This window comes from Arthrobacter sp. CG_A4, from assembly GCF_035985125.1.
In the GTDB taxonomy this organism is placed as follows: domain Bacteria; phylum Actinomycetota; class Actinomycetes; order Actinomycetales; family Micrococcaceae; genus Arthrobacter.
This window is the reverse complement of sequence record NZ_JAXCID010000004.1, coordinates 1-57,671: the sequence shown is the minus strand read 5'-3', so window position 1 is coordinate 57,671 and position 57,671 is coordinate 1. Positions and strand designations below refer to the sequence as shown.

Genomic DNA, 57,671 nt, shown 5'->3' with positions numbered 1-57,671 from the left:
TACGGCTGGGTCTTCGGCGTCGGCGACGGCACCTCCAATGTGGGCCTGGGCATCCTGAACTCCTCCAAAGAATTCGGCAAGCTCGATTACAAGCAGGTCCTGCGCGAATGGACCGCCGGAATGCCCGCCGAGTGGGGCTTCACCCCCGAAAACCAGGTGGGCGAGATCCGCGGCGCCGCGCTGCCGATGGGCTTCAACCGCACCCCGCACTACTCGCCCGGACTGCTGCTGCTCGGCGACGCGGGCGGCATGGTCTCCCCGTTCAACGGCGAGGGCATCTCGTATGCCATGGAGTCCGCCCGTTTCGCGGCCGAGTTCATCATCGACGGCGCCGCCCGCTCGGCCTCCGCCGGCTGGACCGGGGCCGACGCCGACGCGCACCTCTCGCGGTACGCGGACTATGTGCGGGATCAGTGGGGATCGCACTTCACCCTGGGCCGCGCCTTCGCCGCGCTGATCGGCAAACCGGCTGTCATGAAACTGGCCCTCCGGACGGGCATGCCCATCCCCGTACTGATGCGCTTTGTGGTGCGGCTGCTGGCCAACCTCACCGATCCCGCCGCCAAGGGCTTCGAGGACCGCGTGATCCGGGTCCTGGAATCGCTGGTCCCGGCCACGTCCAACCAGGCTCTGTCCAACCAGGCCACGTCCACCCAGGCTCTGTCCAACCAGGCCCCGTCCACCCAGGCCCTGTCCACCCAGGCCCCGTCCACCCAGGCCCCGTCCAACCAGGCTCTGTCCAACCAGGCTCTGTCCACCCAGGCCCTGTCCGGCACGGGCGGCTCATCGCGCCCCGGCACCAACTCCGCGGATTCCGCAACAAAAGTTAGGGTTAACCCGTGACCAACTCCGCAGACCACAGCTGGACGCACGCCGGACACGGCCTGCCGAGCTCTGAACCCGATCTGAACACCACCGCCATCGCCACCGGGCTGCAGCTGCCGGCCGGCTTCGCCGCGATCGCGGGGGACCCCGAACTGGGCCCCGCGATCACCACCAACCTGGCGCGCGTGGAGAAGAAGCTCCGCGAAGCCATCGCCAACTCGGATCCGCTGGCTGACGCAACGTCGCGCCACCTCGTGGAAGCCGGCGGCAAGCGCATCCGGCCGCTGCTGACCCTGCTCTGCGCCCACCTCGGCGACGCCTCCCGGCCGGCCGTGGTGCAGGCCGCCGTCGTGGTGGAACTGACCCACCTGGCGACGCTCTATCACGACGACGTCATGGATTCCGCGCCGTTCCGCCGCGGCGCCCCCACGGCGCATGAGGTCTGGGGTAACTCGGTGGCCGTCCTGACCGGCGACCTGATCTTTGCCCGGGCCTCCATCCTGGTGTCCGAGCTCGGTTCCCGCGCGCTCGGCATCCAGGCCCGGACCTTTGAACGGCTCTGCCTGGGCCAGCTGCACGAAACTGTGGGTCCGCGCCCGGACGAGGATCCGGTGGAGCATTATCTGTCCGTCATCGCGGACAAGACCGGCTCGCTGGTGGCGGCCTCCGGACAGCTCGGCGCGATCTTCTCCGGCGCCGATGAGGCCTACGAGCCGATGCTGGTTGAGTACGGCGAGAAGGTGGGCGTGGCCTTCCAGCTCGCCGACGACGTCATCGACGTCACCGGCGTCAAGGTCAAGTCCGGCAAGTCCCCGGGCACCGACCTGCGCGAAGGGGTGCCGACGCTACCCGTTCTGCTGCTGCGGAAGGCCGCCGAAAGCGGCGACCGGTCCGCCGTCGAACTCCTGAAGCTTATTGACGGTGACCTCAGCTCCGACGAGGCGCTGGCCGCCGCCGTCGCGGGCCTGCGCGAGCATCCCGTCACGGCGGAATCCTGGGTGGTGGCCCGGGCCTGGGCCGACGAGGCGATTGCCGCCCTCGCCCCGCTTCCCGAGGGAGTGGTCAAGACCTCGCTGGCCAACTTCGCGCTGGCCGTAGTGGACCGCGCCAGCTAGCAGTCATTTTCGTTAGTTCGTCGGGGGTCAGACGGAGCCTGGACCGTTCCGCGCCGCGGGGGACATGCCCATTCTTCGGACCCGGGACTGGGCATATTGACACTATGTCCACCCGCTGGCCCCGGCGCGGGGCATGTCCCTTTGGGCCGGTGTCCAGTCCTCGGGGGACATGCCCATTCTTCGGACCCGGGATTGAGCATAACGGCACTATGTCCACCCGCTGGCCCCGGCGCGGGGCATGTCCCGGGGTCCGGCCACCGCGCTCAGACCCCCGACGAACTAGCGAAAATGCCAGCTAGCGGGTCTCGGCCCGGGCTCATCCGATTAAACGGAATGGCCCCGGTTCCTCACAACGTTACGAGTCATCCGTTGTGTCGAACCGGGGCCATTTCTCCGTTCGCATCAGATCCACCGGAGGCATTTAGTGAACCCATGAATGAGACTATGACAAAATTGTCATGTTGTCTACAGGGTAGAGCTAGAACTTCACAAAGGCTGTGACGGAAGGGCGGCAGAGATGAGGACTTCTGCCGCCGCGCGCGCGTGCCGGGCCGGTTCCACGGTGCCTAAGATGGCCGCCGTACTGATGGCGCCCTCGGCCAGGATGGCAAGCTGCGGCGCGAGGCCGGGCGGCGCCCCCGCCTCGGAGGCAAGTAAGAAGACGAACTCCTGGAAGCCTGCCTTCTGCTCCCGGGCGATTTCGGCCACGCGCCCCGATGTGACGCCAAGCTCGCCGAAGGAATTGATGAACGCGCACCCACGGAAGCCCTCGGAGGCGAACCAGCCGGCCAGGAAGTCGTAGATTGCCAGCAACCGTTCCCTCGGCTCGACGGCCGCATCAACCGCAGCGCCGATACCGGCAGACCACGCACGCCGCCAGTCGAGCAGGACCGCTTCCACGATGGCATCCTTCGACGGAAAGAGCCGGTACAGCCGCTTGAGCGGGATCCCCGATGCCGTCCGCAACTCGTCCATCCCCACAGCATGGATGCCCCGGGCATAGAAAAGGCCGGCTGCTGCCTCGATCACCCGGGCCCTTGCTGCGAGATCCGCAGCCGACGGCGGCAGCCCAGCGGCCGCGACGATGGTTGCGGGGTTGGTCATTCCTGATTTCCTCCAGGTCGGGCTTGCGTGGATAACGTTCGTTCTCTATATTAGTTCATAGGCCTGAGAACGTGCGTTCTCGCCGGTTCCTGATGCGAGGGCACGATGAACACTTTTGAACTGGACAGGCCGGCCCCGCTGGCGGCAGCCGGGCACCTTGTAGACCTCGACGCCACGGCCGGACACTCCGACGCCGGAGACGAAGACGCGGGGCACCCGGACGCCGGCGCCGCGTTCGACGCCGATCCCGAGCAGGAAGTCCTCGCCGGGCTCCTCCGGTCCACCGCGCAGGGTGATCCGGATTCCTTCACGGACTTCTACCGGCGGACCTCCGCCCGGGTCCACGGACTGGTGCGCAGGGTCCTGGTGGATCCGGGGCTCAGCGAAGAGGTCACCCAGGAGATTTTCTTGGGCGTCTGGCAGGATGCCGGCAAATTCGACCACGCGCTCGGCAGCCCGTTGGGATGGCTCATGACTATCGCACACCGGCGGGCCGTGGACAGGGTCAGGTCATACCAAAGCAGCACAAACCGCGACGAACGCTGGGCTTCGGCCTCGCACGTTGTTGCCCATGACGAGGTGGCCGAGACCGTCGCGGGAAGGATCGAATCCCGAGCCCTGCTGGCTTCCATATCCGCGCTGCCTGCGCTCCAGCGCGAATCGATCGCGCTGGCCTACTTCGGCTGCCTGACGTACCGGGAAGTTGCCGAACGGCTGGCGGCCCCCTTGCCGACGGTCAAGTCCAGAATCAGGGATGGCCTGCGGCTGCTGCGCGTCGAGCTGGAAACGGCCTGAACCGGGCGGGGCGGCCTAGTCCTCTTCTTCGTCGTTGAAGGCCCACTCGAACATGTCGAAGACAAACTCGGAGAAGGTTCCTTCTTCGCTCTTCCACTGGCCACGGGAGTTGTTGCGGCGCCACACAATGGGGTCCGGGACGCTGAGGTCGCCCACGCGGAAGCCCCAGGTGAACTGTTCTTCCTCGTCCTCAAGGAACATCAGGAAGCCCTCGTCGTCAACTTCGAGCTCTTCGGGATCCCAGAAGTAGTGGTAGGCCTCCATGAGGTCCTCGCAGCCGCCAAGGGCCACATAGAATTCGCGCAATACCAGCGGGACCTGGAACTGGTGCTCGGCGAGGGCCGCATCCAGCTCGCCTGCCGGCAGCCCGTCATCTTCCTGCCATTCGTCTTCGAGATACTTCGGAACAAGCGCGCGGAATTTCTCGAGGAACATGTCAGTCATGGGTCTTATCCTAGCTAATCCCTGGCTCCACTTTCCGCCGTGTCCAGTCCCAGGCGGTGCCAGCCGCGGACCGCCAGCGGAACGTGCCAGTGGCGCCGCCAGGCGGTGACGCGGAAGGCGAAAACGACGGCGGCCACGGCACCTGCAGTCACCGCGTTGAAGGTCCCCGTGACGGACAGGAGGACCGTCAGGGCCGCCCCGGCGAACGCAGGCAGCGCATAGAGGTCCTTCGGATCGAACAGCTGAGGCACCTCATTGGCGGTGATGTCCCGCAACAGGCCGCCGCCCACCGCCGTCGTGACCCCGAGGAGTACCGCCGCAATAGGGTGCATCCCCGCGGACAGCGCCGTGAGGGCGCCGGTGATACAGAACAGCGCCAGGCCGCCGGCGTCGAACAGGACCAGCAGAGAGGTGTAGCGCTGGAAGCTCGAGAACAGGAAATACACGAGCACCGTGGCGAGCAGCGGAGGCGTCAGGTACGCCGGGTTAGTGAAGGCCGCGGGCGGGCCGGCGTTGATGATGATGTCGCGGATGACGCCCCCGCCCAGGCTGACCACCGAGGCCAGCAGCAGGGAACCGATGATGTCGAACTGTTTCCGCGCCGCGAGGAGGGAGCCGGAGACCGCGAAGAAGAAGACACCCGCCAGGTCCAGCCAGACCAGGACAAGGCTAAAGGAAAAAGTCATGAAGCGTCCCGGATCGATAGCAAGGGGGCGGATAGGGCGGCTCCAAGGCTACGCTAACGGCTATGAATAGCCCCATCCTGATCGCCTGCGCCCACGGAACCTCCAGTGCCCTCGGAGCCGCGGAGGTCACCGCCCTCCGTGACGGGATCGCCGCCCTGCGGCCCGGCCTCGACGTCCGCGGGGCCTACGTCGACGTGCAGGACCCCGACCTGCCCGCCGTGGTCGCGGGGCTCCCGGCGGGGGAGACCGCCGTCGTCGTGCCGCTGCTGCTGAGCGTCGGCTACCACGTCAAGGTGGACATCGCCCGGGCCGTCAAGAGCCGGCCCGGCACCCTCGCGGCTGCCCCGCTGGGGCCTGATCCGCGGCTGGCGGCCCTGCTGGACCAGCGGCTGCGGGAGGCCGGCGTGATCGATAGCGACAACGTGATCCTCGCCGCCGCCGGTTCCTCGGACCCCACCGCCGCGCAGAACGTGGAGGAGCTTGCCGGACAGCTGCGGGCACTGCGGCCCAACCGGATCATTCCGGCGTTCGGCGCCTCGGCCAAGCCGTCGGTGCAGGACGCCGTGCGCGCACTGCGCGAGGAGGGCGCCCTGGTGGCCGCAGGGCCGCAAGGCCGGGTGGTCATCGCCTCCTACTTGCTGGCCCACGGATTCTTTCACGACCAGCTGGCCGAGGCCGGCGCGGACCTCGTCACGGCGCCCCTGCTGCCCTCCCCGGTGCTCGCCGAGATTGCGCTGGAGCGCTTCGACGCAGCCCTGGCGGCGGGGGGCTGAACTGGGTCCAGACGAGGAAAATCATGCACAGCGGCCGCGCCGGATCAAGGCCTGCCGGCGCTTCGTGACGAAATGTTGCCCTCGGTGACCCCGCGTTTCTGACCCTTTGTGACGGCGCTACGGCCCGCCCTACAGTCGATCCATGACTGATACAGCTCTAGCCGGAGCGTCCCCGGACCAGGCTGCCGCAGGCCGCGCCAAACGACCCGCCCGCCCCGCCGCGAAGCCGCACGGGCAGTGGAAGGTGGACGGAACCGCCCCGCTGAACGCCAATGAAACCTGGAAGCAGGAGGACAACGGGCTGAACGTCCGCGAGCGTATCGAGTCGGTTTACGCCAAGCACGGCTTCGACTCGATCGAGAGCACTGACCTGCACGGGCGCTTCCGCTGGTGGGGGCTCTACACCCAGCGCAAGCCCGGGATCGACGGCGGCAAGACCGCCACCCTGGAGCCGCACGAGCTGGAAGACAAGTACTTCATGCTGCGGGTGAGGATCGACGGCGGCGCCCTCACCACCGGGCAGCTGCGCGTCATCGGCCAGATCTCCGTGGACTTCGCCCGCGGCTCGGCCGACCTCACCGACCGGCAGAACATCCAGCTGCACTGGATCCGGGTCGAGGACATGCCGGAGATCTGGCGCCGCCTCGAATCCGTGGGCCTATCCACCACCGAAGCCTGCGGCGACGTACCCCGCGTCATCCTTGGCTCCCCGGTTGCCGGCATCGCCAAGGACGAGATTATCGACCCCACGCCGCTGATCCACGAACTCGCCGCACGCTTCATCGGCGACCCGGACCTGGCCAACCTGCCGCGCAAATTCAAGACCGCCATCACCGGCCACCCCAGCCAGGACGTGGTCCACGAGATCAACGACATCGGTCTTGTGGGCATGGTCCACCCCGAACTTGGGATCGGCTACGACCTCTGGGTGGGCGGCGCGCTCTCCACCAACCCGATGCTGGGCAAGCGGCTCGGCGCGTTCGTGAAACCGGACCAGGCGGCCGACGTCTGGCTCGGCGTCACCAGCATCTTCCGCGACTACGGTTACCGGCGGATGCGCACCAAGGCCCGGCTGAAGTTCCTGCTGGCCGACTGGGGGACAGAGAAGTTCCGCAAAGTCCTCGAGGACGAATACCTCGGCTACACACTCGACGACGGCCCCGCCGCGCCCAAACCCTCCAGCCCGGGTGACCACATCGGCGTGCACGAACAGAAGGACGGCAAGTTCTTCATCGGTGCCACGCCGGTGGCCGGCCGGCTCTCCGGCAGCCAGCTGGTGACGCTCGCCGCCACCCTGGAAGCCCGCGGCTCACAGCGGGTGCGGACCACCCCGCACCAGAAGCTGGTGGTCCTCGACGTGCCCAAGGACCAGGTGGAATCGCTCGTGGCCGAACTCGACGCCCTGGGCCTCTCCGCCCGGCCGTCCGTGTTCCGCCGCGGCACCATCGCCTGCACCGGCATCGAATACTGCAAACTCGCCATCGTCGAAACCAAGGTCACCGCAGCCACTGCGGTCGCCGAGCTGGAACGCCGGCTCGCCGACCTGGTGGAGTCCCGGCAGCTGCCGCAGGCACTGTCCCTGCACATCAACGGCTGCCCCAACTCCTGCGCCCGCATCCAGACCGCGGACATCGGCCTCAAGGGCATGATGCTGCCCACGCCCGACGGCGACCCCACCCCGGGTTTCCAGGTCCACCTCGGCGGCGGGCTGGCTTCCCTCGACCGCGAGGAAGCGGGCCTCGGGCGCACCGTCCGCGGCCTCAAAGTCACGGCGGAGGAGCTGCCCGACTATGTGGAACGCGTGGTCCGGAAGTTTGTGGCCGACCGCACCGAAGGCCAGACCTTCGCCGAATGGGCCTTCGCCGCCGAGGAGGATGATTTGCAGTGAATCCCCAACCGCTCCGGTCCCACGACGAGCTCAAGATGATCGCCGAGGCCGGCGCCGCCGAGCTGGGCTGGGACGCCCCGGCCCGCGATGTGATCGCCTGGGTGGCCCGCAACTTCGAGCTCCCCGCCGTCGCCGTCGCCTGCTCCATGGCCGACGCCGTCCTGCCGGCGCTCGTCGCGGACCAGCTTCCCGGCGTCGACGTCCTGTTCCTGGAGACCGGCTACCACTTCCCGGAAACCTATGCCACGCGCGACGACGTGGCCGCGAACCTCCGCGTCAACGTGGTCGATGTGCTCCCGGAGAACACTGTGGAGCAGCAGGACAGGCTCCTCGGCAAGGACCTCTTCGCCCGCGACCCCGCCCAGTGCTGCGCGCTGCGCAAGGTGGCGCCGCTGCGCCGCACCCTGGCGGGTTACGAACTCTGGTTCACCGGGGTCCGCCGCGACGAGGCACCCACCCGTACCAACACCCCGCTGGTCACTTGGGACGACACCAACGGCCTGGTCAAGGTCAACCCGGTGGCGGCCTGGAGCTTCGACCAGCTGGTCCAGTACTCGAACGACTTTCTCCTGCCCGTCAACCCGCTGCTTTCACAGGGCTACCCGTCCATTGGCTGCCAGCCCTGCACCCGCAAGGTGGCGCCGGGCGACGACGCCCGCGCCGGCCGCTGGGCAGGAACCGACAAGACAGAATGCGGGCTACACGTATGAGCAATGTTGAGACTTTCGTGGCCGTCGACCCCGATGCCGCCCCCGTCACCCCCGCCTCCACAGCAGATGCCGCCCCCGCCCCTGCGCCGCGCGGCATCCGTCCTTCGGACGATGCGCGCGGCTCCGACAGGCCCGAAGCCACTCCCGGGGCGGCATCTGCTGTTCCGGCTCAGCGGTCGGGTCGCCTGTCGTCTTTGGACACGCTGGAGTCCGAGGCGATTCATATCATCCGGGAGGTTGTTGCCGAGTTTGAGAGGCCAGCGCTGCTGTTTTCCGGCGGCAAGGATTCCGTGGTGATGCTGCATCTGGCCACCAAGGCGTTTTGGCCTGGCAGGGTTCCGTTTCCGGTGCTGCATGTGGACACCGGGCACAATTTTCCCGAGGTCATCGAATTCCGCGACCGGACGGTGGAGCGGCTGGGGCTGAAGCTCGTCGTCGGCTCCGTGCAGGAGTTCATCGATTCCGGCGAGCTGGCCGAGCGCGCCGACGGCACCCGCAACCCGCTGCAGACCGTACCGCTGCTGGACGCGATCCGGCGCAACACGTTCGACGCCGTCTTCGGCGGCGGCCGCCGGGACGAGGACAAGGCCCGGGCGAAGGAACGCATCCTGAGCCTGCGCGACGAGTTTGGCCAGTGGGATCCGCGCAACCAGCGCCCGGAGCTATGGAACCTCTACAACGGCCGGCACACCGTGGGCCAGCACGTCCGCGCCTTCCCGATCAGCAACTGGACCGAGCTGGACATCTGGCGCTACATCGAGCGCGAGGGCATCGAACTGCCCGGCCTCTACTACGCCCACCGCCGTGAAGTTTTTGCCCGCGACGGCATGTGGCGCGCCGTCGGCGAGGTCTCCCGGCCCCGCGACAACGAACCGGTCATCACCAAGACCGTCCGCTACCGGACCGTCGGCGACATGTCCTGCACCGGCGCCGTCGAATCCGCCGCCGCCACCGTGCGAGACGTCGTGACTGAAGTTGCCGCCTCCACCATCACCGAACGTGGCGCCACCCGGGCCGATGACCGCATCTCCGAGGCAGCCATGGAAGACCGCAAGAAGGACGGCTATTTCTAATGAGCACCGACACTTTGCTTCCCGCCGCTGACCTGGATGTCCTCGCCCACGCTTCCCTGTTCCGCTTCGCCACCGCCGGCTCGGTCGACGACGGTAAATCCACCCTGGTGGGGCGGCTCCTGCACGACTCCAAGGCCATCCTCGCCGACCAGCTCGACGCCGTCGCCCGCACCTCGGCGGACCGCGGTTTCGGCGGTGACGGTGCCACCGACCCCAACGGGAAACAGCGGATCGACCTCGCACTGCTCACCGACGGCCTGCGCGCCGAGCGGGAACAGGGCATCACCATCGACGTCGCCTACCGCTACTTCGCCACGGACCGGCGCAGCTTCATCCTCGCGGACTGCCCCGGGCATGTGCAGTACACCAAGAACACGGTGACCGGCGCGTCCACTGCGGACGCCGTCGTCGTGCTCATTGACGCCCGCAAGGGTGTCCTGGAGCAGACCCGCCGGCACCTGTCCGTGCTGGCGCTGCTGCGCGTGGCGCACGTAATTGTGGCCGTGAACAAGATCGACCTGGTGGACTTCAGCGAGGCCGTGTTCCGCGGGATTGAAGCGGAGGTGCAGGAGGTGGGCCGGGAGCTGGGGCTGGGCCGTGACGATTCAACTGCGGGCGGGGTCGCTGACCTGCTGGTGGTTCCGGTGTCCGCGCTCGACGGCGACAACGTGGTGGACCGCTCGGACCGCACACCCTGGTACGGCGGGCCGGCCCTGCTCAAAGTCCTCGAGACCCTGCCGGCCGCGGACGAACTGGACAGCCACCTGGAGAGCTTCCGCTTCCCTGTCCAGCTGGTCATCCGGCCGCAGGGCGCGCTGGCGCCGGACGCGATTGCCGGCGGGCTCGACGCCGAGGCGTACCGCGACTACCGCGCCTACGCCGGTCAGATCACCGAGGGCTCGGTGAAACTCGGGGACAAGGTCAGCGTTCTGACCCCGGGCCAGGCCCCCCGCACCACGACGGTGACCGGCATCGACTTCGCGGGTTCCGAACTCGGCGAGGCGATGGCCCCGCAGTCCGTGGCCCTGCGCCTTGCCGGGGAGTTCGACGTCGCCCGCGGTGACACCATCGCGGCGGCCGGGCCCGCCGGCGGCACAGTACCGGAAGCCACGGCGGACCTGTACGCCGCGTTGTGCTGGCTTTCGCCGAAGCCGCTCCGCGAAGGTGCCAAGGTGCTGGTCAAGCACGGCACCCGCACGGTCCAGGCGCTGGTCCGGAACGTGACGGGAAAGCTGGACCTCACCACCTTCGGGCTGGAGCCCAGCTCCACCCTGGAGCTCAACGACATCGGCCACGCCCAGCTGCGGCTCGCCGCGCCGCTGCCGGTGGAGAACTACCTGCACCACCGCCGCACCGGCGCCTTCCTGGTGATTGATCCGCTGGACGGCAACACTCTCGCCGCAGGCCTGGTGAAGGACCACCCCGGCGACCACGAGGACGAGCGCTACTCCATCTGAGTGCGCCCGTCGGGCTCCCGGCTACTTATGGAGCATTGAGGGGATGGCCCTGTACGTGGCGTGGTGCCGTCCCCGCTGGACGTTCACTGTCAGCCGAGTCCGGTCCAACGCAAAGACATCACGACGCGCAAATGTGTGCCGTCCGATTCCGGGTTGACCCGTTCCACCTCGGCTGAGAATGTACCCGGCCGTTTCATGAGATCAAGGTAGTCAAGTACCGGTGCAGGGACAAAACCAAGCATCTGGCCACCCGCCCAGATGCCCTGGGCCCGGGAATCCTTTGGGTTCTCGGGTTCAGGAAGCACATCCAACGTGTCGCCGCGACGCAGCGATTTGTCCACCCAAGCCTTTGCTTCTGCTGACATGTACCGAAGTCCGTGGACCGGCACCGAGAAGCCCATGGTGCCCGCGGCAAAGTCGACTTCCGGTTCGGCGAAAATCTCGTAGGTGTCTGCCACGCGCTTCCCAAAGGAGTGGGCAAGTATTTCGAAAGGTTGGGCATCCTCACTAACGTGAAGTTTGTGGAGCCACTCCGGCCGGTCCGGCCGGCGCGTGCTCATGATTCGTGTGGAAAAGAACGGGAAGAGCGTCGTTGACGAGTACGTCCGGCCTGAATCACCAAACCCCGGAATGGCACGGAAGTTCACGTTTTTTTCAACTTCGGGGAAGTATTCGAATTCGAAGTGGCCGTCGGCGGAAGCCGTGGCCCGGCCCAGCAGGAGATAAGTTCGCGTTTGAGGGTGCTGCCACGCTACAAGAAGAGACTTGGGTCCTGTGCGCTTCGCGACCGCTGACGGTCGGTGGGTTAGGAGTTGAGGCATGCCAAGATCCTCTCTTGGTTGTAGCGGATGATGCCTTGTGCCAGCGTAGCGTTGCCTGGCGACATTTTAGCGCCAGCAACCACATCCATGGCTGCCTGGACCGCAAGAGCGCTGAACTCCTCCTGCCAGTAACGGAGCGCCCGGGTGCCGCACAGCCTCGCGAATTGCCCAGCTACGTCAACCAAAGAATCGTCCCTGTGGCCTTGAAATCGATAGGCCGTTGCATTTTGCGCAAAGGCGTTAATGGCTTGCTGACTGCCTATCGTCTTAGCGAGTCCCGCATGGCGAACGACGATGCCCAGACTGGTGGCGTGATCGTAGGAAGGCGCCAAATGACGTGTCCCGGCCTCGGTGATCTCGATGGCCCAGTTCTCGCTATGCCTGTCACGGTTGCCGATCAGGGCGTCGAACAATAAATAGCCGGCGAACCAGCCGGATGCCGACAGGCTCGACTGGATAGCGCCTATGGGCGGTTCGACATGATCCAGAACCCGGAGAATGTTGGTGAGGCTGTGTCCTCGGCTCAATTTGTCTTTGGGGTCGAAGTTGTCGACGAATTCGGAGATGAAGACGGATCCATTCTCAAGTTGGTTCCGTTCCGAGGACACCACGTTCATTGAGACGCAGCCTGCTGTGCCGTCGAGGCTCGCAAGACGGACCTTAGCTGCCGGAATTCTGAGCTGAACTGCGATGAGGCTGGCCGCGAGTTCTGCCGAATTTTCGAAGAGACTGCGCCTGGGTCGATTCGGTTTGAAGACCCACCGGCTGCCATCGGGGGCCCTGAACCAGGTCTTTTCGTTTTCGCCAGAGGGCTCATCCTGGTCCGGCGTCCAATGCGCGATGTCGACCACCTCAAAGGGCGACGCGCCCCAGAGGTCCTCTCTGTATGGTGCACTCACGCTGATCGTGGCCCGCTCCCTATTACCAACACGATTGTTCGTCCGGAATCCACTTCGGAGCATAGTGCAGCACACCGACAATCGGTGTGCTGCGGCGATGCAAGGCCCGGCCCGCCGTTGGCGCATATGACGCTCCATGAACCCGCGTGACCCCGGGTTTCCGAACCGTTGAACTGCGATCCCGGCAGTCCCTATGGTGAGTCAATGACAACAACGGAACGGCTCATCCCGGCCCCCCACCACGAGTTTCAGGGGCGATGTCGCCGGCACTGAATACTAGGTCCGGTCCATCAGCACACCCCAGAACAGGACTTCACCCATGTCATCCGCTCCCCGAAACGCCGCCCCCGGCACCCGACCCGGCACCACGCGCATCGTCGCCGGGGAGCCGGCCAGGCCCAGGCGCACGCTGGAGATCAGCATGGCCGCCGGCCTTGTCCTGCTGATCGGCGCAGGCGCCGCCGTCGCGTCCACAGCGTCGCGCGGCAACGAGGGCGCGGCTGCCCCGGCCGCCGTCGCAGCGTCCCCGGCTGCGGAACTCAAGCTCGGCTACTTCGGCAACATCACCCACGCCCCGGCCCTCGTCGGCGTCAGCCAGGGCCTCATCGCGAAGAGCCTCGGCGGGACAACGCTCAGCACCCAGGTCTTCAACGCCGGCCCCGCGGCGATCGAGGCCCTCAACGCCGGCGCCATCGACGCCACCTATGTTGGCCCCAACCCGGCGATCAACTCCTACGTCAAGAGCAAGGGCGAATCGATCAGCATCATCGCCGGCGCCGCATCCGGCGGGGCGCAGCTGGTGGTCAAACCCGGGATCAACGCGGCTGCAGACCTGGCGGGCAAGAAGTTCGCGACGCCGCAGCTCGGCGGCACCCAGGACGTGGCGCTGCGCGCCTGGCTCGGCCAGCAGGGCTACCGGACGAAGACCGACGGCAGCGGTGACGTCGCCATCAACCCCACCGACAACGCCCAGACCCTGAAACTGTTCCAGGACGGCAAGCTCGACGGCGCGTGGCTGCCGGAGCCCTGGGCCTCCCGCCTGGTGCTCCAGGCCGGCGCGAAGGTCCTCGTCGACGAAAAGGACCTTTGGGAGAAGGGCGAATTCAGCACCACCGTCCTGATCGTCAACAAGAAGTTCGCCGCCGAACATCCTGACACGGTGGAGGCTCTCCTGACGGGCCACGCCGCAGCCGTGGACTGGCTCAACGCCGCACCGGCGGCGGAGAAAGCCACGGTCCTCAACGCCGTACTCAAGGAATCCGCCGGCGCCGCCCTGCCCGCCGATGTGATCGACCGTTCGCTCAGGAACATCGTTTTCACCGTTGATCCGCTCGCCGGGACGTACCAGAAGCTGCTCCAGGACGGCGTCGACGCCGGCACCACCAAGCAGGCGGACATCAACGGCATCTTCGACCTCACCGCCCTGAACAGCATCCCGGGCCGGGATGCCCCCGGGAAAAAGACCTCCGCGCAGGGGCTGGGCAAGGACTAACCAGCCCCTGCCGCCGGCCCGCCATACAAGTTAGGACGTGAGAATGCCAGTCGTACTCGAACACCTGGGCAAGCGCTTCGGCGACGGCGACCCGGTGCTGGACGACGTCAACGCCAGCATCGGGCAGGGTGAGTTCGTCGCCCTGCTCGGTGCGTCCGGCTGCGGCAAGTCCACCCTGCTGAACATCATGGCGGGACTGGAGGCCCCGACGTCGGGCGCCCTGGAGGTGCCCAGCGACGGCGCGGCCTTTATGTTCCAGGACGCGGCGCTGTTTCCCTGGCTGACGGCGCGGGAAAACATCGAGCTGGCGCTGAAGCTGCGCGGCGTCGGGAAATCCGGCCGCCGAATGAAAGCCGACGGGCTCCTTGATCTCGTGCACCTGGCCGGGGCGGGGGATAAACGCCCGCACGAGCTCTCCGGCGGGATGCGCCAGCGCGTCGCCCTGGCCCGTTCGCTGGCCCAGGACCGGCAGCTGCTCCTGATGGATGAGCCCTTCGCGGCCCTGGATGCGATCACCCGCGACCTGCTGCACGACGAGCTGGAGCGGATCTGGAAGGAGACCGGCCGCACCATCGTCTTTGTCACGCACAACGTCCGCGAAGCCGTCCGGCTGGGCCAGCGCGTGCTGCTGCTCTCCTCCCGGCCTGGCCGGGTGGTGCGGGAATGGCACGTCAGCGAGGAACACCGTACCGACGCCGGGCTGGCCGGCCAACTCACCGGCGAAATCACCGCCCGGCTGCGCGAGGAGATCCGCCGCCATGCCAAATAGCCAAACTCCGCTGGTTGAACCCGCCGAGACCCGGCACCTCACCGCGGCCCTGACCCGGTCCTCCACCGGCACGGAAGACCTGCGCCAGCTCGAGGCCGGGCTGGACTCGCTGCAGTCCGACGCGGTGCACAAGTCACGGATCGACTGGAGCCGGATCCTGCTGCCCGTCGCGGCGCTGGCCGTGCTGGTCCTCGGCTGGCAGGTCTACGTGTCCCTGGGCTTCAAGCGGCGCGATCTGGTACCCGGACCGCTGGATGTTCTGGGCCAGCTGGCTTTGCTCTGGGGCGAAGGGAAGCTGCAGGAAGCCGTGTGGACCTCGCTGCAGCGCGGGCTCGCGGGATTCCTGATCAGCGTCGCCATAGCGACCCCGGTGGGGCTGCTGCTGGCCCAGGTCGCCCCGCTGCGGCGCGCGTTCGGGCCGCTGATCTCCGGGCTCCAGGTCCTTCCGTCCGTGGCCTGGGTGCCGGCCGCCATCATCTGGTTCGGCGTGACCGACGCCACGGTGTACTTCGTAGTGTTTATGGGTGCCATTCCGTCGATCATCAACGGGCTGATCTCCGGCGTGGACCAGATCCCGCCGCAGTACCGCCGGGTCGGGACCGTGCTGGGTGCCTCCCGGCTCCAGATGGCGCTGCAGATTGTGCTCCCGGCAGCGCTTCCGGGCTACCTTGGCGGACTCAAGCAGGGCTGGGCCTTCTCCTGGCGTTCCCTCATGGCCGCGGAAATCATCGCCGTCGGCGGCACCATCGGGTTCGGCCTCGGCTCGCTCCTGGACCAGGGCCGCGTCCTGTCCGACATGACCACCGTGATGGCCGCGATCCTGCTGATCCTCGCCGTCGGCATCCTGATCGAGCTCCTCGTCTTCGCCCCGATCGAGAAGCGGCTGCTCCGCCGTCGTGGCCTCCTGGCCGGCAGCACCCGCTAGCCCTAGCCACCACACAAACCAACGCGGGGTCACTTAGCGCCCATAACCCTTGGGTTTATGGGCGCTAAGTGACCCCGCGTTGCTTGGTTCGGGAACAGCCATGTGACGTGGCGTTACCTTGCGTGAACGGGTGTTTCCGGTCCGTTGTTCCGCCCTGTGACGCCGCCCTATCGTCGAGGCATGGCAATTCAGGACATTTACCCCACGGCGCTGCGCCTCCTCGGCCGCCCCGTGCTGGTGGTCGGCGGCGGCCCGGTCGCCGCCCGCCGCGCTAAAGGGCTGCTCGACGCCGGCGCCAGCGTCACGGTCGTCGCGCCCCTTGCCTGCCCCGCCCTGACCGGACTTTCCGACGCCGGCCACCTCGCCTGGGAGCCGCGCCAGTACCGCGGATCCGACGTCGACGGCGCCTGGTTCGTCCAGACCGCCACCGGCGACGCTGCCGTCGACGCGCAGGTTGCGGCCGACGCCGAAGCGCAGCGCATCTGGTGCGTTAACGCCTCCGACCACGAAGCCTCCGCAGCCTGGACGCCCGCCGTCGCGGTTGTGGACGACGTCAGGATCGCCGTCAACGCCGGGGGAGACCCGCGCCGCGCCATGGCCTTGCGCGACGCCGTCGCCACCGCCCTGGAAACCGGGGACCTCCCGCTGCGCCGGCGCCGGGCCCGGCCCGACGCAACGGCCGGTTCCGTGGCCCTCGTCGGCGGCGGGCCCGGAGACGCCGGACTCATCACCGTCCGCGGGCGGCGGCTCCTTGGCCAGGCCGACGTCGTCGTGGCGGACCGCCTCGGCCCGCGGGAGCTGCTCAACGAACTGGCCCCGGACGTCCGCGTCATCGAGGTCGGCAAGACGCCCGGCCACCACCCCATCCCGCAGTCCGGGATCAACCGCATCCTCGTAGATGAAGCCCTACTTGGACACCGCGTGGTCCGGCTCAAGGGCGGCGATCCGTACGTTCTGGGCCGCGGCGGCGAGGAAGCCGAGTACTGCCGGCAGCACGGCGTCGACGTTGAAGTGGTTCCCGGCGTGACCTCGGCCATCTCCGTCCCGGCCGCCGCCGGCATCCCGGTCACGCACCGCGGTTTGGCGAAGGGTTTCAGCGTGGTCACCGGCCACGAGGAACTCTCCGAAGTCCCTGCCCGCGCCGACCACACCGTGATCCTGCTCATGGGCGTGGGCCAGTTGCGCCACTCCGCAGCCTCTTTGGCCCTCGCCGGTTTGCCAGCGGAGACGCCGGTTGGCATCGTAGAGAATGGTTACCTGCCCAACCAGCGGGTGACTATCGGAACGCTCGGGACCATCGCGGACCAGGCGGAGGCCGCCAGCGTGGCGAACCCCGCCGTGATCGTGATCGGTGACGTGGTCCGCGTCAGCCCGTTCGCGCCGTCGCACTTCAAGACCGCCGACTACAGCACCACCTCCCCGAACGCACCCCGCACTCCCTTAACCCCGTCGATTGCTCCATAACTGCCGTTATCAAGCCTCAAAAGGGCCGTTATGGAGCAACGGATGCAACAGAACAAAGGAACACCGCCGTGTCAACGAATACTCCGGCAGGAACTGCCGCCCGCCCGCTGCGCATCGCCGTCGTCGGCTCCGGACCGGCCGGCGTGTATGCCGCTGACCTCCTGACCAAAAGCGAGGCCGTGAAGAGCGGCGAGCTTACGGTCAGCATCGACCTTTTCGACCGCTACCCGGCGCCCTACGGTCTGATCCGCTACGGCGTGGCCCCGGACCACCCGCGCATCAAGGGCATCGTCAACGCCCTGCACAAGGTCCTGGACCGCGGTGACATCCGCTTCTTCGGCAACGTCGACTACGGCACGGACCTCTCGCTCGCGGACCTCCGCACCCACTACGACGCCGTCATCTTCGCCACCGGGGCCATCAAGGACGCGGACCTGAACATCCCGGGCATCGAACTCGAGGGCTCGTACGGGGGCGCCGACTTCGTCTCCTGGTATGACGGGCATCCCGACGTTCCCCGCGACTGGCCCCTGGATGCCAGGGAAGTCGCCGTGATCGGCAACGGCAACGTGGCCCTGGATATCGCCCGGATGCTCTCCAAGCAGGCCGATGACCTCCTGGTCTCGGAGATCCCGGACAACGTCCACCGCGCGCTCAGGGATTCCCCGGTCACGGACGTGCACGTGTTCGGCCGCCGCGGACCGGCCCAGGTGAAGTTCACCCCGTTGGAGCTGCGCGAGCTCTCCCACTGCAAGGACGTGGACATCATCCTCTACGCCGAGGACTTCGAGTTCGATGCCGAATCGGACCGCCAGATCCAGAGCAACAACCAGACCAGGACCATGGTGGGCACCCTCGCCAACTGGATCGCCGAGCAGCCCGAGGACCTCTCCGAACTCACGGCCTCCCGCCGCCTGCACCTGCACTTCCTGCACAGTCCGGTGGAGGTTCTGGGAACAACGCACGACGCCGACGCCCCCGGCCGCGTCGCCGGCATCAGGTTCGAGCGCACCGAACTGGACGGCACCGGCAACGCCCGCGGTACCGGCGAGTTTGTGGACTACCCCGTCCAGGCCGTCTACCGCGCGATCGGCTACTTCGGGTCGTCGCTGCCGGAGGTCGAGTTCGAGCACAGCAGGGGCGTCATTCCGAACGACGGCGGCCGCGTCCTGGACGCTTCCGACACCCAGGTGCCGGGCATCTACGCCACCGGCTGGATCAAGCGCGGACCGGTGGGCCTGATCGGCCACACCAAGGGCGACGCCCTCGAAACCGTCACTCACCTGCTTCAGGACCGCGACAACCTGCCAACGGCCGCGGCGCCGGCGGCGGAGACGATCGTCGAACTCCTGCAGAGCCGCGGCGTGCGGTACACGAGCTGGGAAGGGTGGCTGGCGCTCGACGCGCACGAGCGAGCCCTGGGCGGGAAAGCGACTGCCGACGCCGGGGCGGGCGGCATCCAGCGCGAACGCGTCAAGGTGGTCCCGCGCGACGCCATGGTGGAGATCTCCCGCGACGGAGTGGCTGCCGAAGTCTAATCCCCCCACAAAGAGCAACGCGGGGTCACTTGGCGCCCATCCCGGAGGGGATTATGGGCGCTAAGTGACCCCGCGTTGCATCCGTGGACTAACAACTTTTTACTAAGTGTGCTTACCATAGTTGGGTCGTGGCCTTCGGTGGCCGCTGAACTTCCCGATTCGACTACAGACGATAGGAATCACCATGGCAGGTAATCTCGTTTCCCGGTCCATCCACGATCTGACGGCAGGCGCCTGGTTCGGCGGCTCGCTGATGGGTGCCATCGGGCTGAACGGTGCGACGGCGGAGGCCAAGGATCCGGCCGAGCGTACCCGGCTCTCGGCCCTCGGCTGGAAGAAATGGGCGCCGTTCCAGACGGCTGCCTTCGGCGCGCACTTCCTCTCCGGCCTGGCGGTCCTGTGGGAGAACAAGGGCCGGATGGCCAAGCAGGACGGCGTCACGGGCCTGACCGTGTACAAGTCGGCCGTCACCCTGGCCGGTGCCGCCGTGAGCCTGTACGCAGGTGTCCAGGGCGCCAAGGTGGACAAGCTGGCCAGCGAAGGTGCCGAAGGTGCCACCGAGCCCAAGCCCGGTGCCTCCGAGGAACTCCGTTCCGCTCAGCAGCAGTTGAAGATCCTGCAGTGGGCCATTCCGGTCTTCGCCGGCTGGGTCATCGTCCTGGGTGCCAAGCACGGCGAAATGCAGCGCCCGAAGAACGTTTTCGCGGGCCTCGCGCGCTAGCCTAAGCCTTCGCGCTGGCCGCGCGGCACTCAGTCAGCCACTAGGCAAGGGCCCCCGCGCCGGGAGAGGATTCCGGCGCGGGGGCCTTTTGTGTCGGGCGGGCAGCTACTGCTGGATCCACTCCGCACAGGAGTTCAGGTTCCGGTGGACGCTTTCGACGGCGGCCGTCTGGTCGTGTGCCTCGATCGCCTCCACGAGTTGGCCGTGGCCCTCGTGCGGGAGGCCCTGGAGACCGCCCTTGCGCTGCTGCCGGAGAAGGTCGGCGTGGAAGACCTCGCCGAAGCTGACGTACAGTTCGTGCAGCAGCGGGTTGCCCGATGCCCGGGCCACCAACACGTGGAAGTCCCAGTCCGCCCGGGCCCAGCCGGCGTAGTCCCCGGCCAGCCAGGCGAGACGGCGCGCCGCCAGGAGCCCGCGCATGGCTGCGACGTCCTCGGCGCTGGCGTGACGGGCCGCGAGCCGTGCCGCCTGCGTGTCCAGCCCCACCCGCACCTCAAGAATGTGGACCTGCGAGTGGTCTCGGTACATCCGCTGGGCGGCGCCGGAGATCTCGCTGGTGGCACGGACATAGGTGCCGTCACCGCGGCGGACCTCAAGCATGCCGCTGTGCGCGAGTGCCTTGATCGCCTCACGCAGGGTGCCCCGCGAGACTCCGAGGGTGTCCATCAGCTCCGGTTCGGCCGGAATCCGCTGCTGCAGCTGCCATTCCCCCGAATGGATCAGCTCACGCAGCTTGGCGGTGATCTCATCTACCAGGGGCGCCCGGTGTGACGTCGTGAGGCTCACGGCCGGACCTCGTCGGCCGGCGTCCCCGCGGGCTGGATTCCAGGCTGCGCCGTGAGCAGATGGCCGACGGCGATCTGGCCCAGGGCTGCGGCCAGCAGCAGGAGGAGGGGGAGCGTCCAGGACCCGGTGGCGCTGTGGAGCAGGCCCATGCCGAACGGGCCCAGGGTCGCGAGCAGGTAGCCTGCGGACTGCGCCACCGTGGACAGTGCTGTGGTCTCGGCGGTGGTGCGGCCGCTGCGGCTGATCATCACCATGACCAGCGGGAAGATGCCGAGCCCGAAGCCGAGCAGCACCGCTGTCAGGGGAGCCCAGGAGACCGGCAGCACCAGCATGGCCAGGACGCCCAGGGTCATCGTCACCGTGGCCAGGTGGAACGCGGTGCGCCGCATCCGGGGGCGTGAACCGATGGCGACCAGCACCATTCCGGCCGGGACGGAGACGAGCTGCATCAGCCCGAACATCACTCCGCTCTCGGACGCGGTGAGTCCGAGCGTGACCAGCATGTAAGGGAACCAGCTGAGCACTGCATAGGCGATAAGTGCCTGCACCGTGAAGCCGGCGGTGATCAGCTGGCCGGTGCGGGTCCGCAACAGCGGCCAGGGGGAAACCCGGCCGGCCTTGACGGCGGGCGCATTGCGGTGGGCGTGAACGGCGATGGGCAGGAAGCCGAGGCAGGCGCAAAGAGCCAGGAAGCCGATGGAGCCCACTCCCGCGGAGGGCGAGCCGAGTTGCTGCGCCACGGGGACGATCAACACGGCCACCGCGGTGGCCCCCGTCGTCATGCTCAGCGTATAGAGGGCCGTCATGAGGGAGGTCCGGTCCGCGAAGTGGACCCGGATGAACGACGGCATCGCGACGTTGCAGATGGCCAATCCGGACATGCCGACCACCGTGCCCGCGAGCAGCATCCCGGTCGAGGGGATGCCGCGGAGCAACAGGCCCGCAGCGAGCAGCACGAGGGAGAGCAGAATGGCCTTCTCGAGGCCCAGATACCGGGTGAGCCAGGAGGTCGCGGCCCCGGCCACCGCGAAACACAGGGTGGGGATCGAGGGGATCACGGCGGCGATCAGTGCACCGTAGCCCAGGACCGCCTGCAGATCGTGTAGCAGGGCGGCGGCGCCGGTGATGCCGGCGCGCAGGTTGAGTCCGATCAGCACGATCGCGACGACTCCCGCGATGATGGCGCCGCGGGGTGCGCGCACGCCGGGCAGAGGTGCTGTCTGGGGGACGGCGGACGCCGTCGTGCTGTTAGCCGTGCTTACCATAGGTAAAGGTTAGACGTTTGATGTTTGCGCTGGATCCTTTAGTGCTGAATATCTCGGGAAGAGACAATGGCTGCGCGGGCACACCGGACCGCGCCGACACGGCCGCCAGATAGCCGGGCGGAGCAGGCACGGCACCGACCAGAAGACCATGGACGGCCGGGTTCCCGGGGCTTTCCGCACGGAACACGGCGCGGGCACCTGCCGGGTCAAGCCGCACAGCGGACGGATCCACTGCCAGCCCGACGCCGGCGGCCTTCAGCACGGCCTCCTTCGCCACCCAGAGCCTGATCCGGTCTGCATCCGAAGCATCGGATGCATCGGGTGCGTCAGAGGCGCCGGAAGCGTCGGAGACATCGAGCCCGTGGCGCCCGAGCCCTTCCCCCGGGGCGACGGCAAAATCGTCAAAGCCGGCGAACACCTTGGCCGGCACCTTTTCGATGTCCGCGCCGAGGCTGGTTCCGGCGGGGCCGGCGGCGGCCATCACGGTTCCGTGGCTGCGGGACATGCTCAATCCAACGCCCTCAATGGAGGGCTTGCCGTGCTCTGTGCTGCCGCAGCCGCCGCAGAGCCGCCGCACCTCGAGTCCTGCGGCGTGTTCGGGCCCCAGTCCCAGCCACCAGGCGGCCAGGAGCCGGAAAAGGGCGTGCGAAGCGGAGTAGTCCAGCCGGTCCTCCCCGCGGTGGAAACGGAGCGAGGCGTCGTGTTCCCGCGGGGACAGGAATGCGCCGAGGCCGCCGCCGTGCAGCCCGCCGCCGTGCAGCCCGTCGCCGTGCAGCCCGCCGCCGGCCTGGACCGCCGCTGCCTGAACGGCGGCGGACGGAACCGCTATGTAGCAAGTCCCGGCAGGGCCGCCGTCGGGCGCTGTCATCTCTTGCTGATCCGGCGGTACTGGGCGATCGCCAGCGGGGCGAACACGGCGATGATGCCGACGCTGCACAGCACCGAATAGAGCACGGCATTCTCGGCGGGCCAGCCGCCCGGGATACCGAAGCCGGCAGGTGCCGGGTTGCCGAAGAGTTCCCGGGCGGCCGTCGCCACGGCGGTAACCGGATTCCATTCGGCAATCACCCGGAGCGGTCCGGGCAGGGAATTGACGGACACGAACGCGCCGGAGACGAAAGTGACCGGGAACAGCCACACCAGGCCCAGGCTTTGCGCCACCTCCACGCTCCGGGCCGTCAGCGCGATGACAGCACCGATCCAGGAAACGGCAAAAGCGAACAGCAGCAGCAGTGCCAGCGCTCCCAGCGCCTGGGCCGGGCCGGTGGTGATCCGCCAGCCGATGGCGAGGCCGCAGAGCAGCGTCACGACGACGGACAGCACGCTCGTGAACAGGTCCGAGGAGGTGCGGCCCAGGATGACGGCCACGCGTGACATCGGCAGGGACCGGAAACGGTCGATCAGCCCCAGCTGGAGATCCTTCGCCAGGTATACGGCGGTGAAGGAGGCGTTGAAGGTCAGGGTCTGCGCCAGGATGCCGCCGATCAGGTAGCTGCGGTACTGGTCCCCGCCGAGCGTCCCGCCGAAGACGAAGCCCAGCAGCAGCACGAACATAACGGGCTGCACGATTCCTGTGACCAGCGCGCCGGGTGTGCGTACAACGTTGATGAGGTTGCGCCGGGCAATGACGGAGCTGTCCCGGGCCGCGGCGGTGATGGCGCTCATGCGTCAACCTCGACTTTCGCCGGAGCTTGCGTGGCCGGAGTTTGCGCCGCCTGCCCGGCTTGCGCGGCCGGAGCTTGCGCCGCCTGCCCGGCGGCCTGCCCGGCCGCGGCGGCGTGGCCGGTCAGCTGCAGGAAAACGTCATCCAGGGTGGGGCGGCGCAGCGAGGCCTCCTCCACCGGCAGGGACCGGGAGTCCAGTTCGGACAGCACCCGGACCAGCATCCGGTGCCCGTCGGGCGCGGCGACGGAGACGCGCAGGTTCTGCGGGTCCAGTTCCGGCCGGGCGTCCGGCCCGGCGGCCTGCTCCAGGACGGCGGCGGCCGCGGTAAGGTCCGCGGCGTGGCGCATCACGACGTCGATCCGTTCCGTACCTGCGCTCTGCTTCAGTTCCGTCGCGGTCCCCTCGGCAATGACGCGGCCGTGGTTGATGACGGCGATGTGGTCCGCCAGCCGGTCGGCTTCCTCGAGGTATTGCGTGGTCAGGAGCACGGTGGTGCCATCGGCCACAAGCCGTGACACCACGTCCCAGGTGTCGAGCCGGCCGCGCGGATCCAGTCCGGTGGTGGGCTCGTCCAGCACAACAACCTTGGGCCGGGCCACGATGGCCCCGGCGAGGTCCAGCCGCCGCCGCATGCCGCCGGAGAACGTGCCGGAGCGTTTGCCGGCGACGTCGGTGAGCCGGAAGCTTTCGAGCAGTTCGTGTGCCCGGGCCGCCGCGGTGCGCCGGTTCATACCGTAGAGCCGTCCCACCATGTGCAGGTTTTCGAAGGCCGTCAGCTTTTCGTCGACGGCCGCGTACTGCCCGGACAAGCCCAGGTTCCGCCGTACCAGGTCCGGATCGCTCAACACGGAATGCCCCGCAACCCGGGCGTCACCGCTGTCCGGGGTCAGCAGGGTGGTGAGCACCTTCACGGTGGTGGTTTTGCCCGAACCGTTCGGTCCCAGCAGGCCCAGCACGGTCCCTTCGCCGGCCTGCAGGGAGAGCCCGTCCAGAGCCTTGAAGCTGCCGAAACTCTTGCTGACGTTCTCGACCCGGATCACTGCGACGCGGCGAGCTCGGCGACTTTACGCGGAGCCATATCCGTCCAGGTCCGGGACACGTAGTCCAGGCACGCTTCACGGCTGTCCGGGCCGAACATGGTGACCCAGCCTTCCGGAGCGGCGGCGAAAGCGGGCCAGAGGGAGTGCTGCTGATACTCATTCACGAGTACGGAGAACGTTGCGGATTTGTCATCGAATGGATTCGTCATGGTGACCTTTCCTGGCTGTTCTGGCAATCGGAAAGCCCCTCGCGTGGATCAGGGGCATCACATGCTATTCGTCTCAGCCGCCCAGCTGGATGGCCAGCGCCGGCATGATTGCGTTGAGAGCCCGGTCACTCAGCAACTGTGAATGCCGCTCGTCCACCGCAATCTCGGTGATGCGGCCGGTGACGAACGGCTGCCAGGACTCGCTTCCGGGCGTGCCGGCCGGTACCTCGCGGGTGGCCCGGAAGAACAGCAGATCGCCGCTGAAGAGCTGCGGCTGCTCATCCCGGATCAGCCGCGCCAAGTCCGGGAAGTTCCGCACCATCGCGTTGACGGAATCCAGTGGGACACTGCCCAGGGGGTTGTGGTGCTCGCGCAGGATTTCCAGCGCGCGGGTCCCGTCCAGGGCCGCGGTGTCCTCGTCCGCCAGGTCGTAGCCCTGGGCTTCGAGGTAGCGGGCCCACAGCGCCTGTCCGGTTCCGACGTCGGAGTTGTGTTCCTGGTTGCCGGGGAACGCGTCCAGGATGGCCAGGGACGCCACTTCCTGTCCCAGTTCCTGCAGCCGGGTGGCCAGCCGGTGGACGAGGTACCCGCCGAAGGACCAGCCCATCAGGTGGTAGGGGCCCTCCGGCTGGACGGAGCGGAGCTGTGCGATATATTCGTCGGCCAGCTCGGTCAGCGTGGCGGCCTCCACCGGATGGGTCCGGCCCGGCTCCATCCCGGGCATCTGCAGCCCGATCAGTGGGCGCTCGGGATCCAGCCGGCCCAGCATCGAGGCATAGCCCCAGCCGATCCCCGAGGCAGGGTGAACCGCGAACAAAGGTGACTTGGTACCGGCCGTCCGCAGGGGAAGCAGCTGACGCAGGCTGTCCGCCGCGCTTTCCTCCGCACCCCTGCCCGCCTCCCGGAGCAGGCCCTCCACGGTGGGCGCCCGGAACAGCGACTGGACCTGGAAGGATGTCCCCAGGGCCGCGTTGACCTTGGCGATGAGCGGCTGGGCGAGGAAGGAGTGCCCGCCGAGTTCGAAGAACGACTCGTCGACGCCGGCGCTGTCCAGCGAAAGGACCTCGGCGTAGATCCCCGCGACGGTCTTTTCCCGCGGGGTCCGGGGGGCCTGCCCGGCGCTGCGGGCCACGCTTCCGGGATCCGGCAGCGCAGCGGCGTCCACCTTGCCATGCGGCGTCAGCGGCACCTCATCGATGACCACGACGGCGGCCGGCACCATATAGTCCGGCAGCAGTGCCCGCACATGGTTGCGGACGACGTCGGGCAGGGCGCCGTTCGCCGGACCGGTCTCCGCAGGCACCACATAGGCGATCAGACGCACACCGCCACTGCCGCCGTCGTGTCCAACGGCACGCACCACGGCCTCCCGGACGCCGGGGGCGCCGCGGAGGGCTTGCAGTACCTCGCCGGGCTCCACCCGGAAGCCGCGGATCTTGAGCTGGTCATCGTTGCGGCCGGCGAACACAATCCGGCCGTCGGCGTGCCGGTAGACGACGTCGCCGGTGCGGTACATCCGCTCGCCGCGCCCGGTGAAGGGATCGGCGACGAACCGCTCGGCCGTGAGCTCGGGCCGGCCGCGGTAGCCGCGGGCGAGCTGGCGTCCCGCGATGTAGAGCTCACCGGCCGCGCCGGGGAGGGTGTGCTGCAGCCTGTTGTCCAGGACGTAGAGCCGTGTCCCGGCGGTGGGCGCGCCCAGGACGGGTCCGGCGGTGTCGCCGACCCTGGCCAGGACGGTGTCCACTGTTGCCTCGGTGGGTCCGTACAGGTTCCAGGCCTCGACGCCGGGGTGCGCGGCGACGCTGTCCCAGAGCCCGGCGTCGAACGCTTCCCCGCCGAGCGCCAGGCTGAAGCGTCCCGCCTGGCCGCCGCCGGCATGACCGTCCAGCAGCCCGGTGAACACCGGCTCGGTCAGGAGCTGGCGCAGGTAGCCGGGGGTGGTCTCCCAGACCGAGACGCCGTGCTCCGCGAAGTAGGCGGCGAGCTGCCGGGAATCGCGGCGGGTGTGGTCATCGATCACGTGCAGTTCATGGCCGTGCACCATCCACAGAATCGGGTCCCAGGAGGCGTCGAAGCCGACGCCCGTGGTGTGGGCGACCCGCCGGCGGCCGGCGCCGGACATCAGCGTGTCCCGGTGCGAGCCGAGCAGCGCCGCGAGGGCGCCATGGCTGACCTCGACGCCCTTAGGCCGGCCGGTGGAGCCCGAGGTGAACATCACGTACGCCAGCTCGCGGGGGTCCGGGTTCGGCAGCAGAGCCGTCAGGTCGGCGGCATCCGCGTTGCTTGCCAGCTCGTCCAGCAGCAGCACCCGGGGACGGACGGGCAGGGCCGCAACGAGCTGCTCAACCCGGCCGGCCACGGCGCGGCTGGTGAGGATCACCGGCGGCGCGGCGTCCTCGATGATGGCGGCGGCGCGCTCGTCCGGGTACTCGGTGTCGATGGGGTTGTAGACGGCACCGGCGGCCAGGACCCCGAACATGCTTTCCACCGTTCCCAACGATCGGGGGAGCAGCACGGAAACCACATCCCCGCGGCTGACTCCTGCCGCAGCCAGGGCGGCGGCGATCCGGGCGGCTGAAGCGGCCAGCCCGGCGAAGCTCAGGGACTCGCCGTCCGCCACCAGGGCGGTGGCGTCCGGCGTTGCGCTGACCGTTGCGGCGAAGGCTGCCAGAACGCCGGGCTCCGCGTCGGCGGCTGCTGCGTCGGCGGCAGCTGACGGGCTGCCTGGGGCGGCCGAGCGTGTTCCCGCGGTGGCGTCCATCAGCCCGCGTGCCTCCTCGTCCCCGATCATCGGGAGCAGCGCGACGGGGGTGTCCGGCGACGCCGCAGCCAGCTCAAGGAACCGGCCAAAGCTGTCCGCAAGCCGCCGGATGGTCTTATCCTCGAACATGGCTGCGTTGTAGTCGATGGTGCCGGCCAGCCCGCCGCCGCCGCCGCCGCCGCCGGCATTGCCGCCGTCGGGCCGGAAGGTGAAGGACAGATCAAACTTGGCCTCGCCCGACGCCGTCTCCGGCTCGGCCGCTACCCGGACGCCGGGCAGCTGCGGGACCGCCGGCGCCTCGTTGTCCACCGTGAGCATGGTCTGGAACAGCGGGTGCCGGCCCAGCTCACGCTCGGGATTCAGGGCTTCGACCAGCCGTTCGAAGGGCACATCGTCGTGGTCGAAGGCGGCCAGGATGCTGTCCCTTGACCTGCCGAGCATGGTCCGCAGGCTGGGGCTGCCGGCGGCGTCCACCCGCAGCGGCAGGGTGTTGACGAAGAATCCGATGAGCTCGCGCAGCGCCGGATCCGTGCGCCCGGCCGTCGGGGAGCCGATCACGAGGTCGTCGCCGGCACCCGTGCGGTGCAGGAACGCTGCCAGTCCGGCGTGGAGGGCCATGAACAGGGTCGCGTTCGACGTCGAGGCGAGACTGCCCAGTGCCCTGACGCCGGCGGGATTGAGCCGGAACTGCAGCTGGCGTCCGGGCTGGCGCGATTCGCGCGGCCGGCGGTGGTCCGCCGGCAGCATCAGTTCGGCCGGGATGCCGGCCAGCGTGTGGCGCCAGTGGTCCAGCTTGGCGGTCAGCCCCGCCCCGTCGAGCTGTTGCCGCTGCCAGTTGGCGTACTCGGCATACTGCAAGGGCAGCGGAGCCGGATGGGCAGCAGAATCGTCGCCGAGGGCAGCCTCGTAGGCTGCGGACAGGTCCCGGGCCAGGGGGGCGAGGGAGGCGCCGTCGCTCGCGATGTGGTGCATTACGAGGTGCAGGACCCACGCCGTCGCGTCCTCCGCGGACCCGATCCGGATCAGCCGTGCCCGCAGCGGGAGCTCCGAACGCACATCGAAGCCGCGTTCGGCGTCCTCGCGCAGCAGGGCCGGAACCTCCGCCTCCGACCCGGCGGCGACGGCCTCCAGCCGCATGCCGGCGCCGGCGGCGCCGTCGTCCGGAGCCAGGATCAGCTGCTCCGGCACGCCGCCGGTGTCCGGGTAGACGGTCCGGAGGACCTCGTGGCGTCGGAACAGCGACCCGACGGCGGCGGCCAGCGCCCGCTCGTCCAGCTCGCCGGTGATGCGGACGGCCAGGGAGATGTTGTAGTCGGCGGCGCCGGGATCCAGCTGGTTGAGGAACCACATGCGGGACTGAGCAAAGGAGAGCGCCAGGCGGTCCGGCCGGACCGAAGCCGGGCTGTCCAGCCAATCAGCCAGCGGGGTCAGGGCCGCCGCGGGCCCGGCAGCGGGCTCAGCCGCGGGCCCGGCTGTTTCCGCGGCCGCACCGGCGGCGGCGGAGGCCCCCCGGGACCCGGTCCCGGTCTGCCGGTGCACGGCTGCCAGCAGGCCGGCCGGGGTGGGCTCGTTGAAGAGGGTGCGCAGCGGCAGGTCGGTGCTGAAGGCCTCCCGGACGCTGCCCATCATGGAGACGGCGAGCAGGGAGTGCCCGCCGAGAAGGAAGAAATCATCGTCCATGGCGACGGTGTCCACACCGAGGATCCCGGCGAAAATCCCGCACATGGCGCGCTCCTCGGCGGTCGCGGGGGCCGCCCCCGCCGCCCCCGTGCCGGCGGAGGGCGCAGGGAGTGCCTTCCGGTCCAGTTTTCCGTGCGCCGTCAGCGGGATGGCAGGGAGCTGCATGAAGATCGCAGGGACCATGTAGTCCGGCAGCATGGCCGCGGCCAGGCCCCGCAGTTCCGCGGGTTGCGCGGTTCCGGCGTAGTAGGCCAGCACCCGGTGGGCCGGCTCGCCGTCGGCCACTGCCACAGCGCGGTGAACTCCGGCGTGGGAGGCAAGCACTGCCTCGATCTCGCCGAGTTCCATCCTGAAACCGCGGACCTTGACCTGCTCGTCGGTGCGGGACAGGAACTCCAGCGTGCCGTCCGGCGCCCGGCGGACCAGGTCGCCGGTGCGGTACATCCGGCTGCCGCCGGCCGTGAAGGGGTTGGCGACGAAGCGTGCGGACGTCTCGGCCGGGCGCCGGTCGTAGCCGTGGGCCATGCCGGGACCGGCGAGGTACAGCTCGCCGGGTACGCCGGCCGGGACCAGCGCCAGGTACGGGTCCAGGACGAAGGTGTCGGTATTGGCGATGCCGCGGCCGATCGTCGGTGCGCCGCCGCTGATTTCGGCAATCACCGAGTCCACGGTGAACTCGGTAGGGCCGTAGAAGTTGTAGGCGGAGACCTCCGGCGTCGAAGCGAGCCGGGTCCACAGCTCGGCCGGGACGGCTTCGCCGCCCAGGGCAAGGATGAGCGGCTGCTCCCGGGCGGTGTCCCTGGAACCGTCCCTGGAACTGTCCCGGGAGCCGTCCAGCAAACCGTACTGCAGCAACTGCCCGGCGAAGGACGGAGTGGTCTCCAGCACGTCGATCCCGTGGCTGCGGCAGTAGCCGGCCAGTGACTCGGCGTCGCCGCGGACCTCGTCGGCCACCAGGTGCAGTTCGGCTCCGGCGATCATCCAGAGCATGGGATCCCAGGCGGCGTCGAAGCCCAGGCCCGCGATGTGCGCCACGGACACGGTTCCGCCCGGGGCCGCCGCCTGGAAACGCGGGGCGTACAGGGTGCGGTGGTGGTGGTTGAAGAGGTTGGCCAGGGCACCATGGGGCACGGTAACGCCTTTGGGTCGCCCGGTGGAACCGGAGGTGTAGAGCACATAGGCCGGGGCCTCCGCGGCCGGACGGCGGGCGGCGAGGGCGGCGTCGGAAATTTTCGCACCCGCCGCCAGCAGCGCATCGACGCCGAGGGTCCGCGGTCCGTACGGACCGGCAGCGGCGGGCGCAGCGGAGATAACGACGGCGGGGGTGCCGTCCTCGAGGATGATCCGGATCCGCTCAGCCGGGTAGGAAAGGTCCACGGGGATGTAGACCGCGCCGGCCGCCAGCACCGCAAGGGCGGCGGCGGCGACGTCGGCCGTGCGGGGCAGCGCCACCGCGACCCGGTCGCCGGGTTCCACGCCGGCGGCCATCAGGCCCTTGGCGAGGGCCTGGACCCGGCCGTGGAGCAGGGCAAAACTGGCGGCATGGTCCGGACCGGCGGCATCAATGAGCGCCGGGGCGTCCGGCGTCCGCGCCACCGTGGCCCGGAAGGCATCGACGACGGTCTCCGGCAGGAGCGTCCCCGGCAGGAGTGTCTCCGCCGCCGGATCGGCAGCCCGGAAGCTCTGTTCCAGGGCGCGGGCCTGCTGCTCCGGGGACTGGATCCGCAGCCGGTCCAGCGTGACGTCGGGGTCCGCGGCGAACTGCTCGATCACGGCGAGGAAGCCCGCCACAAGCTGCTCGGCGGTGGACCGGGAGAACAGCGCGGGGTTGTACGCGAGCGAGCCGCGGATGCCGTCGCTTTCCACCAAGTCCAGCAGGTCGAACTTGGCGCCGCCCGGTTCCTGGCTGAGGTCGGCCGTGGCCTCGAGGCCGTCCATCGACAGACCGGCGGCCGCCGTGTTCTGCAGCGTGAGCATGACCTGGAAAAGCGGGTGGCGGTGCTGGGACCGGGCCGGATTGAGCTCCTCGACCACCCGCTCAAAGGGTGCGTCCTGGTTGGCGTAGGCATGCAGGTTGGTGTACCTGACGCTCTCCACGAGCTCCGCGGCGCTGGGGTTCCCGGAGGTGTTGGTGCGCAGCACCAGGGTATTCACGAAGAACCCCACGAGCTCGTTGAGCCGGGTGTCCGTCCGGCCGGCGACGGGGGTGCCCAGCGGGATGTCTTCACCTGCGCCGGACTTGGTGAGCAGCGCCGCGAGCGCGGCCTGCAGCACCATAAAGAGGCTGGCGTTGTGGTCCCGGGCCAGCGCGTTGAGCCGGGCGCCGGTTTCCGGGCGGATGGCCAGGGGAACGGACGACGCCGGTCCGGCTGAGCTCTGCGCGCCGCGGAGGAAGTCGAACGGCAGCCGCAGCTCCTCGGGGGCGCCGCGCAGTTCGCGGGTCCAGAACTCAAGCTGGCGGGCGATGGCGCTCGCCGGGTCGTCCTCGCTGCCGAGTTCCTCGCGCTGCCAGAGGGTGTAGTCGGCGTACTGGACCGGAAGCGGGGCCAGCGCTGTGTCCGCGCCCGCCGCCAGGGCGTTGTAGGCCTGCGAGAGGTCCTGCGCGAGCGGGGCCAGGGACCAGCCGTCGGCGGCGATGTGGTGCAGCGTTATGGCCAGCACATGGTGGTCCGGGGCCAGCTGGAAGAGGACAGCGCGGAGCGGCAGCTCACGCGTGACATCGAAGCCGCGGCGGGTTTCCGCGGCGAGGGCGCCGGCCAGGGCTTCGGCGGTGCACTGGACGCCGAGCAGCTGTACGGGGCGCTCGCCGTCGGCAAGAATCTGCTGGGCGGGTTCGCCGTCGACCAGCGGGAAAACAGTCCGCAGGCTCTCGTGCCGGCCGGCCAGCCGGTTGATGGCCTCCGCCAGCGCCCGGACATTCAGGGACCCTTTGAGGTCCAGCACCACGGGGATGTTGTAGGCGCCGGATTCGGGGTCGAAGCGGTTCAGGAACCACAGCCGGCGCTGGGCGAAGGAGAGCGGAATGACGCCCGGGCGTTCCGCCGGCGCGAGCTGACGGGCATTGCCGGCGCCGAGCTCAAGGGTCTCGGCAAGGGCGGCCACAGTGGCCTGCTCAAACACCGTGCGCAGTGCCGGTGCCACGCCGGTCCGGTCCCGCAGCAGCGCCACGAGCCGGGTGGCCAGCAACGAGTGCCCGCCGAGTTCGAAGAAGTCGTCGTCCAGCCCGACGGCCGCAAGTCCCAGGACTTCCTTGAATGCCTCGGCCACGATCCGCTCCCGCTCGTTGCGGGGCTCCGTGGCGGCCGCTTCCCGGCTCGGGGACGGCAGCGCCCGGGTATCCAGCTTGCCGTTGGCGGTCAGGGGAATGGACGGAATCTGCTGGACGGCGGTCGGCACCATGTAGTCCGGGAGCTGCCGGCGGGCCTGCTGGCGGAGCTCCGAGGTATCCAGCTCGTGGCCGGACGTGACATAGCCGAGCAGCTGGTCGTAGCCTGCCCGGTTCTTGGCCACCGCGACGGCGGCATGCTCGACGCCGTAGAGGGACCGGAGGACCTCCTCGATTTCGGCGAGCTCAATCCGGAAGCCGCGGATCTTGACCTGTGCATCCATGCGCCCGCGGAACTCGAGGGTTCCGTCCGCAAGCCGCCGGACGACGTCGCCCGTGCGGTACATGCGGGAGCCGTCCGGGACGAAGGGGTCGGCAACGAAGCGCTCGGCGCTGAGGCCGGGCTGGTCGAGGTAGCCGCGGGCCAGGTTGATACCGGCGACGTAGAGCTCGCCGATGGCGTTGACGGGGACCGGGTTCAGGCCGGAGTCCAGGATGTAGTGGCGGCTGTTGGCTACCGAATCGCCCAGCGTGGGGTCGGTGCCGGGCTGAATGACGGCGGTCAGGGAATCCACCGTCGTTTCGGTGGGGCCATAGAAGTTGTAGGCCACCACGCCCTCCTGCTCGGCGAGCGAGTTCCAGAGCGCAGGGTCCACGGCCTCGCCGCCAAGAGCCACCACCGTCGGGTGGGTTTCCTGGCCGAACAGCCCGCCGGCCAGGAGCACCTTGGCGAAGGACGGGGTGGTTTCGATCGAGTCGATGCCGGTACCGGCCAGGTAGCTGCTGAGCGCTTCCGGGTCGCGGCGGGTCTGGTTGTCCACGAGGTGGAGTTCATGGCCGGCGATGAGCCAGAGGATCGGATCCCAGGACGCGTCGAAGGACAGGCCGGCGGTGTGGGAGACCTTGAGTTTGCGCCCGAGGCGTACCTCCGCGGGACGGAAGATGCTGTCCTGGTGGGAGGTGTACAGGTTCAGCAGGGCCAGGTGCTCGACGCCGACGCCCTTGGGCCGCCCGGTGGAGCCGGACGTGAAAATGACGTAGGCAAGATCCTGCTGCCCGGCCGACGGTGCCGGCGCCGCCCCATCCTTGCCGTCCAGGCAGGAGACCATCAGGGCGGAGTCCAGCACGGTGACGGGGACAGTGGTGGCGAGTTCCTCGTGGCCGGCGGTGCCGGTTCCAGCATGGCCGGCGGTGAACGCCGCGGAGGTCAGCAGACGGACGGGGGCCGCGTCCTCGAGCATGCCCTCCACCCGCCCGGCGGGGTAGTCGGGATCCAGCGGGAGGTAGGCGGCCCCGGACTTCAGGATCGCCAGGAGTGCAACGGGCAGCAGCACGCTGCGGTCCAGCCGGACGGCAACGGTTTTCCCGGGGCCCGCGCCGTGGCTGCGGAGGAACCGGGCCAGCTGGTTCGAGCGGGTTTCGAGTTCACTGAAGGTCAGTTCGCCGTCGGGCGCGACGACGGCGGTCCGGGAGCCGGCGTCGCGGGCGCTGAGCTGGAATTCCTCCACGATGGTGTGCTGCGGAAGCGCCGCGTCACCGGCGTCGCCGGCGGCCAGCAGCGAACGTTCCTCGTCGGCGGTGGTCACCGAAAGCGATGCCAGGAGCGCCTCGGGCCGGGTGGTGACGTCGTCGATGAGCCGGACAAAGCGGTCCAGATGGTCTTCCAGCTGCTGCGCGGAGTACAGGGCGGCGTTGGCTTCGAACTGGATCGTGGCGGTGCGGGTATGGGCGGGGGCGGCGCTGCCGGCGCCGAGGCCGTGGACGACAATCGAAAGATCGTCGATCGGGCCGGTGGACAGGATGTTCATGGCGCCGCGGGCGGGGCCGAAACTGATGTCGTCCAGGACGGGCAGAATGTTCACTGAGGGGCCCAGATATCCGGTCTGCGTACCGAGGTCCTCGAAGCGGGAGCGCTGGTGGATCAGGGCGCCGCGCAGGATGGCGCCCATGGTGGTGAGGGTGTCGCAGACCGTCGCGCCGGGATCGACGCCGATCCGGATCGGCAGGATATTGGAGAGCATCGACGGCGTGGATTTCGCGAGCTTGCCGCGGCGCGCGGTCACGGGCAGCGCTACGGAGACCTCCCGCTCGCCGGTGATCCGGTGCAGATAGAGCGCGGCGGTCGTGAGGACCAGCGCCGGTGCGGAGCCGGCGGCGGACGCCAGCGCGGCAGCGGCCGGAGCCGGCAGCGGCCGGGCTGCGCGGACCAGCGAGGTGGCAGTGCCGGCGGGCCGGCCGGCCAGTCCCGCCGCCGCCGGGGCGTCCTGCAGCTGCGCTTCCCAGTAGGAGCGGTCGGCCTCGGCGGTGGCGGATTCCGTGTAGTCCGCCTCTGCGGCCAGGAGCTCGGTCAGAGAGCCAAAGCCGGCAGCACCGTGCCGCTCAGCCGCTGCCGGCGCGCTGCCCGAAACCGCGCTGCCCGAAACTCCGGTGTCCGAAACCGCCCTGTCCAGCAGTCCGTTGTATAGCGCGGCGATACGCTTGAGTACCAGCACCGCCGAATAGCCGTCCAGCATGATGTGGTGGACCCGCTGGTAGAAGTAGTGCCGCTCCGCGGAGAGCATGATGAGCTCGGTGTGCAGCAGCGCGTCGCGGACGGCGTCGCGCGGTAGACCGAGATCAGCGTCCATCAGGGCCCGCGCCTCGGCTTCCGGGTCTTTAGCCACGCTCAGGTCCGTGACGTCCAGCCCGGCCGGGTTCGGCACAGGACGCTGGAACGGGCCGTTTTGGTCCTCCCCGAAGGTCATATTGAGTGCATCGGTCCCGGCAACAGCTTGCGCCACTGCCTCGGCCAGCACGGAGACGTCCAGCGGTCCGGAAATCTCGACGAACTGGCCGATCTGGTACATCGGGTTCTCCGGCGCGAGCTTCTGGGCATACCAGATGCCTCGCTGCGCTGGGGTCAGTTCGAGCCTGTCGGCGGAGTTGTTGGACTGGGCGTTCAGGGGATTCGAGGACATGTTCCTTCTCGGGTATCTCGAGGGGGCTGCGGACGCACCAGGGCACAGGAATAGGACCCGCGCGTGAGCTCAGGCAGGGCGAGCTCAGCAAGGGCGAGGTCAGGCAGGATGACTTCCGACAGGACGACCACCGGCAGGCGGCCGTGGGCGGCCGGCCTGCCGGAGGATCAGGGGAGGATTGTCAGGGGAGGGTTACTGGAACTGGCCAAACTGGAACGGTCCGGTCTGGCCGGTGTTCACGAGGGGACCGTCCACGAGCGGGCCGTCGACGAGGGGTCCGTTGACCAGCCCGCCGTTGATGAGCGGGCCAAAGCTGAACTGGTTGTTCGACGCCGAAGGCTGGGAAACCACGGTGGTTGCGACGGGCTGGGCGGCGGCCTGGGCAGGCATTGAGGCGACGCCGAGGGCTGAAATTGCCAGGGCTGATCCTGCGGCGATCCGGGTTGCGGTCTTGAAGGTCTTCTTCACTTTTCATCTCCAGTTACGTAGCCGTATAGTTTCCACGCACCAAAAAGGTGCCATAGAGCCATTCGGAGCTGCCCCGAGCCCGGATGGGACCGGCCCCGGATGGGACCGACCCCCGCCGGACAAACAACGCGGGGTCACATCGCGCCCATCCGGGACCCCAACATGGGCGCGATGTGACCCCGCGTTGCTTTGAAAGGGTCAGCGCGGGTAGCGGGAGCCGAGACGCTGCACGGCCAGCGCCAGCCAGAGCTGCACCCGGTCCGCAGTCTGGGCCGGGTCGTAGCCGGTGAGTTCGGTGATCTGCGCCAGCCGGTAGCGGACGGTGTTCCGGTGCAGCGTGAGCTCCTCGGCGACGGAGGCCACCGAGCCGTTGTTGGTCAGGTAGCTCTCCAGCGTGGCCATCAGCCCGGCCCCGTGGGCGGCGTCGAAGCTACGCAGCGGATCGAGGGACTCGTTCGCCATGTCCGCGAGCGGCACGTCCTCGCTGGCCAGCAGCAGCGAGGTCAGGCTCAGCCGCTCGGGTTCGTTGACGGGCAGGCCGTGGCTGGCCGCATCGCGGGCCTCGAAATAGCTCCAGCGCAGCCCGTTCGGTTTCGTGTACGCCCCGCCGATCCCGATCGTGGCGTGGATCCCGGCCTCGGCCAGGTGTTCGCTGAGGTTCCGGGCCAGCGCGCCGGCGCCGCTGCCGTCGTCGTGGACCACCGCGATCAGGTCATTTCCGACGACGGCGCTCACCGCCGTCGTCAGCGTCAGCGGCAGCGAGGAACTTCCCAGTTGCTTGCGGTGGGCGGCGGACTCGGCCAGCAGGACAACGTTCTTGCGGGTGCTGTTGATGCCGATGCCGGCGAGCCGCCGGGTGGCTTCGCTGGGCTCGAGCGCCCCGTGAATCACGTCCCCGAGGACCTGCCCGGCCAGGGCGCGCTGGGACTGGCGCTGCTGGACCATGTTATTGAGCTCCACGCTGATCAGGTTCTGCGCGTAGCCGACGATGCCGGAGTCCTCGAAGGGCTGCTTGATCCACAGCGTGCACGCGTCCCGGCGCCCGGTGGGGACCGGGTAGGAGGACCAGCCGTCCGCACTGGGCGCGGGATTCCCGGCGACGCTGTTGTAGAGCCGGGCGGTGAACTGGGTCAGCACGATCTCGGTGCGCAGCATGGAGCCGAGGTGCTTGAGAAGCTCCGCGAGGCCACCGCCGGTGAGGAGCGCGCGGGCGAGGATCTGGTGCCCGGCGATCAGCCGTTCAAGTTTGCCGAAGTGGTCCGCTGCCTGGGCATCGGCCACGAGCTTGCCGATCGCGATGAACGGGGTCTCGTAGGGCACTTCCACGATGGGCAGGCCCCAGCGGTTGGCCTCCGCGATCAGGGCCGGCGGCACGGCGTCGTGCGTGAGCCCGATCCCGAAGCCTATCCCCACCGCGCCGGCACGCTGGACCTGGCGGACGAAGCGGCGTTGTTCCGGGGCGCTCCTGAGCCTCATCCCGGTGGTGAGGACCAGTTCTCCGCCGTTGAGGAAGCGCTGCGGGTCCTCCTGTTCGGTGACGGCAACCCAGCGAATGTCCTGGTGCCAGGTGGTTTCCGCGAGGCCGGCCTTGGTCAGTCTGAGGGACGGCACCCCCAGCAGGGCTGCAAGTGAAATGGCCATGGATTCAGGATAGTCGGGGCTGGTCAAGCGCACTAAAGCATGGCGGAAAGGGTGTGCAGGTGGCTATTCCCTGCCTTGCGTCCCTGGCATAGGCTCGAAACAGTCTCATTGGGTCCTTCAGCGCGAAAGAGGTTGTACACCGTGGTTCGAACCTTGCAGAACTTCGTCAACGGCGAGTTTGTCACTCCGGCCGGCACCGGGATGCTGGACATCGTCAATCCCACCAACGGCGACGTGGTGGCCGCGTCGCCGATTTCGGTCGAGGCCGACGTCGACGCCGCCATGAGGGCCGCGCAGGATGCCTTCAAGACCTGGAAGCGCACGACGCCGGGGCAGCGCCAGCTCATGCTGCTCAAGCTCGCCGACGCCGTAGAGGCGAACAGCGACGAACTCGTCGAGGCCCAGCACCGCAACACCGGCCAGGTCCGCTCCCTGATCGCCTCCGAGGAAGTTGCCGCCGGTGCGGACCAGTTGCGCTTCTTCGCCGGCGCCGCCCGCATCATGGAGGGCAAGTCCGCCGGAGAGTACTTCGAGGGGCATACCTCCTACGTCCGCCGCGAACCGATCGGCGTTGTGGCGCAGGTTGCACCGTGGAACTACCCGTTCCTGATGGCCATCTGGAAGATCGGCCCCGCGCTGGCCGCCGGCAACACCATTGTGCTCAAACCCTCGGACACCACCCCGGAGTCCACCCTGGTCCTGGCCCGCCTCGCCGGCGAGATCCTCCCGGCCGGTGTCCTCAACGTTGTCCTCGGCACCGGTGCGACGGGCGCCCTGATGGTGGAGCACAGGGTCCCCGGCCTCGTGTCCATCACCGGCTCGGTCCGGGCCGGCATTGCCGTCGCCTCCGGGGCCGCGAAGGGGCTCAAGCGTGCCCATCTGGAACTCGGCGGCAAGGCTCCGGCCATCGTTTTCAAGGACGCCGACATCAAGAAGAGCGCCGCGGCAATCGCCGAGTTCGCCTTCTTCAACGCCGGCCAGGACTGCACCGCCATCACCCGCGTCCTGGTCCAGGACGAGGTGCACGACGACGTCGTGGCAGCCATGGTGGAACACACCAAGACCCTGCACACCGGTTCGCAGAACGACGAGGACAACTACTTCGGCCCGCTGAACAACGTCAACCACTTCAACGCCGTGACCTCAGTGGTGGAGCACCTGCCGGCAAACTGCAGGATCGAGACCGGCGGACACCGTGCCGGGGACAAGGGCTTCTTCTTCGAGCCCACCATTGTCACCGGCGCCAGGCAGAGCGATGACATCGTCCAGAAGGAAACCTTCGGCCCGGTCATCACGGTGCAGAAGTTCAGCACCGAGGATGAGGCCGTGGAGCTGGCCAACGACGTCGACTATGCCCTCGCCTCCAGCGTCTGGACCACCGACCACGGCACCGCAATGCGGGTAAGCCGCGACCTGGATTTCGGTGCCGTCTGGATCAACACGCACATCCTGCTCGCCGCCGAAATGCCGCACGGAGGCTTCAAGCAGTCCGGCTACGGCAAGGACCTCTCCATGTACGGCGTCGAGGACTACACCCGCATCAAGCACGTCATGAGTGCGCTCGACGCGTAGCCCTGGACGCATAACCCTGGACGCATAGAGCAGTCGCGTAGTACGCATTCATACGCCCGCACGCATATACCCGCACGCTGAGGAAGGCTTCCCCATGACCACCACCGCCCATGACATCACCTACCGGCTGGAGCAGAAGCGCCGTGTCCTGGCCGACTTCCCGGGCCCCAAGTCACTGGCCCTGACCGAGCGCCGCAAGGCCGTCGTCGCCGCGGGTGTCGCGTCCAGCGTCCCGGTGTTCGTCGCCGACGCCGACGGCGGGATTATCCACGACGTCGACGGCAACTCCTTCATCGACCTCGGCTCCGGCATCGCCGTGACCAGCGTCGGCGCCTCGGATCCCGCCGTCGTCGGCGCCGTCAAAGAAGCCGTGGAGCACTTCACCCACACCTGCTTCATGGTCACGCCCTACGAGGGCTACGTCGCCGTCGCCGAGCAGCTGAACCGCCTCACCCCGGGTGACCACGAGAAGCGCACCGTGCTCTTCAACTCCGGCGCTGAGGCCGTGGAGAACGCCGTGAAGGTGGCCCGCCTCGCCACCGGACGGGACGCCGTCGTCGCCTTCGACCACGCCTATCACGGCCGTACCAACCTGACCATGGCACTGACCGCCAAGGCCATGCCGTACAAAACCAACTTCGGACCGTTCGCGCCCGAGGTCTACCGCATGCCGATGAGCTACCCGTTCCGCGAGGAAAACCCGCAGATCACCGGCGCCGAGGCCGCCAGACGCGCCATCACCATGATCGAAAAGCAGATCGGCTCCGAGTCTGTTGCCGCGGTCATCATCGAGCCCATCCAGGGTGAGGGCGGCTTCATCGTCCCGGCCGAGGGCTTCCTTCCCGCGCTGGCCGTCTGGGCCAAGGAGAAGGGCGTCGTCTTCATCGCCGATGAGGTCCAGTCCGGTTTCTGCCGCACCGGGGAATGGTTCGCCGTGAACCACGAAGGCGTCATCCCGGACATCATCACCATGGCCAAGGGAATCGCCGGCGGCATGCCGCTCTCCGCCATCACCGGCCGCGCCGAACTGCTCGACGCCGTCCACCCGGGCGGCCTGGGCGGCACCTACGGCGGTAATCCGGTCGCGTGCGCTGCCTCGCTGGCCGCCATCGGCTCGATGGAACAGTACAACCTCAATGCCCGGGCCAGGCACATCGAGGAGATCGCCCTCGGAAAGCTGCGCGAGCTCGCAGCCGAGCTTGCCGAGCGTTCCGTGATCGGCGAAATCCGGGGCCGCGGAGCCATGCTGGCGATCGAACTGGTCCGGGCCGGCTCGAAGGAACCGAACCCGGAGCTGACCAAGACGGTCGCCGCGGCCTGCCTCAAGGAGGGTGTCATCATCCTCACCTGTGGCACCTACGGCAACGTCATCCGGCTGCTGCCGCCGCTGGTCATCAGCGACGAACTGCTGCTGGACGGCCTCCAGGTCCTGGCCTCGGCCGTCAAGGCCAACGCCTGACGGGCCGACACCTAACGGGCCAACGGAGCTGTAAGACGAGCCGCGGACGATCTTCGTCCGCGGCTCGTCTCTTTTGGCCGGGGCATCTTTGGCCGGGTGCCGCCGTCGTGGACTCCGCCGTCGTGGGTGCCGCCGTCGTGGACTCCGCCGGGGAGGATGTGCCCTGGCCGGTTCCGCCGGGCTGTCCGGCAGCGGCGTCCAGGCCGTAAGGACCGGCAGGACCATCAGCAGTCCCATCCGGTATTCCGGGCGCCGCTGGGCTAGAGTCGTTTCTACCACTGCACGAACGCAGACCGGCCGATGTCGCCCGGAATCCCCGGAGCAAGGCTGGCTTCTGCCCCAGACCCATAAGGGGTTCATACATGCGATACGTAGTTGGCTACACACCCAACGAGCGCGGCGCCGACGCCGTTGCGCTGGCCGCCGCCATGGCCCACGCCCAGGACGCGCATCTTGACCTGGTCTACGTGGTGGACCGGCGTACCCCCTATGTCGCCATGAACCCGGACGGAAACCGAGTCAGCGCCGCCGAGCAGGAAGTGCTCAGCGCCGAACGGGAGGGCCTGGCCCTCGTCCCGAAGGACCTCGAGGCCCGGTTCCACGTCCGCCAGGCCGATTCGCACGCGGCCGGCCTCATTGATGCCGCCGTGGAGTACCAGGCGGGTCTGATCGTGGTGGGCGCAGCCAGCAACGGGCTGTTCAAGCGCTACAGCGTCGGCAGCGCGGCCAACGCCCTGCTTCATGCCTCGCCCGTTCCGCTGGCGCTGGCTCCCCGCGGTTACCGGCGCACGGAACCGATCAGCCGGCTCACCCTCGCGGTGGGCAGGCGCACCGGCGCGGAGGCGGCCATCGACGTCGCGATCGAATCCGCCCAACGTCGCGGTGTCCCGCTGCGGCTGGTCTCCCTGGTGGAACTCGACGTCGAAGGGGACAGCGGCGAGAACATCAATGCGGCGCATGTCCACGCCAACACCATCCTCACAACGGCCTCACACCGGCTCCCGCCCGGGCACCACGTCAGCGTCGAAGTGGCGCACGGCCGGACCATCGAGGAAGCGATCGACGACCTCGAATGGGAGGACGGCGAGATCATGATCGTCGGTTCCTCCCGTCTGGCGGAGAAGAACAAACTCTTCATCGGCAGCACCGCCAACAAGGTGCTCCATGCGCTGCCGGTTCCCATGGTGGTGGTCCCGCGCGACTACGAGCGGATCAATAGCAGCCCCGAGGACTAACGCCGGGTCCCGTCTGCTGCGGCCAGAGCCGCAGCGGGCCGGGCGACCAGGCCGGGCGCCGCAGCGGGCCGGGCGCCGCAGTCAGAGCCGCCGCGCGCTACTCCTGCCGGCGGCCCAGAGCCGCCCAGTACGCCGGAATCACGACGCCGGGACCGTCCACCTGCATTGGTGCTGTCTCCAGAGTCGTGGCACCTTCCGCAAGCACCGTCCAGCCCCGGGCAGGGAACACCCGGCGCCGCTGCGGAGCACCAAAATGGCCTGGCTTCGGAAGGGCAGCGATGGCCTGCCGCAGGGGTCCGGGGATGCCACGGCCGGTGGCGCCCAGCCCGCGCAGATAGTTGAGGACTCCGCCGGAAACATTCGTCTCCACAAGGTAGATCCGGCCGTGGTTTCCCAGCAGCGGTTGGATTGCCCGCGCGAGTGCTGCCTGGCGGCGGGGGCTGAGGACATGGAACACGCCGCGTACAAAGACGTTCACTTCGCCAAATTCCAGTGCGAGGGCAGCGACTGCTTCCGGGTCTGTGGCGTCCAGCACCATGAATGTGACGTGCGGCATCGCTGTGGTTGCTGACCTCGCGGCGGCTACGGCTGCGGGGGAAACATCGGCTCCCACGACGGCAGGAAATACGCCGGCGAGCCGCCGGGAAATGGCACCGGCGCCGCAGCCGATATCCACCACCGCTAGGCCGGTATCCAGGAGGTTGGCCGCCCGCTCAAGATGCTGATCCATCTCGTCCTCCCGGGTAGCCTCCCAGATGATGGCCTCCCGCAGCGAACCCGCCGAAACGCCGCTCCAGAAATTGTCCCAGAGGCCATCAGGGTGCCGGGGGATCCTGACGGACAGTACGGCCACCCGGACTGCGAGCCGGAAGGTGTCGGCGGATCGTGCTAGGGCACCTGGCGCGCGGACCGTCACGTCTGCGCCCCCGCTGCGTGGCGTCCCCGCCGAATCGGGCTGCGGCCGACGGTGGTGAATGCGGTGCCGGCCGGTCCGCCGGAGGCAAGAATTGCCGTCATTTCCGCAACGGGCAGAGGCCGGCTGAAGAAATACCCCTGCCCGAATTCGCAGTTAAATTCCCGGAGTTTCTCTGCTTGCGCCTGGTGCTCGATGCCCTCGGCGACGGCTCCCAGGCCCGCCGAGTGGATCAACTGCAGGATGGCACCGACGAAATTTTCCTGTTGGCTGTCCGTTTCCAGGCCGTCGATGAGTGACTTGTCAATTTTTGCATGCAGGGCCGGGAGGGTGCGTAGATAGCTGATGGAGGAATAACCGGTGCCGAAATCGTCAATCTCCAGGGGAATTCCCAGCCCGTTGAGCGCTTTCATGGTCCGGGATACTTCCGGTCCGCCACTCATGATCGCCGTTTCGGTAATTTCTATTGCGACCTGCTCCGGCGCCACCCCGTTCGTAGTGAGCAACCCCTGGACGTACGGGGCCAAATCGTTGTGGTGGAGTTCCACGGCAGAAAGGTTGACATGGATGCGGAAATCCGGGGGAAGGCCTGGCGCGGTCCGCCAGCGGCCGGCCTGCGCGATGGCTTGATCCAGCACCCAGCGGCCGATTTCCACTGTGAGGCCGCCTTCCTCCGCCGCGGCCAGGAACGACGTCGGCGCCAGCAGGCCCCGCCGCGGATGGAGCCAGCGGATCAGGGCCTCAGCCCCTGCGAGCCGTCCGGTTCGCAGGTCGACGATTGGCTGGTAGTGGAGTTCCAACTGGCCGGCGGCGAGCGCCGCTCTGACTTCCGTCACGAGATGGACCCGCTCCTTTGCGGTCTCATGCATTTCCCGGGTGAAAACCAGTATCTTGTCTCGGCCCTGTTTTTTCGCCTCGTGCAAGGCAATGTTGGCGTCACGGATGAGTTCGTCGGCGCGGAGCCCGGCCTCGCCGAACCGGACCCCGGTCCCTGCGGTTACGGTCACGGCGATTCCGCCGGCCTGTATCCCCGCCTCGATCTCCCGCAGGAGACAGGTGGCCAGTTGCAGCACTGACTCCGGTTCACAGCCCACAACGAGCACAGCGAATTCGTCCCCGCTGAGCCGCGCCACCAGATGCTGCCCGCCTGCCGCAGATCTCAGGCGCCGGGCGACTTCCACCAGAACGGTGTCTCCTGCCGCATTCCCCAGGCTGTCGTTGATCAATCTGAAGGAATCAAGGTCCATAAGAATGAGTGCGGGTGGGTGACCGGCTTCCCCGGCCGCCAGCGTGGCGTCCGTAATCGTCTGTCGAAGCAGTGACCGGCTCGCCAGGCCCGTGAGTTCATCCGTGTTGATGACCCGGCGGAGGTCCGCCTTCGCATCTTCCAGCAGTGCTGTGCGTTCGGCCACGCGGACTTCCAGGCCGTCGTACATGCTCTGAAGCTCATCGGCGAGCAGATTGATGCCGGTGGTAACGGCGTCAATGCCGTCCCGGGCCGGGGAAATTTCCATGCGGTTCGAGAGATCTCCGGAGGAGAGAACAACTATGCCTGCCACCAGTTGCTCAAGCCGCCAATCGTCGTCACCCGCGAGCATCGGCCTGGGACATCAACCAGCGGACGGCCTCGTCATGGCTGGTGAAGAACTTTGTCGGAACCGGTGCCGCGTGGACGCCCAGAAAAAAATTGGCAAGGACGCGGTCAACGGGGGAGGTGCCGAGCAGTGCAATGGCAGACGCGTCGCAGCGTTTGGAAAACACGGCCCTCGCCGCGCGGCTCACAGAATTTGTCGTGGCCATATCGATCAGGAGCGGAAGCTGCCGTCCCCGGCACAGTTCATTGACACCGTCCATGGCCAGCTGGGCACCGGAGCCGTCGATACTCGCTCCCCGCACCCAGACGAGCCGAATAATGCCGCTGGGGTCGAGCTCGAGGGACTCGACTTCGGACCCGCCCGGGGTTTCAAGATCCTGATCAGGCACGGGCAGACCTCAGCTTCCGACTTATTGCGTTCAATGCCTCGACAATAACGCACCGGATCGCCCCTCGCGAGCACCGGCACAGCCGCTGCCGGCCCGCGGCGGGATCCCGGGCAGCCGGGAACTACGCGGCCGCGCGGGCCCGTTTCCGTGTCGCGGAGTTCTTCCGCGCGGTCAGCAGCATGTCCACGGTCAGCACCAGCAGCGCGAGCCACACGACGCCGAAGCCGATCCAGCGGTCCGGGGTCATTGTTTCCTTGAATACTGCCAGCGCCACGATGAACTGCAGCACCGGGGCAAAATACTGGAGCAGGCCGATCGTGGTCATCGGCAGCCGGCGCGCCGAGGCGCCGAAGAACAGCAGGGGCACGGCGGTGATGATGCCTGACGCCGCCAGCAGCCAGAAGTGCGCGGCGCCGTTGGTGCCCAGCGTCGCTGCCCCGCTGACCGCGAGGAAAATCATCGTGGCGGCGGCCAGCGGCGCGAGCACGATAGTTTCGACCGTGATGCTCGTAATGGCATCCGCCCGCGGGCCCACGCGCTTCTTAACGAAGCCGTACAGCCCGAAGCTCAACGCCAGGGTCAGGGCGATCCACGGCAGTTTCCCGTAGGAGGCCGTCAGCACGCCCACGGCAATGAACCCGATTGCGACGGCGGCCCACTGCAGTCTCCGCAGTTTCTCCTTCAGGACGAAGACGCCCAGCAGTACCGAGACGAGCGGGTTGATGAAGTAGCCCAGCGAGGCTTCCACTGCCTGGCCTGTGGTCACGCCGTAGACGTAGGTCAGCCAGTTCACCGCGATCAGGACCGCGGCGAGAATCAGCGGGACGATCACCGTCCGGTTCCGGAACGCCGCCCCGAGCACCCGCCAGGAACGGGTGATGGTGATGAGCAGGGTGCAGAAGAGCATGGACCAGATCACCCGGTTGGCTACGATCTCGACCGCTCCGGCCGGCTGCAGCAGGAAGAAGTACAGGGGCATCAGCCCCCACAGCCCGTAGGCGCCGATGCCGAGCAGGACTCCCGCCGTCGTGTCCTTGTCCACTGCCTTGAGGGCCGCCGCCGGCGGCCGGGCCGACGGGCCGCCTCTTGGTGCGGCGGGACCTTCTGCGGCGGCACTTGTTGCCGGTGCGGCTGCACCGGCTGGACCGTTGGCGGTCAGCGTGGCTGGGGAAGGGGATCCGTCGGGGGTAGGCACAAGATCCATAACACCGCCCGGGACGGCCCTATTCCTGCGTTCTGCCTGGGTTTTGACTGTCTTGTGACTGGCGCAGCGGCGGAGATGCCTGCGATCTCCGTCACGGCAGAGCCACAAGGTCCCCGCAGACATTTAGAATAGGGGACTGTGCGGCCGCGTCAACTGGCGAAGCCGCTAAGACTCAGAAGGGCTCCCGGTGTCCAACTCGGCCGAAACCACGTCCAAACGTCCGCTCCGCGTCGCTATTGTCGGCGCCGGACCGGCCGGCGTCTACGCCGCGGACATCCTGACCAAATCCAACGAGGTCAAGGACGGCGACTTCGAGGTCAGCATCGACCTCTTCGAGGCCTACCCGGCACCTTACGGCCTGATCCGCTACGGTGTGGCCCCGGACCACCCCCGGATCAAAGGCATCGTGAATGCCCTGCACAAGGTGCTGGACCGTGGGGATATCCGCTTCCTCGGCAACGTCACCTACGGCCGGGACCTGACCCTGCATGACTTCCGCGCCTTCTATGACGCCGTGATCTTCTCCACCGGGGCCATCAGGGACGCGGAACTGGACATTCCCGGCGTCGGGCTCGAGGGCTCCTTTGGCGGGGCGGACTTCGTCTCCTGGTACGACGGGCACCCCGATGTTCCCCGCGACTGGCCGCTGGACGCCAGGGAAATCGCGGTGATCGGCAACGGCAACGTGGCCTTGGACGTGGCCCGGATGCTGGTCAAGCACGCCGACGACCTGCTCGTCACGGAGATTCCGGACAACGTCTATCAGGCGCTGAAGGGCTCCCCGGTCACGGACGTGCACGTCTTCGGCCGCCGCGGTCCGGCCCAGGTGAAGTTCACCCCGCTGGAGCTGCGCGAACTGAGCCATGCCAGGGACGTGGACATTGTCCTGTACCCGGAGGACTTCGAGTTCGACGAGGCCTCGGACAGTGCCATCCGCGGCAACAACCAAATCCGGACCATGGTCAACACCCTGACCAACTGGCTCGTCGAGGAGCACGCCGAGGCCGAGGTGCCGTCCTCCCGCCGGCTGCACCTGCACTTCCTGCATAGCCCCGTCGAAATCCACGACGGCGCCACCAGCCCCGGCAAGGTCACCGGCATCAAGTTCGAGCGCATGCAGCTCGATGGCACCGGCAATGTCAAAGGCACCGGACAGTTCCTCGACTACCCGGTCGGGGCCGTCTACCGGGCAATCGGCTACCACGGCTCAGCGCTGGACGAGCTGGAATTCGATACCCGCCGCGGCGTGATCCCCAACGAGGGCGGCCGCGTGCTCGACGCCGGGGGCACGCCCGTTCCGGGGATCTATGCCACCGGCTGGATCAAGCGTGGGCCGGTGGGCCTGATCGGCCATACAAAGGGCGATGCCCTGGAGACCATCGGGTTCCTGCTCGAGGACCGGCTGACCCTCCCGCCGGCGCAGAACCCGGACCCGCAGGCCATCATCGAGCTGCTCGAAGAGCGCGGGATCGAATACACCACGTGGGCCGGCTGGAACAAGCTCGACGCGCATGAACTCGCCCTCGGCGCGGAGTGGTCCGCCGCCTCTGCCGCAGCGACCGGGCCCACAACCGCCGTCGTGCGGGAGCGCGTCAAGGTGGTGCCGCGCGAGGAGATGGTGAAAATCTCTCGCGGCTAAGCGCCCGCCCGCGGCGCAAATTTCCCCATGACGCGCAAAAACGCTGGCGCGCAGGTTATTCCGGCGTCGACAGCGCTTTTCCGTGTCGCGGAGCCGATTGCGTGTCGCGAAGCCGATGGCGCGTCGCGAAACCGTAAGCACGTCGCGGAGCCGATTGCGCGCCCCCGAGGTGCCACGGCCACGCAGCGCGAGCGAGCTCTGGCGGGTACCACCTTCAGCCCACTAGACTTGGCCGGACCAGGCTGCTTTCGGCACGCCGTCGCGCCCGTCCGGTGGGAGTTCAATGAGGAATGTGGTTGATCCGGCAGCTCTGTTCCCGCCCGACGGCGGGGTCCCGGCGGAGCTGCGCCAGCAGTATGCCAGCGCCGGCCATGAACAGCTCGATTCCCGCGGACTCGTGTTCCCGGCGGACTTGCAGCTGCCCGGCCTCAGCAGCCTGATCCAGGAGTCGTGGCGGCGCTCGGTGCAGCTGCAGGCCAACCCGGACAATCCCGAGGCCCCGCTGGTGCTGGATCGCGAGGAATTGGAAGAGTACAGGCGGCAGCATCCGTTGGCCGCCATCATGCCGGTGATCCATAAGCTCCTGGTCCTGCCGAGCCATGACAGTGGAATGCTGGTGGCCGTGGGCGATGAGGTGGGCCGGCTGCTCTGGGTAGAAGGCGACGCCGCAATGCTGCGCAGGGCCGAGGGCATGATGTTCGTCCCGGGGACCGACTGGTCCGAGGCCACCGTGGGAACCAGCGCCCCGGGCACTGCCCTGGCGCTTGGCCGCGGCATCCAGATCTCCGGTGCCGAACATTACAAGCGCTCCGTCCACCCGTGGAGCTGCACGGCTGTGCCCTTCCACGACCCGGATTCCGGTGCCCTGCTGGGCGTCGTGGACATCACGGGCACGGCGTCAGCGGTGGCCCCGCATACCCTGTCCCTGGTCGAGGCCACGGTGGCGGCAGCCCAGGCGCACCTTCGGGTGGAACGCCTCCAGCTGGCCGCCAGCCGGCAGGCTTCACCCGTCCGACGACGAAGCCCGGCCACCGCCTCAGCCGGCCGTGCCGGCGCCGCTACAGCCACCAGCCTCTACCGCAACAGCCTCCAGCTTCTCGGCCGGGACCAGGCCCTGCTCAGCATCGACGGCCGGACCGTGGCGCTCTCTGCCCGGCACAGCGAGATCCTTGCCCTTCTCAGCGCGCACCCGGAAGGGCTGAACGCCGAGGAACTCTGCACCCTGCTGTACCCCGGCGATGCCTCCACCATGACGCTGCGGGCCGAGATGGTCCGCCTGCGCAGGGTCCTCCAGCTGCTCAACCCGGATGCGGTCCCGGAATCCCGCCCCTACCGGCTGCCGATGGATCTGCTCGCGGATTCCGGCCAGGTCCTGAGCTGCCTGCAGCGCGGCGCCCACCGGATCGCCCTGGAAATATACCGCGGTGCCGTCCTGCCGCGCTCGGAGTCTCCCGGCATCGCCGAACTGCGGAACAGGGTCTCCTCCTTACTGCGCGAAGCCGTGCTCACGGACGGCAGCGCCGAGTCGCTCCTGAGGTACGCCGAACTGCCCGAGGCGAGGGACGACGTCGAGGTCCGCCTCGCGGCGCTGAAGCTGCTGCCGCCCCGCTCACCCAAGCGGGCCGCCGTCGTCGCCGATCTGGAACGGCTTGAGACGGAACTCAGCGCCTGAACCGCACAGAACCGCCCGCACCCGCGCTGATGCGGGCCACGTGACCCGGGTCACTTCGGCTGCAACCTGACTGCAACCTCCCCGCTCCTACGCTGGGTGCAACGGCTGCCGCCAATATTTGGCAGCCATCAATCTTGCACAGCAAAGGAGCTAGCAATGACTGTCTACGCCCAGCCCGGTACCGAGGGCTCCAAGGTCACTTTCAAGGACCGCTACGAGAACTGGATCGGCGGCGAGTGGGTTGCCCCCGTCAAGGGCCAGTACTTCGAGAACATCACCCCCGTCACCGGGAAGGCCTTCTGCGAGGTCGCCCGTGGCACCGCAGAGGACATTGAACTGGCGCTTGACGCCGCTCACAAGATCGCCCCTTCCTGGGGCAAGACCTCCGTCGCCGAACGCGCCGCGATCATGAACAAGATCGCCGACCGGATCGACGAGAACCTCGAAATGCTCGCCGTCGCCGAATCCTGGGACAACGGCAAGCCGATCCGGGAAACGCTCAACGCCGACATCCCGCTCGCCGCGGACCACTTCCGCTACTTCGCGTCGGCCGTCCGCGCCCAGGAAGGCAGGTTGTCCCAGCTCGACGACGACACCACGGCCTACCACTACCACGAGCCGCTCGGCGTCGTGGGCCAGATCATCCCCTGGAACTTCCCGATCCTGATGGCCGTCTGGAAGCTCGCCCCGGCCCTCGCTGCCGGCAACGCCGTGGTTCTGAAGCCGGCTGAGCAGACGCCGTCCTCGATCCTGGTGCTGATGGAACTCATCGGCGACCTGCTGCCGGCCGGCGTCCTCAATGTGGTCAACGGCTTCGGCGTCGAGGCCGGCAAGCCGCTGGCGTCCAGTCCGCGGATCCGCAAGATCGCTTTCACCGGCGAGACCTCCACGGGCCGGCTGATCAGCCAGTACGCCAGCCAAAACCTGATCCCGGTCACGCTGGAACTGGGCGGCAAGAGCCCGAATATCTTCTTCAACGACGTCGCGGATTCCAACGACGCGTTCTACGACAAGGCACAGGAAGGTTTCACGCTCTTTGCCTTCAACCAGGGTGAAGTCTGCACCTGCCCCTCCCGCGCCCTGGTCCAGGAAGACATCTACGATTCCTTCATGGCCGACGCCGTGGCCCGGACCCAGAAGATCATCCAGGGGAACCCGCTGGATACCGAAACCCAGCTGGGTGCCCAGGCCTCCAACGACCAGCTCGAAAAGATCCTCTCCTACATCGACATCGGAAAGCAGGAGGGCGCCAAGGTGCTCACCGGCGGAGCCCGGGCCGAACTTCCCGGAGACCTGGCCGGCGGCTACTACGTCCAGCCGACCATCTTCGAAGGCCACAACAAGATGCGGATCTTCCAAGAGGAAATCTTCGGCCCGGTGGTGTCCGTGACCCGCTTCAGCGACTACAACGACGCCATGGGCATCGCCAACGACACCCTCTACGGGCTCGGCGCCGGCGTCTGGTCCCGCAACGGCAACGTCGCCTACCGTGCCGGCCGCGAGATCCAGGCCGGCCGCGTGTGGGTCAACAACTACCACGCCTACCCGGCGGGAGCAGCGTTCGGCGGCTACAAGTCCTCCGGCATCGGTCGCGAAAACCACTCCATGATGCTGGACCACTACCAGCAGACCAAAAACCTCCTGGTCAGCTACAACGAAAACAAGCTCGGCTTCTTCTAAGCCCTATTGAACCGGGCGGGGCGGATCAGAAATCGATCCGCCCCGCCCGCACCACGTGTGCACCCGGCGAAAGGACGCCGGCTCACCGCACACGCCTTTTAGTCATACCCATGCTTGATGACGCAAGGATTTCGCCATGACGACGACAACGACGACGACGACAATGCAAGCCGCGGTAGTAACCGAATTCGGCAAAGAGCTGCAGATCCAGACCCTCCCCGTTCCTGTCCCGGGCCGGGGCGAGGCGCTGGTCAAGGTGCTGACCACCGGCGTCTGCCACACAGACCTCCACGCCGCGACAGGCGACTGGCCGGTGAAGCCGAGCCCGCCGTTCATCCCCGGCCACGAAGGAGTCGGCGAGGTGGTTGCCCTCGGCGAGGGCGTCACGGACCTGGCCGTCGGAGACCTCGTCGGCAACGCGTGGCTTTGGTCCGCCTGCGGCGATTGCCAGTACTGCCGCACCGGCTGGGAAACCCTGTGTGAAGCGCAGCAGAACGCCGGCTACAGCGTCGACGGTTCCTTTGGCGAGTACATGCTGGTGGATAGCCGGTTTGCGGCCAGGATCCCGGCCGGCTCGGACCCCGTCGAGGTGGCCCCGATGCTCTGCGCCGGCGTGACCGTCTACAAGGGACTCAAAATGACCGAGGCCCGGCCCGGCCAGTGGGTCACCATCTCGGGCATCGGCGGACTCGGCCACATCGCCGTCCAGTACGCGGTGGCCATGGGCCTCCGGGTTGCCGCGGTGGACATCGCCGATGACAAGCTCGCCCTGGCCAAGAAGCATGGGGCCGAGCTGACAGTCAACGCACTGCACGAGGATCCCGCGGAAGTCATCCAGCGCGAAACCGGAGGCTGCCACGGAGTCCTGGTCACGGCTGTGCACCCGTCGGCATTCGGCCAGGCGATCGGGATGGCCCGCCGCGGCGGAACGATTGTGTTCAACGGTCTGCCGCCGGGCGACTTTCCGGCGCCGATCTTTGAGATTGTACTCAAGGGCCTGACGGTCCGCGGCTCCATCGTGGGAACCCGGCAGGACCTGGCGGAAGCCCTGGAATTCTATGCTCAGGGCAAGATCCACCCCACGGTGTCCACCAGGGAGCTCTCCGAGGTGAACGCTGTTCTTGACGAAATGAAGCACGCGAAGATCGACGGCCGCGTGGTCATCACCTACTGATGAAGGAGACGCTTTGATGCCACATACAAAGCTCGACGCCGGCGTGACCCGCCCCGGGGAGGACTTCTCCCGCGTGGCGCTCACCACCGAGGCCGTGGAACTCCTGCGCACGATGTGGATCCGGCACGGGCCGCTGATGTTCCACCAGTCGGGCGGCTGCTGCGACGGATCCTCGCCGATGTGTTATCCCGCAGGGGAGTTCATTACCGGGGACTCGGACGAGCTGCTGGGCCTGTTCGACATCTCGGACGGAATCCAGCCCCAGCCGGTGGAATTCTGGATGTCCAAGGAGCAGTTCAACTACTGGAGCCACACCCACCTGACCGTGGACGTGGTCCCGGGCCGGGGGAGTGGTTTCTCCGTGGAAGCACCCGAGGGCAAACGATTCCTGATCCGGTCCACCCTGATGGACTGGCCGGCCTGAGTCCGCCCGGAGCCGGTCTGGGCCCGACCGGGCCGGACCGGCACCGACCGGGTCCGGTCTGGAGCGAAGCGAAGCAAGCCGGAGCGGGCTGTGTCGGGAGACCGGCGCAGCCCGCTCCGGCGTCTCACTATGCGGGACGAATCTGGCCGCCCAGTGGATGGACACTACTATCAATAGGTCTGTTTCCAACAAGCTAACGAGATTGTGGACTTTCCTATGAACCTTTTCAGGACCAAATCGATCGAGCAGTCGATGTCTGACGCCGATGAACCCGGACGCCAGCTGAAGCGCTCGCTCAGCTCCTGGGACCTGATGATCATGGGCGTCGCCGTTGCGGTCGGCGCCGGGATCTTCTCCGTCGGGGCCAAGGCCGCCGCCAATTTCTCCGGCCCGGCCGTTACCCTCTCCTTCGCCATTGCAGCAGTCACCTGCGCGCTCGCCATCATGTGCTACGCCGAGTTCGCGACTGCCATCCCGGTGGCCGGCTCCGCCTATGTCTTTACCTACGCCACGATGGGTGAGCTGCTGGCCTGGATCATCGGCTGGAACCTGATCCTCGAACTCTTCACCGCCGGCGCCGTAATCGCCAAGTACTGGGGCATCTACCTCAGCAAGGTGTTCGCGCTGATGGGCGTGGACATTCCGCCCGCCATCAAGCTCGGAAGCGTGGACCTCTACTGGGGCGCCTTCCTGGTTGTGGCAGTCTTCACCGTGCTGCTGGTGCTCGGAACCAAGCTCTCCGCGCGGGTCGGCAACATCTTCACGCTGATCAAGATCGCCGTCGTGCTCTTTGTGATCGTGGTGGGCTTCAGCTACGTCAAGTTCGAGAACTACACCCCGTTCGTGCCCGCCTCCGAGCCGACCGGCGGCACGGGCGCCGCCGACGTCATGAAGCAGTCCTTCCTTGGTTTCCTCACGGGCGCGGCCCCCGCGCAGTACGGCACCCTGGGCATCTTTGCCGGCGCGGCCCTGGTGTTCTTCGCGTTCATCGGTTTCGATGTTGTGGCGACCTCCGCCGAAGAGGTCAAGAACCCGCAGAAGACCCTGCCACGCGGCATCTTCGGCGGCCTCGCCGTCGTCACGGTGCTCTACATTCTGGTCTCCCTGGCCCTGACAGGCATGGTGTCCTACACCGAGCTGGCCGCGGCCGAGAACCCGACCCTCACCACGGCGTTTGAGGCCGTGGGCAACACCGACGCCGCCAAAGTCATCGCCTTCGGTTCCCTCGTGGGCCTGACCACGGTGATTATGGTGCTCCTGATGGGCCTCTCCCGGGTGGTCCTGGCCATGAGTCGTGACGGCCTGCTGCCGCGCTCGCTCTCCAAGACCAGCACCATCCGGGCGACGCCGGTCCGCCTCCAGATCATCTGCGGCGCCGGAGTAGCGGTGGTCGCCGGTCTGACCAATGTGGACCTGCTCGAGGAAATGATCAACATCGGCACGTTGTCCGCGTTCGTCACAGTCAGCATCGGTGTGATTGTGCTGCGGAAGAAACGCCCGGACCTCAAACCGGCGTTTCGGGTGCCCTTCGGTAAGGTGTTGCCCATTGTGTCGGCTGTCCTCTGTCTCTACCTGATGACGAACCTGGCCGTCGAGACCTGGATCTTCTTCGCCATCTGGCTCGTCATTGGCATCGTCATCTATTTCTCCTACGGCCAGCGCCACTCCCGGCTGAACGAGAAGTTCGCAGCGGCCAAGGCCTCGGTCAATGGCCCCGGCGACCATAGCGCGGCCAAAGCCAAAGTCGAGGCTGCGGACGAGGAGCGCGAGGACACGCTCACCCGCTCCTAACTGCAACGCGGGGTCACCTACGGCCCATTACGCCCTGTCGGATGGGCCATATGTGACCCCGCGTTGCTGTTGGCGTTGCTGGCAGGCGGGTTCCCGCACGAGGAGGGGTGGCCCGCCATTCGTTGAGCCGGCCGGTCTCCAGGGCAAGGAACGTGCCAGAAACCGGTGCCAGAGTGCCAGCTCGTCTGAGCCCTCTCACGCCGGAGCAAAGCGGCCGATCCATTCCACGAGGGGCCGGAGCTGCTCCCAGCGGCGGGCCACCTCCCCTGCTGCGTCCGGGGTGGAGAGCCACCCCGGCCGGCCCAGGTTGATGCCGGCAGTGAGCGACTTGTGCTTTAGCAGTTCCGCCCGAGGATGATCTTTGGCAAATCCCCGGGGGACAGTCTTGAGTCTCTCGCCTTCCACCGCGAAGCCTGCCGCCTTTGCATCCTGCACGATCGCCCGCAGGACTTCGCCGCTGGACGGGGCATCGACGGCGCTTCGGAAGCGCGCCAGCTGATCCGGCGTATGGGTATGGCAGCCACCGCCGATAAGTAGGCCGTCGGCGCTGAGCTGGACGTAGAAGCCGGTAGCCTCGGCAACGGACGCGAATGCGCCTTGCACGGTCTTGTAGGGGGATTTGTCCAGGGAAAACCGGACGTCCCGGTTGGGACGAAAAATTTTAGCCTCGCCGAACTGCGGCTCCAGCTCGGTAAGCAGCAGTGTCAGCGGACCTTTCACGGCGGCGTCGTAAATTTCCTTGTGTTCCAGCCACCAGGCGCGGTTGTTGTTGTGTTCAAGATCGGAATAGAACCGGAAGGCCGCATCGGGAATGCCTGCAAAGTGGGTCATGAATGAATCCTAGGTACACGGCTGTGCGATGACGATAGTTCCGGGGCGTATGTGGAGAAACAAACAAAACACCCCGCCACGGATGATCCGTGGCGGGGTGTTGCGTTGTCCGTTGAACGGGAGTTAGCCGATCTTGTTCGCCGCCTCGGCGGCTGAGACGGCTACGGAACCCAGGTTAGAACCCAGGTTGGCGCGCAGCTTGGCGCCGAGTTCGGCGTCGACGTTGGTCCAGTACTGGATGGCGCGTTCCTTGATCTCGGCGTTCTGCACGCCGCCCACGGCACCGGAGATGGTGTCGAGGAAGCGGGCCTTGGCCGCGTCGTCGAACACGTCGCGGTACAGCGTGCCGGCCTGGCCGAAGTCGCTGTCCTCGGAGTGCAGGGTCGCGGCGGTGCGGACCAGGGCGCCGTCGAACTCCCAGGAGCCCTCGCCGGCGCGCGCTGCGTCAGCCACCGGGCCGCCGAAGGAATTCGGGGCGTAGACCGGAGCCGTGGCCGGCTTGTAGCCGTGGCGCAGCGAGCCGTCCTGCGAGTAGTTGTTCACCGGGGAGATGGGGCGGTTAACCGGCAACTCGTTGAAGTTGGTGCCGACGCGGTAGCGGTGCGCATCCGGGTAGGAGAACACCCGCGCCGTCAGCATCTTGTCCGGGGAGATGTCGTGGCCCGGAACGACGTTCGCCGGCGACAGGGCAATCTGCTCGATCTCGGCGAAGAAGTTCTCCGGGTTGCGGTTCAACTCGAAGCGGCCCACCTCGACCAGCGGGTAGTCGGCGTGCGGCCAGACCTTGGTCAGGTCGAACGGGTTGAAGCGGTACGCCTTGGCTTCCTCGTACGGCATGACCTGCACGTGCAGGGTCCAGCTGGGGAAGTTGCCCTCGGCGATCGCCCCGTGCAGGTCGCGACGGTAGTAGTCGGCGTCGGCCCCGGCAAGCTGTTCGGCCTGTTCGTTGGTGATGTTGTGCTCGCCCTGGTTGGAGCGGAAGTGGTACTTGACCCAGAAGCGCGCGCCCTCGGCGTTGGTCCACAGGTAGGTGTGCGAGGAGAAGCCGTGCATTTCGCGCCAGGAGCGTGGCAGCCCGCGGTCACCCATGAGGTAGGTCACCTGGTGGGCGGACTCCGGGGAGAGCGTCCAGAAGTCCCACTGCATGTCCGCGTCACGCAGGCCGGAGCCCGGGAGGCGCTTCTGGGAGTGGATGAAGTCCGGGAACTTGATGCCGTCCTTGATGAAAAACACCGGGGTGTTGTTCCCGACGATGTCCAGGTTGCCCTCAGGGGTGTAGAAGCGGGTCGCGAAACCGCGCACGTCGCGCCAGGTGTCGGGGGAGCCCTGCTCGCCGGCCACGGAGGAGAAGCGGATGGCGGTGCCAACCTGGGTGCCGGGCTGGAATGCCGCCACGCGGGTGTACCCGGATACGTCGCCGGTCACAGTGAAGGTGCCGAAGGCGCCGCCGCCCTTGGCGTGCACGATCCGCTCCGGGATCCGCTCGCGGTTGAACTGTGCCAGCTTCTCGACCAGGTAACGGTCGTGCAGGGCGGTGGCTCCGTCGGCACCGGTGGTCAGCGAGTGCTCGTCCGACGCGACAGGGGTGCCGGTCTGACTTGTGGTCGCGGTATGCGCGATGGGCGCAGAAAGGTTAGCAGTCATCATTCTCCTTTGTTGATTACTTTGCTTGCTTCGATAGGGAGGGAAGTGTTTGGGTCCGCTGGCAGTCCTGGCAGATGCCCTGGTACATCACGTCGGCAATCTGGATGGTCATTGGCGTGGCGCTTTCATCCCAGTGCGGGGTGAGGCACGGCGCGTGGCCAACGGCGCATTCGACGTCCTCGACGCGGCCGCAGCCGATGCAGATCGCATGATGGTGGTTATCGCCCACGCGCGTCTCATACAGGGCGGGGGAGTGCGGCGGCTCGAACCGTCGCAGCATCTGCAGCTCCGTGAGGTCGCCCAGCACCACGTACACGGACTGCGCGGTCAGCTCGGGCAAGTCCTCGCGGGCGGCGGCAAGTACCGCCTCCGCCGGCGAATGCGGGTGATGTTCGACGGCGGCGAGCACCGCCAGCCGCTGTTTGGTCACCCGGCGGCCGTGGGCACGCAGGGCGGCAGCCCATGCCTCGTGGGTGCCCGGGGAGTCCTTCATGGCTCCATTCAAGCACTTATTGTGAACCCGTCATAATAAGGCTGTGCTTGCCGCGACTCAGATTGCGCCGCGGCAGGCTTCGGCTGCGCTCCTGGCCTGACTCCGGGGTCACGGTGCCCTGGGCACGCCCGGCGCCACTAGAGTTGCCGGGTGGGGAAACTACTGGCTGACATCACGCCCTTGCGCGAAAGCCCGGCCTTCCGCCGCCTTTGGCTTGGCTCCGCCGTCGCGGCGCTGGGAAGCCAGTTGACCCCCCGGGGAATCATGTCAAGATGCGCGCGTAGCTTTCTTCGTGGAATCATTCGAAAGTGCGCGCGTGGACGGCATGGTTTTGGGTCCTTGTTTGCTCGTGGTCAGGGTGAGCAGCTCAGCGGTGAGGGCCTGAACCTGACGCTGGATCGCTGCCGGGTTCAGGGGTTTATCTTCCCGCGTGAGTCTGGTCTTGACCGTCTTTCGGACGGCGCCCTCGTCGGCGAGGACCCGTTGGAAGGGTGTTCGCGGCGCATCATATTTCTTGGTGATCTTCGCGCCGTTTCGTTCCTTGGAAATGAGCTTTTGCTGGGGTGCGAAATGGTTCGTCAGGAGTCGTTGCAGCTCCCAGATCCTGTTCAACAAGTTCAGCTCGCCGGGAGTGTCGTAGCGGTGGTACCCGACTGTCTGA

General features: G+C 67.8%; 44 protein-coding genes and 2 pseudogenes (1 of these 46 running past the window's edge). 23 read left to right on the top strand and 23 right to left on the bottom strand.

Going from position 1 to position 57,671, the window contains the following annotated elements:
* Both RCH07_RS02990 and RCH07_RS02985 read left to right on the top strand, forming a co-directional pair.
* Positions 1-648 (top strand): annotated as a pseudogene (locus RCH07_RS02990) (geranylgeranyl reductase family protein) (its annotated part extends 708 nt beyond the left edge of the window); the annotation flags it as partial.
* 191 nt (positions 649-839) lie between these two features.
* Positions 840-1,940, top strand: a complete 1,101-nt coding sequence (locus RCH07_RS02985) for a polyprenyl synthetase family protein (RefSeq protein ID WP_326965981.1) — start codon at positions 840-842, stop codon at positions 1,938-1,940.
* Between the two features lie 486 nt (positions 1,941-2,426).
* Here RCH07_RS02985 and RCH07_RS02980 read toward each other — a convergent pair whose 3' ends face one another.
* Complete coding sequence (locus RCH07_RS02980) at positions 2,427-3,044, bottom strand: TetR/AcrR family transcriptional regulator (RefSeq protein ID WP_326965980.1); 618 nt, start codon at positions 3,042-3,044, stop codon at positions 2,427-2,429.
* A 105-nt stretch (positions 3,045-3,149) separates the two neighbouring features.
* On the opposite strand from RCH07_RS02980, the gene sigK reads away from it, so the two are divergent.
* Complete coding sequence (sigK, locus tag RCH07_RS02975; RefSeq protein ID WP_326965979.1) at positions 3,150-3,839, top strand: ECF RNA polymerase sigma factor SigK; 690 nt, start codon at positions 3,150-3,152, stop codon at positions 3,837-3,839.
* A 15-nt stretch (positions 3,840-3,854) separates the two neighbouring features.
* Here sigK and RCH07_RS02970 read toward each other — a convergent pair whose 3' ends face one another.
* Entirely contained in the window at positions 3,855-4,283 is a 429-nt protein-coding gene (locus RCH07_RS02970; protein ID WP_326965978.1) for a hypothetical protein, read from the bottom strand.
* 14 nt (positions 4,284-4,297) lie between these two features.
* Positions 4,298-4,969: a trimeric intracellular cation channel family protein gene (locus RCH07_RS02965; protein WP_326965977.1), complete on the bottom strand. Its 672-nt coding sequence runs from the start codon at positions 4,967-4,969 to the stop codon at positions 4,298-4,300.
* Between the two features lie 62 nt (positions 4,970-5,031).
* On the opposite strand from RCH07_RS02965, the gene RCH07_RS02960 reads away from it, so the two are divergent.
* The 5 genes from RCH07_RS02960 to RCH07_RS02940 all read left to right on the top strand — a co-directional run bounded on the left by RCH07_RS02960 (position 5,032) and on the right by RCH07_RS02940 (position 10,870).
* Positions 5,032-5,742: a sirohydrochlorin chelatase gene (locus RCH07_RS02960; protein ID WP_326965976.1), complete on the top strand. Its 711-nt coding sequence runs from the start codon at positions 5,032-5,034 to the stop codon at positions 5,740-5,742.
* Positions 5,743-5,884: 142 nt separating this feature from the next.
* Positions 5,885-7,630 (top strand): nitrite/sulfite reductase, encoded by a 1,746-nt coding sequence (locus tag RCH07_RS02955; RefSeq protein WP_326965975.1) that lies wholly within the window; start codon positions 5,885-5,887, stop codon positions 7,628-7,630.
* A 35-nt stretch (positions 7,631-7,665) separates the two neighbouring features.
* Positions 7,666-8,340, top strand: a complete 675-nt coding sequence (locus RCH07_RS02950) for a phosphoadenylyl-sulfate reductase (protein ID WP_326966049.1) — start codon at positions 7,666-7,668, stop codon at positions 8,338-8,340.
* Positions 8,337-9,413, top strand: coding sequence for a sulfate adenylyltransferase subunit CysD (gene cysD / locus RCH07_RS02945; protein WP_326965974.1), 1,077 nt, complete (start codon positions 8,337-8,339; stop codon positions 9,411-9,413). Before RCH07_RS02950 ends, cysD begins: the two co-directional genes overlap by 4 nt.
* A complete protein-coding gene (locus RCH07_RS02940; RefSeq protein ID WP_326965973.1) occupies positions 9,413-10,870 on the top strand; it encodes a sulfate adenylyltransferase subunit 1 in 1,458 nt (485 codons plus the stop codon). Before cysD ends, RCH07_RS02940 begins: the two co-directional genes overlap by 1 nt.
* Before the next feature lie 89 nt (positions 10,871-10,959).
* Here RCH07_RS02940 and RCH07_RS02935 read toward each other — a convergent pair whose 3' ends face one another.
* The 3 genes from RCH07_RS02935 to RCH07_RS02925 form a co-directional block, all read right to left on the bottom strand.
* Complete coding sequence (locus tag RCH07_RS02935; RefSeq protein ID WP_326965972.1) at positions 10,960-11,328, bottom strand: HIRAN domain-containing protein; 369 nt, start codon at positions 11,326-11,328, stop codon at positions 10,960-10,962.
* A gap of 347 nt (positions 11,329-11,675) precedes the next feature.
* On the bottom strand, positions 11,676-12,590 hold the full coding sequence (locus RCH07_RS02930) for a HipA domain-containing protein (RefSeq protein WP_326965971.1): 915 nt from the start codon (positions 12,588-12,590) through the stop codon (positions 11,676-11,678).
* A gap of 276 nt (positions 12,591-12,866) precedes the next feature.
* Positions 12,867-13,013 (bottom strand): hypothetical protein, encoded by a 147-nt coding sequence (locus RCH07_RS02925; RefSeq protein ID WP_326965970.1) that lies wholly within the window; start codon positions 13,011-13,013, stop codon positions 12,867-12,869.
* On the opposite strand from RCH07_RS02925, the gene RCH07_RS02920 reads away from it, so the two are divergent.
* The 6 genes from RCH07_RS02920 (at position 13,012) to RCH07_RS02895 (ending at position 19,499) form a co-directional block, all read left to right on the top strand.
* Positions 13,012-14,082 carry an ABC transporter substrate-binding protein gene (locus tag RCH07_RS02920; RefSeq protein ID WP_326965969.1) on the top strand — a complete coding sequence of 357 codons (1,071 nt, stop codon included), beginning with the start codon at positions 13,012-13,014 and terminating at the stop codon, positions 14,080-14,082. The genes RCH07_RS02925 and RCH07_RS02920 overlap by 2 nt on opposite strands.
* A gap of 43 nt (positions 14,083-14,125) precedes the next feature.
* On the top strand, positions 14,126-14,851 hold the full coding sequence (locus RCH07_RS02915; RefSeq protein WP_326965968.1) for an ABC transporter ATP-binding protein: 726 nt from the start codon (positions 14,126-14,128) through the stop codon (positions 14,849-14,851).
* Complete coding sequence (locus RCH07_RS02910) at positions 14,841-15,776, top strand: ABC transporter permease (protein WP_326965967.1); 936 nt, start codon at positions 14,841-14,843, stop codon at positions 15,774-15,776. Before RCH07_RS02915 ends, RCH07_RS02910 begins: the two co-directional genes overlap by 11 nt.
* A gap of 180 nt (positions 15,777-15,956) precedes the next feature.
* On the top strand, positions 15,957-17,240 hold the full coding sequence (gene cobA, locus RCH07_RS02905; RefSeq protein WP_326965966.1) for a uroporphyrinogen-III C-methyltransferase: 1,284 nt from the start codon (positions 15,957-15,959) through the stop codon (positions 17,238-17,240).
* A 68-nt stretch (positions 17,241-17,308) separates the two neighbouring features.
* Positions 17,309-18,778 carry an FAD-dependent oxidoreductase gene (locus RCH07_RS02900; RefSeq protein WP_326965965.1) on the top strand — a complete coding sequence of 490 codons (1,470 nt, stop codon included), beginning with the start codon at positions 17,309-17,311 and terminating at the stop codon, positions 18,776-18,778.
* 184 nt (positions 18,779-18,962) lie between these two features.
* Complete coding sequence (locus RCH07_RS02895; RefSeq protein ID WP_326965964.1) at positions 18,963-19,499, top strand: hypothetical protein; 537 nt, start codon at positions 18,963-18,965, stop codon at positions 19,497-19,499.
* Between the two features lie 105 nt (positions 19,500-19,604).
* Here RCH07_RS02895 and RCH07_RS02890 read toward each other — a convergent pair whose 3' ends face one another.
* The 9 genes from RCH07_RS02890 to RCH07_RS02850 form a co-directional block, all read right to left on the bottom strand.
* A complete protein-coding gene (locus RCH07_RS02890; protein WP_326965963.1) occupies positions 19,605-20,285 on the bottom strand; it encodes a FadR/GntR family transcriptional regulator in 681 nt (226 codons plus the stop codon).
* Positions 20,282-21,550 (bottom strand): MFS transporter, encoded by a 1,269-nt coding sequence (locus RCH07_RS02885; protein ID WP_326965962.1) that lies wholly within the window; start codon positions 21,548-21,550, stop codon positions 20,282-20,284. The genes RCH07_RS02890 and RCH07_RS02885 overlap by 4 nt, the downstream gene beginning before the upstream one ends.
* The gene (locus RCH07_RS02880) at positions 21,534-22,418 is read right to left on the bottom strand and encodes a 4'-phosphopantetheinyl transferase family protein (protein WP_326965961.1); all 885 of its coding nucleotides are present in this window, start codon (positions 22,416-22,418) and stop codon (positions 21,534-21,536) included. The genes RCH07_RS02885 and RCH07_RS02880 overlap by 17 nt, the downstream gene beginning before the upstream one ends.
* Positions 22,415-23,215: an ABC transporter permease gene (locus RCH07_RS02875; protein ID WP_326965960.1), complete on the bottom strand. Its 801-nt coding sequence runs from the start codon at positions 23,213-23,215 to the stop codon at positions 22,415-22,417. The genes RCH07_RS02880 and RCH07_RS02875 overlap by 4 nt, the downstream gene beginning before the upstream one ends.
* Positions 23,212-24,255, bottom strand: coding sequence for an ATP-binding cassette domain-containing protein (locus tag RCH07_RS02870; RefSeq protein WP_326965959.1), 1,044 nt, complete (start codon positions 24,253-24,255; stop codon positions 23,212-23,214). Before RCH07_RS02870 ends, RCH07_RS02875 begins: the two co-directional genes overlap by 4 nt.
* A complete protein-coding gene (locus tag RCH07_RS02865) occupies positions 24,252-24,464 on the bottom strand; it encodes an MbtH family protein (RefSeq protein WP_326965958.1) in 213 nt (70 codons plus the stop codon). Before RCH07_RS02865 ends, RCH07_RS02870 begins: the two co-directional genes overlap by 4 nt.
* 73 nt (positions 24,465-24,537) lie before the next feature.
* The gene (locus RCH07_RS02860) at positions 24,538-35,187 is read right to left on the bottom strand and encodes a non-ribosomal peptide synthetase (protein WP_326965957.1); all 10,650 of its coding nucleotides are present in this window, start codon (positions 35,185-35,187) and stop codon (positions 24,538-24,540) included.
* Positions 35,188-35,379: 192 nt separating this feature from the next.
* Positions 35,380-35,655, bottom strand: a complete 276-nt coding sequence (locus tag RCH07_RS02855; RefSeq protein WP_326965956.1) for a hypothetical protein — start codon at positions 35,653-35,655, stop codon at positions 35,380-35,382.
* Positions 35,656-35,853: 198 nt separating this feature from the next.
* A complete protein-coding gene (locus tag RCH07_RS02850) occupies positions 35,854-37,296 on the bottom strand; it encodes a PucR family transcriptional regulator (protein WP_326965955.1) in 1,443 nt (480 codons plus the stop codon).
* Between the two features lie 141 nt (positions 37,297-37,437).
* Between RCH07_RS02850 and RCH07_RS02845 the strand changes: the two genes are divergently transcribed.
* The 3 genes from RCH07_RS02845 (at position 37,438) to RCH07_RS02835 (ending at position 41,562) form a co-directional block, all read left to right on the top strand.
* Positions 37,438-38,868: a gamma-aminobutyraldehyde dehydrogenase gene (locus tag RCH07_RS02845; protein ID WP_326965954.1), complete on the top strand. Its 1,431-nt coding sequence runs from the start codon at positions 37,438-37,440 to the stop codon at positions 38,866-38,868.
* Positions 38,869-38,962: 94 nt separating this feature from the next.
* Positions 38,963-40,327: a 4-aminobutyrate--2-oxoglutarate transaminase gene (gene gabT / locus RCH07_RS02840; RefSeq protein WP_326965953.1), complete on the top strand. Its 1,365-nt coding sequence runs from the start codon at positions 38,963-38,965 to the stop codon at positions 40,325-40,327.
* 362 nt (positions 40,328-40,689) lie between these two features.
* A complete protein-coding gene (locus tag RCH07_RS02835; protein WP_326965952.1) occupies positions 40,690-41,562 on the top strand; it encodes a universal stress protein in 873 nt (290 codons plus the stop codon).
* 97 nt (positions 41,563-41,659) lie between these two features.
* On the opposite strand, the gene RCH07_RS02830 is transcribed toward RCH07_RS02835, so the two are convergent.
* From RCH07_RS02830 to rarD, 4 genes are all read right to left on the bottom strand, one after another.
* The gene (locus tag RCH07_RS02830; protein ID WP_326965951.1) at positions 41,660-42,478 is read right to left on the bottom strand and encodes a class I SAM-dependent methyltransferase; all 819 of its coding nucleotides are present in this window, start codon (positions 42,476-42,478) and stop codon (positions 41,660-41,662) included.
* Positions 42,475-44,034, bottom strand: coding sequence for a putative bifunctional diguanylate cyclase/phosphodiesterase (locus RCH07_RS02825; protein WP_326965950.1), 1,560 nt, complete (start codon positions 44,032-44,034; stop codon positions 42,475-42,477). Before RCH07_RS02825 ends, RCH07_RS02830 begins: the two co-directional genes overlap by 4 nt.
* A 25-nt stretch (positions 44,035-44,059) precedes the next feature.
* Positions 44,060-44,464 carry a DUF7793 family protein gene (locus RCH07_RS02820; protein WP_326966048.1) on the bottom strand — a complete coding sequence of 135 codons (405 nt, stop codon included), beginning with the start codon at positions 44,462-44,464 and terminating at the stop codon, positions 44,060-44,062.
* Positions 44,465-44,579: 115 nt separating this feature from the next.
* Positions 44,580-45,662 (bottom strand): EamA family transporter RarD, encoded by a 1,083-nt coding sequence (gene rarD, locus RCH07_RS02815; RefSeq protein WP_326965949.1) that lies wholly within the window; start codon positions 45,660-45,662, stop codon positions 44,580-44,582.
* 187 nt (positions 45,663-45,849) lie between these two features.
* Here rarD and RCH07_RS02810 point away from each other — a divergent pair, with 187 nt between their 5' ends.
* The 6 genes from RCH07_RS02810 (at position 45,850) to RCH07_RS02785 (ending at position 54,042) form a co-directional block, all read left to right on the top strand.
* Positions 45,850-47,301, top strand: coding sequence for an FAD-dependent oxidoreductase (locus RCH07_RS02810; protein ID WP_326965948.1), 1,452 nt, complete (start codon positions 45,850-45,852; stop codon positions 47,299-47,301).
* A gap of 283 nt (positions 47,302-47,584) precedes the next feature.
* The gene (locus RCH07_RS02805; RefSeq protein ID WP_326965947.1) at positions 47,585-48,973 is read left to right on the top strand and encodes a GAF domain-containing protein; all 1,389 of its coding nucleotides are present in this window, start codon (positions 47,585-47,587) and stop codon (positions 48,971-48,973) included.
* 156 nt (positions 48,974-49,129) lie between these two features.
* Positions 49,130-50,653, top strand: coding sequence for an acetaldehyde dehydrogenase ExaC (gene exaC / locus RCH07_RS02800; RefSeq protein ID WP_326965946.1), 1,524 nt, complete (start codon positions 49,130-49,132; stop codon positions 50,651-50,653).
* A gap of 163 nt (positions 50,654-50,816) precedes the next feature.
* The gene (adhP, locus tag RCH07_RS02795) at positions 50,817-51,827 is read left to right on the top strand and encodes an alcohol dehydrogenase AdhP (RefSeq protein ID WP_326966047.1); all 1,011 of its coding nucleotides are present in this window, start codon (positions 50,817-50,819) and stop codon (positions 51,825-51,827) included.
* A gap of 16 nt (positions 51,828-51,843) precedes the next feature.
* Positions 51,844-52,251, top strand: coding sequence for a DUF779 domain-containing protein (locus RCH07_RS02790; protein ID WP_326965945.1), 408 nt, complete (start codon positions 51,844-51,846; stop codon positions 52,249-52,251).
* Positions 52,252-52,467: 216 nt separating this feature from the next.
* The gene (locus RCH07_RS02785) at positions 52,468-54,042 is read left to right on the top strand and encodes an APC family permease (protein ID WP_326965944.1); all 1,575 of its coding nucleotides are present in this window, start codon (positions 52,468-52,470) and stop codon (positions 54,040-54,042) included.
* 195 nt (positions 54,043-54,237) lie between these two features.
* On the opposite strand, the gene RCH07_RS02780 is transcribed toward RCH07_RS02785, so the two are convergent.
* The 4 genes and pseudogenes from RCH07_RS02780 to RCH07_RS02765 form a co-directional block, all read right to left on the bottom strand.
* Positions 54,238-54,873 (bottom strand): DUF2461 domain-containing protein, encoded by a 636-nt coding sequence (locus RCH07_RS02780; RefSeq protein WP_326965943.1) that lies wholly within the window; start codon positions 54,871-54,873, stop codon positions 54,238-54,240.
* 123 nt (positions 54,874-54,996) lie between these two features.
* Entirely contained in the window at positions 54,997-56,517 is a 1,521-nt protein-coding gene (locus RCH07_RS02775; RefSeq protein WP_326965942.1) for a catalase, read from the bottom strand.
* Positions 56,518-56,533: 16 nt separating this feature from the next.
* Positions 56,534-57,010, bottom strand: coding sequence for a Fur family transcriptional regulator (locus tag RCH07_RS02770; RefSeq protein WP_326965941.1), 477 nt, complete (start codon positions 57,008-57,010; stop codon positions 56,534-56,536).
* A 267-nt stretch (positions 57,011-57,277) separates the two neighbouring features.
* Positions 57,278-57,671: pseudogene (locus RCH07_RS02765) on the bottom strand (hypothetical protein); the annotation flags it as partial.

Coding starts and splice junctions, on each gene's coding strand:
- RCH07_RS02980 (WP_326965980.1), bottom strand. CDS start 3,044: ATGACCAACCCCGCAACCATCGTCGCGGCCGCTGGGCTGCCGCCGTCG.
- sigK (WP_326965979.1), top strand. CDS start 3,150: ATGAACACTTTTGAACTGGACAGGCCGGCCCCGCTGGCGGCAGCCGGG.
- RCH07_RS02970 (WP_326965978.1), bottom strand. CDS start 4,283: ATGACTGACATGTTCCTCGAGAAATTCCGCGCGCTTGTTCCGAAGTAT.
- RCH07_RS02965 (WP_326965977.1), bottom strand. CDS start 4,969: ATGACTTTTTCCTTTAGCCTTGTCCTGGTCTGGCTGGACCTGGCGGGT.
- RCH07_RS02960 (WP_326965976.1), top strand. CDS start 5,032: ATGAATAGCCCCATCCTGATCGCCTGCGCCCACGGAACCTCCAGTGCC.
- RCH07_RS02955 (WP_326965975.1), top strand. CDS start 5,885: ATGACTGATACAGCTCTAGCCGGAGCGTCCCCGGACCAGGCTGCCGCA.
- RCH07_RS02950 (WP_326966049.1), top strand. CDS start 7,666: ATGATCGCCGAGGCCGGCGCCGCCGAGCTGGGCTGGGACGCCCCGGCC.
- cysD (WP_326965974.1), top strand. CDS start 8,337: ATGAGCAATGTTGAGACTTTCGTGGCCGTCGACCCCGATGCCGCCCCC.
- RCH07_RS02940 (WP_326965973.1), top strand. CDS start 9,413: ATGAGCACCGACACTTTGCTTCCCGCCGCTGACCTGGATGTCCTCGCC.
- RCH07_RS02920 (WP_326965969.1), top strand. CDS start 13,012: ATGGCCGCCGGCCTTGTCCTGCTGATCGGCGCAGGCGCCGCCGTCGCG.
- RCH07_RS02925 (WP_326965970.1), bottom strand. CDS start 13,013: ATGCTGATCTCCAGCGTGCGCCTGGGCCTGGCCGGCTCCCCGGCGACG.
- RCH07_RS02915 (WP_326965968.1), top strand. CDS start 14,126: ATGCCAGTCGTACTCGAACACCTGGGCAAGCGCTTCGGCGACGGCGAC.
- RCH07_RS02910 (WP_326965967.1), top strand. CDS start 14,841: ATGCCAAATAGCCAAACTCCGCTGGTTGAACCCGCCGAGACCCGGCAC.
- cobA (WP_326965966.1), top strand. CDS start 15,957: ATGGCAATTCAGGACATTTACCCCACGGCGCTGCGCCTCCTCGGCCGC.
- RCH07_RS02895 (WP_326965964.1), top strand. CDS start 18,963: ATGGCAGGTAATCTCGTTTCCCGGTCCATCCACGATCTGACGGCAGGC.
- RCH07_RS02885 (WP_326965962.1), bottom strand. CDS start 21,550: ATGGTAAGCACGGCTAACAGCACGACGGCGTCCGCCGTCCCCCAGACA.
- RCH07_RS02880 (WP_326965961.1), bottom strand. CDS start 22,418: ATGACAGCGCCCGACGGCGGCCCTGCCGGGACTTGCTACATAGCGGTT.
- RCH07_RS02875 (WP_326965960.1), bottom strand. CDS start 23,215: ATGAGCGCCATCACCGCCGCGGCCCGGGACAGCTCCGTCATTGCCCGG.
- RCH07_RS02865 (WP_326965958.1), bottom strand. CDS start 24,464: ATGACGAATCCATTCGATGACAAATCCGCAACGTTCTCCGTACTCGTG.
- RCH07_RS02860 (WP_326965957.1), bottom strand. CDS start 35,187: ATGTCCTCGAATCCCCTGAACGCCCAGTCCAACAACTCCGCCGACAGG.
- RCH07_RS02850 (WP_326965955.1), bottom strand. CDS start 37,296: ATGGCCATTTCACTTGCAGCCCTGCTGGGGGTGCCGTCCCTCAGACTG.
- gabT (WP_326965953.1), top strand. CDS start 38,963: ATGACCACCACCGCCCATGACATCACCTACCGGCTGGAGCAGAAGCGC.
- RCH07_RS02835 (WP_326965952.1), top strand. CDS start 40,690: ATGCGATACGTAGTTGGCTACACACCCAACGAGCGCGGCGCCGACGCC.
- rarD (WP_326965949.1), bottom strand. CDS start 45,662: ATGGATCTTGTGCCTACCCCCGACGGATCCCCTTCCCCAGCCACGCTG.
- RCH07_RS02805 (WP_326965947.1), top strand. CDS start 47,585: ATGAGGAATGTGGTTGATCCGGCAGCTCTGTTCCCGCCCGACGGCGGG.
- exaC (WP_326965946.1), top strand. CDS start 49,130: ATGACTGTCTACGCCCAGCCCGGTACCGAGGGCTCCAAGGTCACTTTC.
- adhP (WP_326966047.1), top strand. CDS start 50,817: ATGCAAGCCGCGGTAGTAACCGAATTCGGCAAAGAGCTGCAGATCCAG.
- RCH07_RS02790 (WP_326965945.1), top strand. CDS start 51,844: ATGCCACATACAAAGCTCGACGCCGGCGTGACCCGCCCCGGGGAGGAC.
- RCH07_RS02785 (WP_326965944.1), top strand. CDS start 52,468: ATGAACCTTTTCAGGACCAAATCGATCGAGCAGTCGATGTCTGACGCC.
- RCH07_RS02780 (WP_326965943.1), bottom strand. CDS start 54,873: ATGACCCACTTTGCAGGCATTCCCGATGCGGCCTTCCGGTTCTATTCC.
- RCH07_RS02775 (WP_326965942.1), bottom strand. CDS start 56,517: ATGACTGCTAACCTTTCTGCGCCCATCGCGCATACCGCGACCACAAGT.
- RCH07_RS02770 (WP_326965941.1), bottom strand. CDS start 57,010: ATGAAGGACTCCCCGGGCACCCACGAGGCATGGGCTGCCGCCCTGCGT.